A 56,180-nucleotide genomic window follows, 5' to 3' on the forward strand; every position below is an offset into this window, starting at 1 on the left:
GCGAATCCGCCGACGGCGCGCCGCTGCGCCTGCTGCCGACCGTGCCCAACGAGAACGCCGCCGCTACCGCTGCCGGCAGCGCGACCGCGGGCACTGCATTCGCCAACGATGCGCGCGGTGACAACGCACTGCGCACGCGGCCGCCGGTGACGACGCCGAATCCGGATCGTTCGTTCGTCTGGGTCCTGCTGCTGGCGCTGGCCGGTGGCCTGGTCCTGAACCTGATGCCCTGCGTGCTGCCGATCCTGTCGCTGAAGGTGCTGAGCCTGGCGCAGAGCGGCGAAAGCCCGCAGCGTGCGCGCAGCCATGCGCTCTGGTACACGCTGGGCGTGCTGGTCGCGTTCGCGGTGATCGGTGCGCTGATGGTGGGCCTGCGTGCGCTCGGCAACGCCGTCGGCATCGGCTTCCAGTTGCAGCACCCGGGCGTGGTGGCCGCATTGGCCTACATCATGTTCGCGGTGGGCCTGAGCCTGTCCGGCGTATTCACCCTCGGCGGTGGCATCGGCAACCTGGGCCAGTCGCTGGCCAGCCGCAGTGGCCCGGCCGGTGATTTCTTCACCGGTGCGCTGGCCTGCGTGGTCGGCAGTGCCTGTGTCGGTCCGTTCATGGGCGGCGCGATCGCCTACGCGTTCATTGCCCCGCCGCTGAAGGCGATGACCGTGTTCCTGTTCCTCGGCCTGGGGCTGGCCCTGCCATTCCTGCTGATCGGCTTCGTGCCGGCGCTCGCACGCCGCCTGCCCAAGCCCGGGCCGTGGATGGAAACGCTCAAGCACGTGCTGGCCTTCCCGATGTACGCCACCGCGCTGTGGCTGCTGTGGGTGCTGGGCAAGCAGCGTGGCGTGGACGGCATGGCACTGGTGCTGGGTGGCCTGCTGCTGTTCGCCTTCGGCCTGTGGCTGTTTGAACGCAACCGCTGGACCGGCTCGCGTGCGGTGACCCTGCTCGGCGTGCTGCTGGCGATCGGTGCGCTGGTTCCGGCCTGGGGCGTGACCCAGCTGGCACCGCCGGCGCGGGCCGCACAGGCCGCCAGCGACAACGTGGTCGAGTATTCGCCGCAGTTGCTGGACCGCCTGCGCGCCGACAACCGCGTGGTGTTCGTCAACATGACCGCCGACTGGTGCGTGAGCTGCAAGGCCAACGAACGCGCGGTGCTGTCACGGCCGGAGTTCAAGGAACTGCTCAAGCGCACCAACGCGGTGTACATGCGCGGTGACTACACCAACGTCGACCCGCAGATCACCACGTTCCTGGAGGAGCACAAGGCGGTGGGCGTGCCGCTGTACGTGGTGTACGGCCCCGGCGCGCCGCCGACCGTGCTGCCGACCCTGCTGACCCAGGCGGTGGTCGAGGAAGCGCTGCTGCGCACCGCACGATGAAGTGGCAACGGCCCGCGCTGCTGTGGACAGCGGTGCTGGCCGCCGGCCTCGGCCTGTGGGCCGGGCATCGACTGTCACCCGCCCCGCCCGCACCCGCCACGCCAGCGACGGCTTCCACAGCCACTGCCGCGACGCCCACGCTGCAGGTGGGCGATCAACTGCCGGCGCTGACCTTGCCGGACCTGGCGGGACAGCCCCTCGACCTGCGCCAGCGCTTCGCCGGCCGCCCGCTGCTGATCAATGTCTGGGCCAGCTGGTGTGCGCCCTGCGTGGAAGAGATGCCCGAGCTGGCGCGCTTCGCCGATGCGCAGGGCGATAACGGCGTGCAGGTGCTGGGCCTGGCGCTGGATACCGCGGACGACGTGCGCGGTTTCCTGCAGCGGGTGCCGGTGGAGTACCCGATCGTGATCGAGACCCCGGGGCCACGCGATGCCAGCGTGCAGCTGGGCAATGCGCAGGGCCTGCTGCCTTACAGCGTGCTGTTCGATGCGCAGGGGCGGCTGGTCAAGGCGAAGCTGGGGCCGTTCGCCCAGGGCGAGATCGACCGCTGGGTGAAATGAGGGATCGACAGCACCGCGCCCTGCACCTGCGGTAGTGCCGGCCGCTGGCCGGCAATTTCAACTGCGGGTAGTGCCCGCCGCTGGCCGGCAATTTCAACTGCGGGTAGTGCCGGCCGCTGGCCGGCAATTTCAACAGCAAAAGCAAGAAGCGGGCATTCCGTGGGATGGCGGGGCACTGCGGGTGGTCAGGACACGCCGTAACTGGACCCATCCCGTCATCCCACGGAATGCCCGCTGTTGCTGTTGCGTTGGCTGTTGCTTCCGAGATTGCCGGCCAGCGCCCGGCACTACCACGGGTGCCGGGCCGCGCCCGGCCGCTGGCCCCTGCTTGACCGCAGGCGGGGCGCCACGGAGAATTCCGCGACTAATTCTCATTTGCTGTTGCGCAGGATGCGGGCGGCAGCCTCCCGGGCCCTCCTCCTTCGATGTTCAAGAACGTCCTGTTCCAACTGCACTGGCTGCTGGGCATCACCGCCGGTGCCGTACTGGCCGTGATGGGCCTGAGCGGCGCGACGCTGTCCTTCGAGGACGAGCTGCTGCGCGCCGCCAATCCCGGCTTTGCCGAGATCGCCGCGCACCATGCCGACGGCCAGCAACCGCTTGCCCTCAGCGAGCTGGTGCCGCTGCTGCAGGTCGGCAGTGAACGCCCGCTGCAACGCCTGCGCGTGGACGCCACCGGCCAGCGGCCGTCGGTCGCACGCTTTGCCGGCGGCAAGGAACACTGGGTGTACTTCGATCCGTACAGCGGTGAGCGCTTCAGCACGCTGCGCGGACAGGCGTTCTTCGACTTCGTCGAGGACCTGCATCGCCACCTTGCCGCTGGCGACCGCGGCAAATGGGTGACCGGCGGCTGCGCCATCGCCCTGCTGTTCTTCACCTTGTCCGGGCTTTACCTGCGCTGGCCACGGCGCTGGTGGCACTGGCGCAGCTGGCTGGCGATCGAGTGGAAACGCAGCGGCCGCGGCTTCCTGTGGAGCCTGCACTCGGTGCTTGGCACCTGGGTGCTGCTGATCTACCTGATGAGTGCGCTGACCGGCCTGTGGTGGTCGTTCGACGGGTACCGCAGCGCTGCCAATTCCCTGCTGGGCGTCGCGCCGGCCGCCAGGCACAAGGTCGATCCCGATGCCGCCCTGGACCTGGAACGCATTGAAACCACGCTGTACGCCCTGCCCGGCGTGCGCACCGGCTACATCGACCTGCGCCTGCCGGAGAAGCCGGGGCAGGCACTGAACGTGCGGGTGATGGCCGGTGATCCATCGCAGCGCGGTGGACAGCATGACCGCGCACACGACCTGCTGCAGCTTGACCCGGCCACGGGTGCGGTGCTTGAGGCGCGCCCGTATGCACGCCAGGGCGCGGGCGGCCAGCTGGCCACGAGCGTGTTCGCGCTGCACTCGGGCAGTTACTTCGGGCTTCCGGGGCGTGTCGTGGTGATGCTCAGCAGCGCAGCCATGAGCGTGTTCTTCATCACTGGCTGGCTGCTGTACCTGGATCGCCGTCGCAGCCAGCGCCTCGCGCGAGGGTTGCGCCAGTCGCTGACACCGCCGGTCGCCGACGGTGAGGGCACGCCGTGGCTGGTACTGCATGCCAGCCAGAGTGGACTGGGCGAACAGCTGGCGTGGCGTGCGGCCGCGCAGCTGCAGGCCGCTGGCCATCCGGTACAGGTGCTGCCGCTGGCCCGGATCGACGCCGCCCAGCTGCAGCAGGCATCGCAGGCGCTGCTTGTGCTGAGCACGTTTGGCGATGGCGAGCCACCAGATGCAGCGCGGCGCGCGGCACGCCAGCTGATGGCGCAGACACCGGACCTGTCGGGCCTGCGGTTCGGCCTGCTCGCGCTGGGGGACCGCCAGTATCCGCGCTACTGCGGCTTCGGCCGCCAGGTCGATGGCTGGTTGCTCGACAACGGCGCGCGCCCCCTGTTCGAACGCATCGATGTCGATGCTGCGGCCGTTCCGGCCCTGCGCCGATGGCAGCAACAACTGGGCGCGCTGACCGGCATCGTCACCGATGACAGCGTGCTGCCTGCTGCCACGCAGATGCATGAGTGGCGACTGCTCGGGCGCGAACGCCTCAACCCGGGCAGCCTCGGCGGGGCCATCTGGCGTGTGCGCCTTGCGGCGCCAAGCACGGTGCAGTGGCAGGCCGGCGATATCCTGCATATCGCGCCTCGCCACAACGCGCAGCATGCCAGTGCCGTGCTGGAGGCACATGGGCTGGATCCGCTGCTGCCCCTGCTGGTGGACGGCCAGCCGCGCACGCTGCTGGCACTGGCCAGTGAACGCGAACTGCCCGGCGCCGACGCCGCACTGGCGGTGCAGGACCCTGGCCTGTGGCTGTCCGGATTGCCGCTGCTGCCAGGGCGCGAGTATTCGATCGCATCCGCGGCCGACGATGGCGTGGTGGAGCTGGTGGTGCGGCTGGTGCATGACACGTCCGGCCGTGCCGGGCTCGGCTCGGGATGGCTGACGCTGCATGCGCCGATCGGCGCCAGCATCGTCGCCCGGGTGCATCGCAATCCCGGTTTCCATCGCCGGGGCGATGCGTCGATGGTGCTGGTCGGCAACGGCACCGGTATTGCCGGCCTGCGCAGCCTGTTGCGCGAAGCCGCCCATGCCGGCGAGCACGGGCACTGGCTGTTGTTCGGCGAGCGCCAGCGGGCACACGACTTCCTGTTCGCCGACGAGATCGAGGCCTGGCAGGCGCAGGGCCATCTGGCGCGGGTGGACCTGGCGTTCTCGCGCGATGGCGACGGTGGCTATGTGCAGGACCGCCTGCAGGCGGCCAGCGATACGCTGCGCGACTGGCTGCAGCGCGGCGCGGTGATCCATGTCTGCGGCTCGCTGCAGGGCATGGCCGAAGGCGTGGACCAGGTACTGCGTGGCGCGCTGGGCGAGGACGCAGTGGAAACGCTGCTGGAAAGCGGACGCTACCGCCGCGACGTGTACTGAACGATTCGGTGGTGCCGGCCAGCGGCCGGCACCACCGGCACCACCGGCAGATTCAGGCCGCCGCGCGCGCCTGTGGCATCGACTGCAGGCGGAATGCGCCCACCGCTTCGGCCAGGGCATGCACCTGCACCTGCATCTGCGCCGTCGAGGCACCGGCCTCTTCCACCAGGCTGGCATTGCGCTGGGTGCTGGCTTCCATCTGCACGATGGTCTGCTTCACCTGCGCAATACCTGCATGCTGGTCCTGCGACTCACGACGGATGCCGGCAAGCAGATCGGCCAGCTGCTGCACGCTGCCGACGATCTCCCCCATGGTCGCGCCGGCCTGCCCGGCCTGAAGGTTGCCTTGGCCGGCACGCGCCACTGAATCTTCGATCAGCCCCTTGATCTGCTTGGCCGCCTCGGCACTGCGCTGCGCCAGCAGGCGCACTTCTGCAGCCACCACGGCGAAGCTTCGGCCCTGCTCGCCGGCGCGCGCCGCTTCCACCGCCGCGTTCAGGGCAAGGATGTTGGTCTGGAAGGCAATGCCATCGATCAGCTGGGTGATGTCGCCAATCCGCCGCGAGGCCTCGCTGATGCCGTGCATGGTCGCAACCACCTGCCCAACCGCCTCACCACCACGCCGGGCCACTGCCGCCGCGCCCTGGACCAGGGCATCGGCGCGACCGGCGGCGTCGGCAGTGCGGCCCACGGTATCGGTCAGCTCATGCATCGAGGCGGCGGTCTCCTCCAGATTGGCGGCCTGCTGTTCAGTGCGCTGCGACAGGTCATGGTGACCGGCAACGATCTCGCCGACGCCGGCATCGAGGCGGGAGGCTGCCTGCTGGATGCGGGTGACGATGTGGCCCAGCTGCGCGACGGTGGCGTTGGCATCGTCGCGCATGCGCGCGAACACCCCCTGCAGTTCTCCTTCCATGCGCACGCTCAGATCGCCACGGGCCAGTGCGGCCAGCAGCACCTGCAGATCGCCGAGATTGCTTTCGAAGGTGGCCAGCAGGCGATTGATGCTGGTGGACAGCGTGCGCACGAAGCCCTGCTTGCCGTCCAGCCCGATGCGGCCGTGCAGGTCGCCCTGTGCGGCGGCATCGACCAGCGCTGCCACTTCGGTCTCCAGCAGGGTTTCCAGCGCACGGCTGCGCCACTCCACTGCCACGCCGAGGAATTGTCCTTCGTCGATGATGGCATTGGCGATCAACTGGTAGCGGACGCCGGCATGGCTGATCTCGCACTCCTCGCGCTGGCGCATGCCGGCCAGGCTGGCCAGCGCCGGATGCAGGCGCACGGCTTCGCCGCCAAGCAGCGCTTCGGCCGGGCGTTCCAGCTGCTGCAGCAGCGCCGGATTGGCATAGGCCACCCGGCCTTCGGCATCGATCACCATCAGGCCGGCCTGCGCACTGTCCAGTGCCTGGCGCACGCGGGTGTTGCCGCGCGCCACGGCACGCTCGGTCTCGATGCGTGCGCGCAGGCGCTGCTGCATCTCCACCAGGCGCTGGGCCAGCTGGCCGATCTCATCGTTGGCGTTGTACACACGCAGCGTGGTGTCCAGGCGGTCGTCGGCGATGTCGCTGGCGAAGCGCAGGGTGTCCTGGATCGGCTGGCGCACCGCCCGCCGCACCAGCACCAGGCTGGTGATCAGCACACCGGCAACCAGCAGCAGGGTCAGCGCGAACAGTACGCTCATGGCGCGGGCCCCGGCCTGCTGGCGCGCCTGTGCATTGGCCAGCGCGGCGACCTGCGCCTGCTGGAACGCGGCCAGCGCCGGGGCCACGGTGGCGGCGGTATCCAGCAGCGACTGTGCTTCCACATCCAGGCCGACGCGGGCAGCGGTGTATGCCAGCACGGCGGCCTGATACGCCTCCATCCCGCTGCGCAGGGTGTCCTGCACATCGGTGGGCAGGCCCGCCAGCGCGAGGTCGAACGGCAGCTTTTCCTCGCTGGCGCGGTCGGCGTGGGTGGAATCCCCGTCGAGCAGCAGCAGCGCTTCCTGGCGACGCATCTTCTGCAGGGACAACGCCAGCGACGGCCGTTGCAGCGCATCCACCTGTGCCTGCAGGGTGTCGGCCGCCTGCTGCAGTTGCGCGGCGAGGCCCGCATCACCACGCCCCATCTCATCGACCCGTTCGAACAGGGCAGCCACACCCTGCGAAAACGCGCCGGCGGCCTCGGTCAACGCCTGCAGCGCCTTGCGCCGCCCGGCATCCATCGGCATCGCGCGCAGCGCCTGCAGATCGAGCTGCAGCGCTTTCTGCGTAGCCAGCAGCTGCGCGCGGTCGGCATCGTCGAAACTGCGCGCATACTGGGTCTGCAGGCGGCGCGCCTCGGCCACCCGCGTAGCCAGGCTCGCGGCCAGGTCGCTGCCGCGCTGGTAGCTGGCCTGGCTGCGCGCCGCCTGTGCGCTGGCATGGCCGGTCCAGGCGTAGACGGCGGCGATCGCAACCAGGCCCAGGCCGCACACCCAGAGCGTGGCCTTGAGCTTGTTGGCCACGCTGAGCCGGTGCGGTTGCAGCCACAGCAGCAGGCCGGGGGATGCCGAGCGCAACGCGGCAAGGCGCGTGCGCACGGACCGGAGGTGGGGGACAACGGCCGACATGACAGACTCCAGGCGGAAAGACGCACCTGTATCGGCCGGAACCTGAGCGACTTTAGGGCATTTTCCTCCCAGCGCCACCGGCGGCGGGGGACGCGCTATTTGTACCGGGGACAGGCGACGGCGGCATGACACTGCCGCCGCGCTTGACCTCAACCCCGGTTGCGGGAGCACAGTGGACCTCCCCTCCCCCCCCGGTGACTGCATGACGACGCTCGATGTCCCCCGCTACCTGCAACGCCTGCAGCTGGATGCGCCGCCACCGCTGACGCTGGCGGGCCTTACCCTGCTGCAGCAGCGCCACAATGCGCTGCTGCCGTTCGAGACCCTCAGCTGCCTGTTGCGCGATGCCGTACCGATCGATCTGGAGAGCGTGCAGCGCAAGCTGCTCGACGAGCGCCGTGGCGGTTACTGCTTCGAACTCAATGGCGGCCTGCTGGCGCTGCTGCAGGCGTTGGGATTCGATGCGCAGCCGTTGAGCGCGCGCGTACTGCTGGCCGCCCAGGACGGCGAACTGACCGCGCGCACCCATCTGCTGCTGCGCGTTGAGGTGGACGGCGATGACTGGCTGGTGGATGCCGGTTTCGGCAGCCTCACGCCGACCGTGCCGCTGCGCCTGCATGATCCACAGCCGCAGGCCACGCCGCACGAGCGCTATCGGCTGCGGCGACTGCCCAGTGACGGTGATTTCGTGCTGTCGGCCGAATCCAGCGATGGCTGGCGGGCGATGCACCGCTTCGACCTGCAGGCACCGGCACCGATCGACAACGTGGTGGGCAACTGGTACGTGTGCACGCATCCCGATTCCAGTTTCCCCGGCCAGCTGCGCGCGTCACTGACCGGGCCGGACTGGCGACGCACCATCGGCAGCGGCAACTACACCGAATACCGCCCCGGGCAGGCACCGGACAAGCGCCCGCTGCATGATGTTGGCGACGTGCGCGAGGTATTGCAGCAGCGCTTTGGTCTGCGGCTGCCGGACGATCCACGGCTGGACCCGGCGATCAACGACTGGCTGCAGCGTTCGCGCGCCGCGACGATGTAGCGGATGCACGCGCAGCGTCGTGCCATGCCTGGCGGGCGGCGTCATCAACAGCCGCCGGGCATGGGCTCGGCGCTACGGCATCCTGCGCGCCTGCAGCGCAATGCGGTTGCCTTCGCTGTCCACTATCTCGGCCACGCGCCAGTGGCCGGCATCGGCCGGGCCGAAGCGCAGCTCCGCGCCCGCCTTCAGCGCGCGGCCGAGGCTGGCGTCCAGGTCAGCAACCCCGATGTAGATGCGCGCCCCGTGCTCGGACGACTGGTAGTCGGCTCCCTGCACCAGCGCCATGCTGGCACCGGCGGCCTCGTCGGCAAACGGCAGGTAGGCCATCCTGCAGTCATGCAGCAGGATTGGGGCGTCCACCACCACCTGCAGCCAGTGCTGGTAGAACGTGATGGCCCGGGCCAGGTCACGGACCGGTATCTCGACGTGCAGAATCGGATTCATGCGCGCAGCTTAGCCGGATACTGACACTCCCTTGCAGGGCAGCACTGGCATGCTGGACGGCCCCTTCCCCGCGGAGTCCTGCATGTCCCTGGCCGAACACCGAGGTGCGCTGGCACCGCTGGGCTTTCTGCGCGTGGCCATCAACCTGGGCAATCCAGTCCTGGCGCAGGGCGATGCGCGTTCACCCCGCGGGCCGTCACTGGAACTGGCCACCGCACTGGCGCAACGCATCGGCGTGCAGGCACGTTTCCGCTGTCACGACGCCGCAGCCTCGGTGGTCGCTGCGGCCAGCGAGGATGGCTGGGACCTGGCTTTCCTGGCCATCGATCCGGCGCGCGCCGACCGCATCGCCTTCAGTGCGCCCTACGTCGAGATCGAAGGTACCTACCTGGTGCGCGAGGACAGCCCTGCACGGCAGGTTGACGACCTTGACCGCGAGGCCCTGCGCATCGCGGTCGGGCGCGGGGCGGCCTATGACCTGTTCCTCAGCCGCGAACTGCGCCACGCCACGATCGAGCGGGCCGAGACGTCGGCAGCGGCGATCCGCCTGTTCGCGCAGCAGCGCCTGGATGCCGCCGCCGGCGTGCGCCAGCCGCTTGCCGCCTGGGCGCAGGCACACCCGGGCCATCGCGTCCTGGCCGACCGCTTCACCGCGATCCAGCAGGCCGTGGCGGCGCCGGCCTCGCGCCCGGCCGAAGCGTTGCAGGCCCTGTTCGACGAGGTGGAGGCGATCAAGGCCGGCCCGTTGCTGGAAGCCGCGTTCGGCCGTGCCGGGCAAGCGGTGACGCTGGTCCGATGACGGTAGCGTCGAGCCATGCTCGACGTTACAAGCGCGCGTTTTCCATGTGCCGCACGTGCTCGTCGGCCTGTGCGTGCAGCCAGTCGCGGAAGGCAAGGAAGCCGCGATGACGGGCAGACCGCTGCGGATAGACCAGCCAATGGGGCCAAGCCGTTTTCAGGCGCTGGCTGGACAGTGCCACCAGTTGGCCGGAGTCCAGCAGCAGGCGCGCGCGCGTCACCCGCCCCAGCGCCACGCCCACCCCGTCCAGTGCCGCGCGATGGTGCGCCTCCGAATCATCCAGCACCGCCACGAAGCGCGACGGAGGGCGCTGACCGCTCAGTGCAAACCATGCGCCCCACGCACCATCGGGGTCGCCCAGCAGCGGCCATTGGTTCAGCGGCACCAGGTCGGTCCCTCCCATGCGTTCGATCAGCGCCGGGCTGGCCATCGGCAGCAGCCACTCATCGAACAGCGGTTCCACCACCAGGCCCGGCCATTGCCCGCTGCCCAGCCGCAGGGCCGCGTCGAACTGGCGCTGCCGCTCGAAATCGACCAGGCGTTCACTGGACTGCAGATTGATCTCGATCTGGGGGTGTGCTGCCACGAAGTGTCCCAGGCGCGGCACCAGCCACGCCGAGGCCATCGAGGGCACCGCACTGATCGTCAGCACGTGTTCGGCGCGCGCGGCATAGGGCTGGAAGGCTTCGTTGATCGCATCCAGATGCGGGCCCACCTGTTCCAGCAGGCGCTGGCCCTCCAGGGTGAGGGTGACGCCACGCGGCTGGCGGACCAGCAGCGGGTGCCCCAGGCGCTCTTCCAGCTGGCGCATCTGGTGGCTGAGGGCGCTGACGGTCAGGTTCATCGCCGCCGCCGCGCGCGACAGGTTGCCCAACCGTGCGGCGGCCACGAAGCCCTGCAGGGCGTGAAGCGGGGGACGGGACATCCGGCTTGAATTCCTCTCAAGGCTAGCTTGCGGAAATGTCGCTTTTTCGGCACCCATGCTGCCCGTATCGTGCAGTCCACTCAAGTGGAGGCACGCTCATGAACATCTTCGGCAGCCTGTTGTTCCTGCACGGCCATGTGACAAACGCTGAACTGGCGCGGCAGCTGGCCAGCCCGTCTGCGGCCCCGCCGCGGCATGCACCGCAGCCGTCCGTGCCGGCGCCACGCCCGCGCTCCCGCTGAGGCCGTTCGCTCAGCGGGCATACCAGCGCTGAACGTGTTCGGGCAGCCACGGCATCGGATCGATGTCCAGCGCCCGCACTCCGTCCAGCGTGTCGCGCAGGGCGCGCTCGCCCGGCCCGCCGGGCATGCGCAGGCCTTCGTCTTCCGGCAGCTGCACCGCCGCCCAGTCGTGCAGTCGGTCCAGGCGCAGTTCCCATGCGGCCCGCAACCATGCCCGCAGCGGGTAGCAGCGGTAGCCCTGGTCGTTCAACGCCTCGACGGCGATCAACAGTGCCTGGTTGGCACCGCGCACCCACTCTGTGTGCCCGCCGGCCTTGTCGTGCACCGTCATCGGCGCCGGCGCGCGGTGTGCCTTCAGCGGCGTGCGCAACCGGAGCTCCAGATCGCGGGCCTCGCGCTCGTTCTCGGCCTCCACCAACAGGCCCGCATCGAGATCGAAGAACTCGAACCAGCGCCGGTGCAGTGCAGTGATGCGCCCCAGCGGATCACGGGAGAAGCCGATCTTCGCGTAATCCTCCCATGCGCAGGGGAAGACATAGGCAAAGACCCGGCCGTCGGTACGGATATCCGCGTGCATGTGCGCAGGCTGCCTGTGCTGCAGCCCGGACGCAACCGGGCGTTACCGTGGGCGCGGCAGGCCTTCCTGCACCGCGGCCGTCAGGTCCGCAACGGCCGCAGGCCGCAGGCCGCGCTTCGATGGTGCAGCTTCATGCAGCCGCAGCGGACTATCCTTGCCGATCGCCCCTGTCATCGGCCATTGCCATGCCGTCTCCTGCGCCTGCACACCTGCCGGTCTCATCGATCACGCTCGAGGCCGGCTCCTTGGCGGTGATCCACCAGCACCATGCCGACACCGCGCGCCAGCCGGCATCGCTGACCAAGCTGATGACGGCCTACGCCACCTATGCGTGCGTTGAAGGGCGCGGGCGCTGCTGGGACGACGCCGTCACCATCGCCGCCGAGGATGTGCATGCCGTAGCCGATGATGAAACACGCATGGGCCTGGTCCCGGGCGAAACGATCACGCTGGCGCGCCTGCTGGAAGGGCTGATGGTCGTCTCCGGCAATGATGCCGCGCTGGCGATCGCGCGCCACCTGGACGGATCGCAGGCCGCATTCCTGCAGCGCATGAACCACCACGCGCACCAGCTCGGCCTGCGCAGCACCTGGTTCGCCAGCGTCTCTGGCATCACCACGCCGCATCACGCCTCCAGCGCGCGCGACATGGCGGTGCTGGCCGCCTGCCTGCTGAACGATCATCCGCAGATACTGGCGATCACCGCGCAGCGCGCGTTCGCGCATCGCAGCGTCAACCGCAGCAACCAGAACGCCCTGCTTGGCGAGGACGGCGTGGATGGCCTGAAGACCGGCTATACCCGGGCCGCAGGCTTCTGCCTGGCGGCGACCGCCTGCCGGCCAGTACCCGGGCGGGAGCAGCCAGTGCGCCTGGTCACCGTGGTGCTGGGCTCCGGAAGCCGCGACGCGCGCGACGCGCTGGTGCGCGACCGCCTGGCCGCAGGATTCGCTGCACTGGCCACCGCCTGAGCGGCGGTGCGCCTCAGCGCCGCTTGACCGTGGCCACGATCAGCTGCTGCAGCTCGGCTTCGGCGTTGGCCTTGTCCAGCGCGCCTGCCATCACCCCCTCCGACAGGGTCTCGGCGGCACCGAGGATGGCCCAGCGCCCCGCCAGCGGCACGGTGCCGTCGGCGGCGAACGGCCCCAGCCAGACCTGGCAGTTGTCGATGAAGTCCTGCTGGTAGCGCCGACGTACCTCATGGAGTTCCGGCGCGCCCACCAGCGCAGCGAGGATGCCCTGCACTTCACTGCCCTGGCTGAGGACGCAGTCGATGTAGCCGGAGGCGATGGCCGCCGCACGATCGGCCAGTTGTGCCCTGGCACGGCCGATACGCTCGTGGAAGACCACTGTCTGCCGCCCGTCATAGTCATCGTAGAGCGCCGCCAGCAGTCCGTTGCGGGTCACGAAGTGATCGTAGGCCACCGGCTTGGTCACACCGGCCGCCTCAGCCAGCCGCCCCAGCGTCAATGCGTCGGTGCCTTCTTCGCCGATCAGCGCCCAGGCCACGTCCAGCAACTGGCGGGCGCGTTGCTCGCGGGTCAATCGGCGGCGCGTGGGGGCGGCGTGGGCGGGCATCGGCGGAACACGGCGATCAGTGCGTCGGAGCCCCGATTTTACGGCCGATCGCCAACGCGGTCTGCAGATGCGCGTCAGCCGCACCGGTATCGGCGTCCAGCAGCAGATCGGACGACAGCACCGGCGCACCGCAGTAGTCGAAGATGCCCCTGTCGATCTGGGTCTTCATCGCCGCAGCGTAGCCACGGCGTTCGACCATCTCCGCGCCGGCGCCGCCGAGGGCCACCAGGTGCACGCGCAGCCGCTGCAGCTTCTTCTGCACTTTGCCGTCGGCGCCATCCTGGTAGGCCCAGCCCTGGGTGAAGACGCGGTCGATCCATCCCTTCAGCACTGCCGGCAACGACCACCAGTACAGCGGATAGACCAGCACCAGCGCATCACTGGCATCCAGCCGAGCGTGCTCGGCCGCGACATCGGCAGGCACCGCGCCGGTGCCGCGGAACAATGCCTGGTCGTGGCGGTTGAAGCGCGGATCGAAGCCTTCGGCGATCAGGTCGGCGTAGGCCACGGTGTTGCGGCTGTCGGCACCGCTGATGGCGTCGCCGATGCGATGCGCGATCGCGTGGGTGAGTGAACCGGGTTCCGGGTGGGCAATGACAATCAGGCTGTGCATGAGGTGCTCCGCGATCAATACCTACCAATAGTAGGTAGCGGATCGCGGGATACCAGCGTCATGCGTGGGATGCTGTTTTCGTGTCCGCCGTATAGTGCGTCGGTTGCCCGGAGGAGGTTCGAGGATGCACGCACGCCTGTCTGCGCTGTTGCTGGCCCTGCTGTGGGCCGTGCCCGCATGGCCGGCCCTGGCCGGTGAACTGGGCCCGGCCGAATCGGCCGCCCTGCGCCAGGATGCGCAGGCGATGATGGCGGCATTCGCGCGCGGCGACACCGACCTCATCATCGCGCGCACCCATCCCAGCCTGAAGCAGCTGGCCGGAGGCGACGAGGCCTGTGCACAGATGGCCCGCGACACGGTCAAGGCGCTGCGCAGGGCCGGGGTCAGCGTCATCAGCGATGAAGCCGGCGTACCGGGCCGCACCTACGCGGCCGGCGACGAAGAAGTCTGCTTCGTGCCGCGCCAGTCACTGCTGCGCGTGCGCGAAGCACCGATGCGCAGCACCTCGTTCCTGGTCGCCGTACGCCGCACCGGTACGACGCAATGGCGCTACCTGGACGGCGCGGCGATGCTGGACAACCCGGCACTGCTGCGGCAGCTGCTGCCGGCGCTGGAGCCGGGCGTGCCGCTGCCCAGCGGTGGGATGGAAGCGCTGTAGCCGCAGGCGCGCGTCCCTCCACGCACGGGGTGGCTCCATTGCAGGCCTGGGCGTGCGTCAGCGGAACAGCGCGTTCAACGCCGCGCCCGAAGCCGCCTGCTGCAGGCCATCGAAGCGCCCGTCCTGCATGATCGGCTCGACGGCCTGCATCAGCCCACCCCATGCCGCGCGCGCCAGCGCACCGCCCAGGCTGATCCGGCGTACGCCGAGGTCGGCCATCTCCTGCAGGCGCAGCGGTGTCGGTCCCCCCACCAGCAGGTTCACCGGCGTCGAGCCCGCAGCGGCGACCACGGCACGGATCTGCTCGCGCGTGCTGATACCCGGGGCGTACAGCACATCGGCGCCGGCCTCGGCATAGGCGCGCAGGCGCCGCAGGGTGTCCTCCAGGTCGGGCACGCCAACGAAGAAATTCTCGGCGCGCCCGACCAGCAGCACGTCGGCCCCGGCACGGTCGATGGCCGCACGGGCGGCGCGCAGTCGCTCCACTGCCTGGTCGATCGGACGCAGAGGTGCATCGGCCACGCCGCTGGCATCCTCGATCGACAGCGCCGCGATACCGGTGTCGATGGCCGCCGCCACCGCCTCTTCCACTGCCTGCGGCGTTGCGCCGAAACCATCGCCGAAGTCGGCATTCAACGGCAGCGACGTCGCCGCCGCCATCAGGCGCAGATGGGCCAGCGTGGCCTGCAGCGAAACCGCGCCATCCGGCCGCCCTTCGCTCCAGGCACAGCCGGCGCTGGTCGTCGCCAGCGCCTGGAAGCCTTGCCGCTGCAGGTAGCGGGCGCTGCCCACGTCCCACGGATTGGGCAGCACGAAACAACCGCGCGCATGCAGCTGGCGGAAACTCGCGCGCTTGCGCTGGGTGTCGGCATCGAGCGGGGTCATGGCGGGCTCCTGGGCGGCAGTCCTGCACCCTAGCCCGCCCCGCGGCGGCACTCAATCACGGCGTGGGCCAACCTGCATGAGGTGATGCCGCCTGCTTATTGGACGCCGCCGGGTGCACTGCCCGAGCGTGCTTGCCTGCCCTACAGTGCCCCACGGAGCCCCGATGCACCCGGACCCGCAGCCCCTGATCGACGCCAGCGACGATGACGCCCGCTGGGCCGACCTGCTCTCGCCCGCGCGCCGTCGCCTGATCGCGTCGGCCGGGCTGGCCGCTGGCGGCCTGGCCAGCGCGTCGGCCGCCAGCGCGGCCCCGCGCAGTGACAGCGCCGCGAACACCACCGAACCGGGGCGCCCCGGATTCCGCGCCATCGTCCCGCCGCCGGCGAAGGGCCGCAGTCCCTGGGGGCTGGCCACGGCCAGCGAACCGACCCCGCGCCCGGCCAGCGTGCGCCCTGGCGAGGCCACGCTGCCCACGGCCCCGCGCGCCTACACCGACATCAAGAGCTACCACGCGCATATCTACTTCGACGAAGACAGCTTCGAGAAGGCCGCACTGCTGCGGCGCTGGGCCGCCGAACGCTTCCCGGTGGAACTGGGCAACTGGAACCTGGAGCCGCGCGGCCCGCACGTCACCCCGTCGTTCTATTTCGGCTTCACCAACGACCTGCTGCCGGTGCTGGTGCCGTGGCTGCAGCTCAACAGCCTGGGCCTGACCATCCTGATCCACCCCAACACCGGCGATGGCCGCGCCGATCATCTGTACTACGCGTTGTGGGTGAACCGCGCGCAGCCGGTGAACGCCTACAACTGGCCGGTGCCCAGACCCGGCGAACGCGAGCCGCTGGAGGAAGTCTTCCCGAACGTGGTGCCGACCGTGCCGCTGGAGACGTGAGCGGGTGCGTGACGGCGGCGGTGGGTGGTGTGCAGCGCACCTTGGGCTGCCCTCGGTGGGTGCGTAGCGTGCTGCGCACCGAACTTCCTTCATCCACGCATGGCGTGGATCCACTGATCGGCGGTCTCATCCACGCATGGCGTGGATCTACCGCATTGCGGCCCATGGCGACATCAGTCTCCTCCCCGCCTGCCGCCATCGTCGGCCTACGTGCATGCATCGGCCACCCGCCCGGCGTTCAGTGCGCCTTGATCCGGCGCACGGCATACGGCCGCAAGCCCTTCGGCGAATTTAAAACGATCGATTGAAACGCTGCAAACTTCGCCGAACTGGACAGCATCCGCCGGTTCCGCCAGACTGCCGCCCTTTCCCGTCTACCGGATCCCATGGCGAAGCTGCTGGTCCTGCACGGCCCCAACCTCAACCTGCTCGGTACCCGCGAGCCGGAGGTCTACGGCCACACCACGCTGGCCGACATCGACCAGGCCCTGGCGACCCAGGCTGCCTGCGCCGGGCACGCGGTGGAAAGCCTGCAGTCCAACGCCGAGCATGTCCTGGTGGACCGCGTGCAGGCCGCGCGCAACGACGGAACCGCGTTCATCCTGATCAACCCCGCCGCCTTCACCCACACCTCGGTGGCCCTGCGCGATGCGCTGGCGGCGGTGGCGGTGCCGTTCATCGAGATCCACCTGTCCAACCCGCATGCCCGCGAATCGTTCCGCCAGCACAGCTACTTCAGTGACAAGGCGGTGGGCGTGGTGTGCGGCTTCGGTGCCGACAGCTACCGCTACGCGATGGACGCGGCGCTGCTGCGCGTATCCGCCACCTGATTGTCGACCCGGGCGCCCACGGCGCTCTCCTCACCTAGATAGAAACCAAAGAGGCCCTCATGGATCTGCGCAAAATCAAGAAGCTGATCGACCTGCTGGAAGAGTCGAACCTGGCTGAAATCGAAATCAAGGAAGGCGAAGAGTCGGTGCGCCTGTCGCGCGCCCCGGTGGCCGGCTATGCCCCCCCGGTCGCCGCGCCGGTGTATGCCGCTCCGGCCGCCCCGGCGCCGCAGGCGATGCCGATGCAGTCGCCGACCGAAGCCTCCACCGGCGGCAGCGCCAAGCCGGGCCCGGCACTGCCGGAAGGCCACGTGCTGCGCTCGCCGATGGTCGGCACCTTCTACGCCTCGTCCGCCCCGGACAAGCCGGCCTTCGTCACCGTGGGCCAGCAGGTCAAGGAAGGCGAAACCCTGGCCATCATCGAAGCGATGAAGATGTTCAACCCGATCGAAGCCGACACGTCCGGCACCATCGTTGCCATCCTCGGCGAGAACGGCCAGCCGGTGGAATTCGACCAGCCGCTGTTCGTGATCGGCTGAGGGGCGCGCCATGCTCGACAAAGTCGTCATCGCCAACCGAGGGGAGATCGCGCTGCGCATCCTGCGCGCGTGCCATACCCTCGGCATCCGCACGGTGGCCGTGCACTCCACGGTCGACCGCAACCTCAAGCACGTGGCCATGGCCGACGAGTCGGTCTGCATCGGCCCGGCGCCGTCGCCGCAGAGCTACCTCAACATCCCGGCCCTGATCGCGGCAGCGGAAGTCACCGATGCCCAGGCCATCCACCCGGGCTACGGCTTCCTGTCGGAGAACGCCGACTTCGCCGAACGCGTGGAAGAATCCGGCTTCATCTTCATCGGCCCCAAGGCCGACACCATCCGCATGATGGGTGACAAGGTCGAAGCCATCCGCGCGATGAAGGCCGCGGGCGTACCGTGCGTGCCCGGCTCGGGCGGCCCGCTCGGCGAGGACATCGTCGCCAACACCAAGATCGCCCGCGAGATCGGTTACCCGGTCATCATCAAGGCGGCCGGCGGTGGCGGTGGTCGCGGCATGCGCGTGGTGCACGCCGAAGCCTCGCTGAAGACCTCGATCGAAACCACCAAGAGCGAGGCCAAGGCCGCGTTCGGCAATGGCGAGGTCTACATGGAGAAGTTCCTGGAGAATCCGCGCCACGTGGAAATCCAGGTGCTGGCCGACGGACAGGGCAATGCCATCCACCTCGGTGAGCGCGACTGCTCGATGCAGCGCCGCCACCAGAAGGTGGTGGAAGAGGCCCCGGCGCCGGGCATCACCGCCGAGCAGCGCGAGCAGATCGGCAAGGTCTGCGTGGAAGCCTGCATCCGCATCGGCTACCGCGGCGCGGGCACGTTCGAGTTCCTGTACGAGGACGGTCGCTTCTACTTCATCGAGATGAACACCCGCATCCAGGTGGAACATCCGGTCACCGAAATGGTCACCGGCATCGACCTGGTGGCCGAGCAGCTGAAGATCGCCGCCGGCCAGAAGCTGTCGATCAAGCAGAGCGACGTGGTGCTGACCGGCCATGCCATCGAGTGCCGCATCAACGCCGAAGATGCTGAAACCTTCGTGCCGAGCCCGGGCACCATCACCGGCTTCCATCCGCCGGGCGGCCCCGGCGTGCGCGTGGACACCCACATCTACAGTGGCTACCGCGTGCCGTCGAACTACGACTCGATGATCGGCAAGCTGATCGTGCACGGCCCGGACCGCGAAACCGCCATCGCCCGCATGCGGGTGGCACTCAGCGAGATGGTGGTCGACGGCATCAAGACCAACATCGCGCTGCAGCAGCGGATCATGCGCGACAAGGGCTTCCAGGCCGGTGGCCAGAACATCCACTACCTGGAAAAGCGCCTGGCCGAGCGCAAGAACAAGCCGATCGCACTGACCTGATCGGCAGCAGGGACTGGACACGGAAAGGGCGGGGATATCCCCGCCCTTTTCTGTTGCTGTGGAGCCGATGCCGCAAAGCGCGGCCGGGCAGGGGCTGGGCCCTGCAGCGACCGCGTCAGCGCTTGTCGGCCACGTCGGCCGGAATCTGCGAATGGGCCAGCGGCCGCACGCCATTGGGCGAGGTCGGATCGACGATCACCATGGTTTCGGTGGAACCATCCGGCCACACCACCTGGAAGGTGCTGCCGGCCGGCAATGAAGCGAACGGCATGCCGCTCTGCGCGCGATAGACCGCAGCCACCTGGCTGGCGCCGGCGCGGCGCACGTCTTCCTGCGCCTTCACCGTGGTCAGCTCCACCTTCGACAGGTGCCGGTAGCGATCCTCGTAGGTATCGATCATCAGCAGGCCGACCGCACCGGCCGAGTAGGCCACGAACAGCGCCACCCAGAACCAGAACTTGGCCCCATGCAGGAATCGACGGTAATTCATCGCCCGTCCCTCTTTCCAACCAGTCGCTTGATCCATTCCTTCATTTTCCCAGCACCTTGCCGCGATACCGCAGCGTCATACACGAAATCCCGGAAATCCTGCGCCCCATCCTGCGAACAGATCCCTCCGTTCGCGCAAAAACTGTTGACCAGCACGCTGTCGGCCCCACACGGCAGACCGAGTTCGCAGGCCGCAAGCCGCCATGCAAGCTCGCTGAGCTGCTCGCCCGCCACCAGGCCATCCAGCGCGCGGTCACCCGCCGCACGTACGCCCATGGCCGGCGCGATGGCCATGTAGGCCTCCGGATCGCGCGAGGTGCGCACGCGCTCGACCAGGTCACGGCGGTACTCGGCGCTGTCGTGCAACGGCTCGCCCTCGGCGAACAGCGATGCTTCCGCGGCCAGGTTGCCCTGCGCGGCCGCCTTGCGGCGCTCGGCCAGCACCAGTGCCGCGCCCAGCTTGTCGCCCGGGACGAAACCGCCGCACCGCTGCGCCACGCGCTCGCGCGCCTCGATCATCGCCGGCGCCGCCGTCAGCCCCAGCCCGCTCAGCACGTTGTTGTCCAGGCGGTAACCGCCCGGGTCGAGCGCGTACTGGGCGCAATAGTCATAGACGCGGCTGAGCATCCAGCGCGCTTCGTGGTTGCCGGTGTCGGCCTGCACGCGCAGGCGCTGCGCGTAGGCATACAGGTCGCTGGCGTCTTCGATGTCGGCGCGAAGGTCCAGCGGCAGGCCCGACGGCAGCATGTTGCCGCGCTCGAAGGCCGCCAGCCGCCGCGCCAGCGCCTCGGGGACCACCGGCAGCGATGCGGCGCTGTCAGCGCTGGCCACTGCGGTCGGCAGTTCCGGCGATGGCGATGCCACCGCCGCCGCATGGCCGCTGGCCCGGTACCCGGCCACGCCCAGCACGGCCACCGCCGGCAGCACGAGCAACCAGGTTTTCAGGGTCGGAGCCAGGGCCATCGGCGAGGTGAGCGTTCACGGCACGCAGCAAAGCGCCGAGTTTAGCAAGGCCCGGCAGGGCTGTCTGAACTGCCCCCGTTCATATCGAGGCGGCATCTCAGGCAATACGGAGACGCCCCGATGGTCTAGCATGGCCCCCTTTCCCGCGACTGTCCCCACCGCCATGCCGTTCCTGGAACTGACCCTGCGCTGCACCGAAGCCACCCAGCCCCGCTATGAGAATGCGCTGGAGGACGTCGGCGCCCTGGCCGTGACCCTGCTCGATGCCGAAGCCGACACCAGCAACGAACAGGCCATCCTCGAACCCGGCGTGGGTGAAACGCCGCTATGGGACACCCTGGTGCTGAGCGCACTGTTCCCCGCCGACAGCAATGCGCTGTTGCTGCTGGCCGCGCTGGAATCGTTCGATCCGGAACTGGACTGGAGCAACGGCAGCTTCCGTGCCGTCGAGGATGAGGACTGGGAACGCGCCTGGCTTGACCAGTTCCAGCCGATGGATTTCGGCAGCCGGACCTGGATCGTGCCGTGGAACCATGAACTGCCGGACGCCGCGCAGGCCGCCGATGCTGCCGTGGTGCGGCTGGACCCGGGCCTGGCCTTCGGCTCGGGCACCCATCCGACCACCGCCCTGTGCCTGCGCTGGCTGGACCAGCTGGCCGTCGATGGCCTGCTGCAGGGACAGCGCGTGCTCGACTTCGGCTGTGGCTCGGGCATCCTCGCGTTGGCCGCGTTGAAGCTGGGTGCCGCCGAAGCGATCGGCGTGGACAACGACCCGCAGGCGCTGGTCGCCACCGCCGACAATGCCGAGCGCAACGGCGAGCAGGCCCGCATGCACGTGTACCTGCCGCAGGACGAACCGGTCGCCACCTACCCCATCGTGGTTGCCAACATCCTCGCCTCGGCACTGGACGCGCTGGCCGAGCTGCTGGCCGCGCGCGTTGCCGTCGGGGGCCGCATCGCCCTGTCGGGCATCCTGCAGGGCCAGGAAGGCGAACTGCTGCAGCGCTATGCCGCATGGTTCGACGACCTGCAGGCCACCCAGGATGGCGACTGGATGCGTATCACCGGCGTGCGCCGGGCCTGATCATGATTGAATGACCGCTGGATCCGAGCCCGCACCCTGAGCATGTCCGAGCCGCCCCCGCCGCGCCGTCCCCTGGCCACCTTCCTGCGCCCCGCGCCGGAAGCCGAGGCCGCACCTGAGACCGACGCGCGCACGCCCGAACCAGCGATGCATGACGTTGCGGCGCCGCCCCGCGACCCGGTCGATGCGCCCGTGCCGCCAAGGGCAGAGACACAACCGTTCGACGACGCCGTCATCGCCGACGAGGCGGTCGTGGTCGAACCCGTCGTGGCGGCCCCGGTGCCGCAGGCGGTAGCCAGCGATGCGCCAAGCTTCCTGGGCACGTCACGCCCCCGCGCACTCCCGGTGCCGCGCTGGCACTGGGGGCTGGTCGCCGCGCTGGCACTGCTGCTGATCCTGCAGAGCGTGCTGGCCGATCGTGACCGGCTGGCCGCCGACGCCGGCAACCGCGCCTGGCTGGGCGCACTGTGCGGCGCGCTGCGCTGCAGCCTGCCGGCGTGGCACGAGCCAACCGCGTTCACCATGACCAGCCGCGAGATCCGCCCCCTGCCCGGCCAGGCCGGCGTGCTGCAGGTGCAGGCCAGCATCCGCAACGATGCGCGCTGGGCACAGGCCTGGCCGGACCTGCGCCTGTCACTGTCCGATGCCGATGGCCGGGTGATCGGCAGCGGCGTGTTCACGCCCGCGCAATACCTCGGCGAAAGCCCGGGCACGACCGTGCTGGAACCGGGCCAGAGCGCGCGCATCGCGTTCCGCGTGCAGGAGCCCGCCGCGTCCACCGTCGCATTCACCTTCGACTTCCTCTGACCAAGGTAGAGGCGACCAGCCGTGGCAGGTCGGGCACGCTCGCGCTAGACTGGCCGCCACCACCTCGTCCGGCCGCGCGCTCCGCGCGCACGGGCCAACCAGATCGGGAACCCCCTTGAACGCTGTCCTCTCTCGTCCTGACAACAGTCGTGGCGCTCCCCGGCCACCGCTGCGTGAACACGTCGCCCAGTCCGTACGCCGCTACCTGCGTGACCTCGATGGCTGCGACGCGGACGATGTCTACGAGATCGTGCTGCGCGAGATGGAAATCCCGTTGTTCGTGGAAGTGCTCAACCACTGCGAAGGCAACCAGAGCCGCGCCGCAGCGATGCTGGGCATCCACCGCGCGACCCTGCGCAAGAAGCTGAAGGAATACGGCATCAGCGCGTAAGCGCGCGGGTGGGCCGTGCCGGCCGCTGGCCGGCAACCCAATGAACGATGGCAGGTTGATGTTGCTGTTGCCGGCCAGCGGCCGGCACTACCAGTACATCCACGCCATGCGTGGATGCATCCCCGGCAATTCCGCGCCCCGTCAGTAGATCCACGCCATGCGTGGATGCATCCCCGGCGGATCCCGCGGCCCGTCCAGTAGATCCACGCCATGCGTGGATGCACCCCCGGCAGTCCCCCGGCCCGTCCAGTAGATCCACGCCATGCGTGGATGCAGCCCCGGCAATCCCGCGGCCCGTCCAGTAGATCCACGCCATGCGTGGATGAAAGCCCGGCGACGTCAGCCGCCGCCCGCCTTCCAGTAATACCGCACCACGTGGAAGAACACCGGCGCGGCGAAGCACACCGAATCCAGCCGGTCGAGCATGCCGCCATGGCCCTCGATCATGTGCCCCCAGTCCTTGATGCCGCGATCGCGCTTGATCGCCGACATCACCAGGCCGCCCCAGAACCCCATCAGGTTGATCAGCAGCGACAGGCCGAATGCCTGCAGCGGGGTGAACGGGGTGATCCACCACAACGCCGCGCCCAGCGCGCTGGCGCTCAGCACGCCGCCCACGAAGCCTTCCACCGTCTTCGACGGCGACAGCTTCGGTGCGATCAGGTGCCGGCCCAGCAGCTTGCCCCAGATGTACTGCAGCACGTCCGAAGACTGCACCACGATCACCAGGAAGGCGAACAGCAGCACGTTGCGCGACGGGTCATGGCCGGGCACGTGCAGGTTCAGCAGCAGCGGCACATGCGAGATGCAGAACACGCAGATCATCAGCCCCCACTGCACCTTCGCCGTGCGCTCCAGATAGTGCGTGGTATCTCCGCCGATGGTCGACAGGATCGGCAGGAACAGGAACGCATAGACCGGAATCAGGAGCGTGTACATGCCGTACCAGTCGATCCACACCAGGTAGTACTGCCACGGCAGCACGATGTAGAACGCGGCCAGCAGCGCGTAGTAGTCACCCGAGCGCGTCGGCGCCAGGGTGATGAATTCGCGCAGCGCGAACAGCGAAATGACCGCGAACAGTACGATCACCCCGGCACGACCGAAGAACAGCGCCAACCCGACCACGAGCGCCATCACCCACCAGGCACGGATGCGCGAGACCAGGTTGGCGATCACTGCACTGGGCCGCCCACGCTGGCGCCAGCGCAGGGTTTCGGCGACCAGCGTGGCCAGCACCAGCACCGCACCTACGCCGGCAAACAGCAGGCCGGTCTGCTGGCCGACACTCTGCGTTGCCAGATCGCCAGATACATCCAGCACGAAACTCATGCACGACCTCCATTCGGCGCCAGGTCCAGCAGCGCCTGCCTGCTGCGGGCCAGGAATGCGGCCTTGTCCTCGTCGGCCTGCAGCCGCAGCGGCGTGCCGAAGGTGGCCGTGCACAGCAGCGGCAGCGGCAGGAACCGGCCCTTCGGCATCACCCGCTTCAGGTTGTCGATCCACACCGGCACGAACTCCAGCTCCGGCCGTTGCCGCGCCAGGTGGTAGATGCCGCTCTTGAACGGCAGCAGTGGTTCATCGCCCACGTTGCGGGTGCCCTCCGGAAACAGGATCAGCGAGCAGTCTTCGTCCACCGCGTCACGCAGCGCCTGGAGTGGATCCTGCTGGCGATGGCCGGCCTCGCGCTCGACCAGCACGCCGTTGAACACCGCATCGATCAGGTAGCGGCGCAGGCCGTCGCGCTGCCAGTACTCGGCAGCAGCCACCGGGCGCACCTGGCGCCGCAACGCCGGTGGCATCGACGACCAGATCAGCACGAAATCACCATGGCTGGCGTGGTTGCCGTAGTACACGCGGCGCTCGCTGGACGGCGCACAGCCGATCCACAGGGCGCGTGCCCCGGTCACTACATGGATCGCGCCACTGCAGGCGCGTGCAATCAGTTCGGCGAACATCGGCCCCTCCGGTTCACGTCTGCGGCCACAACACGGCAATTAGCAGCAGTGCAAACTGCACGGCCGTCAGCAGGTACTGCCGCAACAGCAGGCGGCGCATGCCGGCCCAGCGCAGGTCCCACCCGCGCAGCGGCGCATCGGGCGGTGCGCGGCGCAGGCCACTGTCGTGCAGCAGCTGGTCGGTACGGCGCGCAGCGGCTTCGCCGTCCAGGCCTTCATCGCGCAGCAGTTGCAGCAGGCCGGCGTCCAGCCCGACCCGCCATGCGTGGTAAGCCTGTGCGATGCCCGCGGCAATGCTGAGCAGCAACAGGCCGGCGGCGATCATCGCCAGCCCGGGTTCGACGCCCAGCAGCAGCAACGCTGCCAGCAGCAGCCCCAGCGACAGCGATGCCGGCCACCGTCCCTGGCGCAGCAACAACTGCATGGTCGCCAGATCGGGAACCGCACTCATGCGCCGGCCCCCGCCGCAGCAGCAATGGCGCGCAGATGTGCCGGGCCCAGCACGATGCCGGGGCGTGCAGCGCGCACGATCGCCACCGCCCCTTCGGCATCGGCGGCACGCCCACTGCGCAGCAGCCAGGCGGCAACTCCGGCGGCACTGCGTGAGTAACCCAATGCGCAGCACACCAGCAGCGGCCCCTGTACCCGCAGTCGCTCAATGGCCTCGGCCGCCTCGCGCAACTGGTGCGGCGTGGGCACCACCAGGTCCAGCATCGGCACGCTGGCATACGCCGCGCCCGGCGCGCGGCAGGACAGCTCGGCACAGGCATCGACCACGCCCATCAGCGGTGCTGGCAACGCCGCGCAGGGAATACGCCCCAGCCACACGCCGTCCGTCACCGGCACCGGCTGCGGCGCACGCCGCGTCCACAGCCGCGAATTGATCCAGGCCGCGCCCAGGTACGGCGCCAGCAACCAGCGTGCCGCCATGCTCAGGCGGCCATCGGCGCGCTTCTGGAACACCGCCGTACCGAGCCCGGCATAGGCCAGCGCCACCAGCAGCAGCGACACCACCGGCCACAGCAGCCACAACGCCATGCCGCGCAGCAGGACCACAGGCACCAGCAGCGCGGCGGCGCCCAGCAGGTACAGCACCGCCCATCGCCAACGTCTGCCATCCCGCACGGTGCGCCAGGCCCGCAACGGTGGCGTGCCCTGCTCCGGCCACAGCCACACGCACAGCCAGCCGGCCAGCAGGCCGGTCGGGATATCGATGAAATGATGCTGGAACGTGGTCAGCACCGAGACGCCGATCAGCAGCGCCCACACGTGCAGCACCCAGCGCCACACCCCGTGCAGGTACTGCGCGAACTTCACCCACAGCACGATCAACAGCACGATGTGCAGCGACGGTGCCTGGTTGAACGGCTTGTCGAAGCCCAGCAACACATCGAACAGCCAGCCGAACATACCGCCGATCTCCGGTCGTTCGAAGCTGAAGCGCAGCGGCCACAGCAGGAAGCAGGCCACCGCGATGACCTGCGCACTGAACAGCCGCAGCGCGTGCCGGTCCAGCTCCAGGCGTTGCCGGCACAGGAAGAACGAGATCGCGTAGAACAGGTCGATCGACCAGTACGGCACGATCGTCCACGGTACGAACGGAATGTGGGTTTCCCAGGCGAACGCCATGACCGGCAGGGTGGCGTGGCGGCCGGCCATCCAGTTGGCGAAGCCATAGCTGGCGAAGAAGAACGGACCCAGCAGCGCCAGCCACAACAGGGCGCGCCGCCAGGGGCGCCCCTCTGCGGCCAGCGGGGATGCGGCGAGCGTCGCCATCACGCGGTCCGGCGCGCCAGCGACACGGTGAAGATGCCGAAGTCGTCGATACGCTGCGCCACCTTCTCGAACCCGGCCAGGCGCACCAGCTCATCCATCTCCTGCTGGGTACGGCGGCGCATCACCCAGGCCGCGCCACCGCGGTGGCTGGTCAACGCACGGGCGATGAATTCCAGCTGCGGGTGCCAGGGCTGGCCGGTATAGGCCAGGTAGCCGCCCACCGGAACGGTCGCGGCGATGCCCATCAGCGAGCGCAGCACAGCGTCGTTGTCGGGGAACAGTTCGTACAGGCCCGAGACCACCGCCAGCGTCGGCGCCGGATCGACCCTCGCCAGCTGTGCCGGATCGAACGCATCGCCCTGCTCGAAGCGCGCGATATCGGCCGCGCCCAGGCGCTCGATCAACGCCTGGCCCTGGGCCACGTTCAGATCGCTGAAGTCGCGCAGCACGATGCGGTCGGCGCGCTGCTCGCCCTGGCCCAGCGCTTCGAGCACATAGCGGCCATGGCCGGCGGCGACGTCCAGCACGCGCACCGGCGTGCCTTGCCCGCGCAGGCGCTGGGCAGCGTCGCGCAGCAGTTCCTGCAGGTGCTGGCCACGCACGCGGATACCACGCCAGCCGATCGCATCCAGGTAGTTGCGGTCGATCATCCGCCCCAACGGGCCCTTGCCGCGTGCTTCGTCGCGGTAGATGTAATCCAGCGTGCTACCCGAATCGAAACCGGTCTGCAGACCCAGCGCGATGCCTTCGGACAACCGGCCACCGAAGCGCAGGCCACCGCGCACCACGCGCCAGCGCAGGTCGGCCAGGCTGTTGCGCTGCGGCGGCCAGGCCAGGATCTCGGACTCTTCGAAGGTCGGCCCGTGGCGGTGCGCATCGCGCCGTGACAGCTTGCGCAACGGTTCGGCGAAACGCGCCTGGATGAAGCTGCGGATGCGCGCCAGTGCCGGTGCGCGATCGCGTTCACCCAGCGTGTCGTGGAAGAAGCCCGGCAGGTGCACGCGCTCCTTGATCGGGCTGGACAGGCGCTCGTAGAAGCGGTCCTGCGGGCCGCGATGCACCACGAAGTCGGAACCGGACACCAGCAGCTGCACCGGCACGCTGATGGCCTGCGCATCGGCGACGATGCGGTCAGCCGCTTCATACAGGCCCAGCAACACGCGCACCGAGATCGGCCGGGTGATCAGCGGATCGGTGCGGTAGCTTTCCACCCGCGCCGGATCATGGGTCAGCCACTGCGGCTTGACGTAGCTGTTGACAAAGAAGTTGCCGCGCAGCTTCTGCATCAAGGCCAGGCCCGGCCGCGCGAACGGTACGTACAGCTTCACCTTGAACGCCGGCGAGGCCATCACCAGCGCGCGCAGGCGTGGGGCGTAGTCGTGCACCCAGGTCGCGGCGACCACCGCGCCCACGCTCTGCGCGATCACCACGATGTCTTCCACCGCGATACCGTGCTCGGCGCCGATGTGCGCGATGAAGCTGTCCAGGTCGCGCACCAGCGCCGGGAAGCCCGGTGCATCGCCACGCGCGCCCGGCGAGCGGCCATTGCCGCGTGCATCCCAGGCGAAGAAGGCGGTGTCGGGCAGGTCCAGCTCATCGACCAGGTGGGTGACCCGCCCGGAGTGCTCATGGCCGCGGTGCAGCAGCACGATGGCCTGGGTGGCCGGCGTTGCGGTGGAGCCCGCCCAGTACCGGTAGAACAGCGGTACCTGGTCGAAGCTGTGGAATTCCCGTTCCTGCGCCTGACGCATGCAATCTCCTGATTGTCTTTTTGTATCTGCTTGATTAATTCGGCGAAACCGCCGCTTCCCGCAGTCCGCGACGGACGCGGTTGATCATCGTCAGCACGCACAGCACGGCCAGGGCCGCGGCCACGCCGGTGACCGTCGTCGCGCCAACCCACTCGAACGCCAGCAGCAGGCCCAGCACACCGATCACGAAGGCGCGGTCGCTCTTGCCCATCGGGCCGTCATAGCGACGGCTGGTACCGACCATCAGCCCCAGCACACCGGCGTACTCGCTCAGCGCCGCCGCCCAGGCCAGCAGCCACAGCGCCTCGGTGCGCACGCCCGGCACGCTGAGCAGGCTCAGGTACAGCGCCGCGTCGGCAATCACATCGCACAGCTCGTTCAGATAGGCGCCCAGCCGCGACTGCTGGCCGAACTCGCGGGCCAGCATGCCGTCCACGGCGTTGAGCGCCATGCGCAGCAGCATCCACAGCGGCAGCAGCAGGTACAGCAGGGGCTGGGCCGGCGCGCAGCACCATACGGCGGCGGCCACCAGCAGCGAGACCACGGCGGCGGCCACGGTCACCGCGTTGGCGGTGATCCCCATGCGGTACAGGCCGCGTACGGCCGGACGCAACAGGTCCTGAAAACGTCCTTTCAATGCATAGATCGACACGATCCGAACCCGCTGATCCTTGGCAGTTCCGGCACAGCCTACCCGATTGGGGCAGCGCGCCCCATCGAATTGCTTGCGGACCGCCCCCCGGCCGGGCGGTGCTGAAGGCGGCCACAGGCCATCGATGCGGGTTGAATTTCCCCATCAGCGCCCGCCACCGGCCCCCACCGCCTACAATATCGGCCCCGCTCCGCTGCCGATTCTGTCCCATGACTGCTGATCTGTTGCCCGTCCGCCGGGCCCTCCTCTCCGTTTCCGACAAGACCGGTCTGGTCGAGCTGGCCACTGCGCTGGCGGCACGCGGCGTGGAGCTGCTGTCCACCGGCGGCACCGCCAAGGCGATCCGCGATGCGGGCCTGGCCGTGAAGGACGTGGCCGAGGTCACCGGTTTCCCGGAAATGATGGACGGCCGGGTCAAGACCCTGCACCCGATGGTGCACGGCGGCCTGCTGGGCCGTTCGGGCCTGGATGACGCGGTGATGGCCGAACACGGCATCGGTGCCATCGACCTGCTGGTGCTGAACCTGTACCCGTTCGAATCGGTCACCGCCAAGGCCGACTGCACCCTGGCCGACGCAGTCGAGAACATCGACATCGGCGGCCCGGCGATGCTGCGCTCGGCGGCCAAGAACTTCGCCCGCGTGGCAGTGGCCACCGACCCGTCGCAGTACGCCGAGCTGCTGGCCTCGCTGGAGGCCAACAACGGCCAGCTGACGGCTGCCACCCGCTTCGCATTCTCGGTGGCCGCGTTCAACCGCGTCGCCCAGTACGACGCCGCGATCAGCAACTACCTGTCGGCAGTCACCGCCACCGACGCGGCCGTGCCGGCCCGTGCCGAGTACCCGGCGCAGATGAATTCCACCTTCGTGAAGGTGATGGACCTGCGCTACGGCGAGAACCCGCACCAGAGCGGCGCGTTCTACCGCGACCTGTACCCGGTGCCGGGCACGCTGGCCACCTTCCAGCAGCTGCAGGGCAAGGAGCTGAGCTACAACAACCTGGCCGATGCCGATGCGGCGTGGGAATGCGTGCGCCAGTTCGATGCGCCGGCCTGCGTCATCGTCAAGCACGCCAACCCGTGCGGCGTGGCCGTCGGTGCCGGCAACGGCGATGCCTACGAGCTGGCCTACGCCACCGACCCGACCAGCGCCTTCGGCGGCATCATCGCCTTCAACAAGCCGCTGGACGCGGCCACCGCCAAGGTGATCCTCGACCGCCAGTTCGTCGAAGTGCTGATCGCCCCGGACTACGAGCCGGCCGCGCTGGAATACGCGCAGAAGAAGGCCAACGTGCGCGTGCTGCGCATCCCGCACGGCGACGGCCTGAACAACTTCGACAGCAAGCGCGTCGGCTCGGGCCTGCTGCTGCAGTCGTCGGACAACCGCGGCATGACCCGCGATGAACTGAAGGTGGTCAGCAAGTTGGCGCCGACCGACAGGCAGTTCACCGACCTGCTGTTCGCCTGGAAGGTGGCCAAGTTCGTCAAGTCCAACGCGATCGTCTATGCCAAGGACAACCGCACCATCGGTGTCGGCGCCGGCCAGATGAGCCGCGTGTACTCGGCCCGCATCGCCGGCATCAAGGCCGCCGATGCGAACCTGGTGGTCGAGGGCTCGGTGATGGCTTCCGATGCGTTCTTCCCGTTCCGCGACGGCATCGATGCCGCCGCTGCCGCCGGCATCAAGGCGGTCATCCAGCCGGGCGGTTCGATGCGCGATGCCGAAGTGATCGCCGCCGCCGACGAACATGGCCTGGCCATGGTGTTCACCGGCGTGCGCCACTTCCGCCACTGATCCGCATCACGAAGCCGGGCCCTGCCCGGCTTTTCTCTTCCGTACCCGAGAACCCTGTCCCATGAAGATCCTCGTCATCGGCTCTGGCGGCCGCGAACACGCCCTGGCATGGAAGCTGGCCCAGTCCTCCCGTGTCACTGAAGTGATCGTGGCGCCCGGCAATGCCGGCAGCGCCAGCGAAGGCAAGTGCCGCAACGTGGCGGTCAAGGTCACCGATATCGACGGCCTGCTGGCGCTGGCCCAGGCTGAAGGCGTGGCACTGACCGTGGTCGGCCCGGAAGTACCGCTGGTGGCCGGCGTGGTCGACCGTTTCCGCGCCGCCGGCCTGCGCATCTTCGGGCCGACCGCCGCTGCCGCGCAGCTGGAAGGCAGCAAGGCCTACGCCAAGGACTTCCTGGCGCGCCACAACATCCCCACCGCGTTCTACGCCGTGCACACCGACGTGGACGCCGCGCTGACGTATGTACGCGAGAAGGGCGCACCGATCGTGGTCAAGGCCGATGGCCTGGCCGCCGGCAAGGGCGTGATCGTCGCGATGAGCCTGACCGAAGCCGAAGACGCAGTGCGTGACATGCTCTCCGGCAACGCGTTCGGCGATGCCGGCGCCCGCGTGGTCATCGAGGAATTCCTCGACGGCGAGGAAGCCAGCTTCATTTCGATGGTGGACGGCGTGCATGCGCTGCCGATGGCCACCTCGCAGGACCACAAGCGGGTCGGCGACGGCGACACCGGCCCGAATACCGGCGGCATGGGCGCCTACTCGCCAGCTCCAGTGGTGACGCCGGAGGTGCATGCACGCGTGATGCGCGAGGTGGTGAATCCCACCGTGCAGGGCATGATCGCCGACGGGATTCCCTTCACCGGCTTCCTCTATGCCGGCCTGATGATCGACGCCAGCGGCGCACCGAAGGTGATCGAATTCAACGTGCGCTTCGGCGACCCGGAAACCCAGCCGGTGATGCTGCGCCTGCAGTCGGACCTGGTCGAACTGGTGGAAGCCGCCATCGATGGCCGGCTGGACCAGGTCGAAGCGCAGTGGGATGCGCGCCCGTCGCTGGGCGTGGTGCTGGCGGCCAGGCCGTACCCCGAAGCGCCGATCACCGGTGAGGTGATTTCCGGCCTGGACGAGGTGCCGGCCAGTGCCAAGGTGTTCCATGCCGGTACGGCATTGGATGCGCAGGGCCAGGTGGTCAGTGCCGGCGGCCGCGTGCTGTGCGTGGCCGCACTGGGCGACAGCGTGCGCGACGCGCAGGCCAATGCCTATGCCGGCGTGGCCAAGGTGAGCTGGGCCAACGAGTTCCACCGCAACGACATTGGCTGGCGCGCGATCGCACGCGAAGAGTGACGACCGCGCCGCAGCCACGCAGGGCGTGGCTCTACTGACATTGGTAGATCCACGCCATGCATGGATGAGAACGCCACCGAAAAGAAAAGGCCCGGCAGTGCCGGGCCTTTTCATTGCTTCAACGCCATCCCGCCTTACGCGGTGAACAGCGCCTTCATCTTCTTCAGCGCGTTCGCTTCAACCTGACGGATGCGCTCGGCCGACACGCCGTACTCGTCGGCCAGCTCCTGCAGCGTCACCTTGCTGTCGGCATCCAGCCAGCGACGGCGGATGATGTCACGCGAACGCGCATCCAGTTCCGCCAGGCCTTCGCGCAGCAGCTGCATCTGGTTGTCTTCGCTGTCCTCGCGCTCGTAGGCCATCGACGGGTCTTCGTCATCGGCGACCAGGAACGCAGCCGGCGACGGCGGTGCGTGTTCGTTGTCCTCGTCGGTCGGCGCATCGAAACCGATATCGCGGCCGGACAGGCGCGACTCCATTTCCATGACCTCGCGCTCGGACACGTTCAGGTCCTTGGCCACCGCGCTCACTTCCGCCGCGTTCATCCAGCCCAGGCGCGTCTTCGACTTGCGCAGGTTGAAGAACAGCTTGCGCTGCGCCTTGGTGGTGGCGACCTTCACGATGCGCCAGTTCTTCAGGATGAACTCGTGCATCTCGGCACGGATCCAGTGCACCGCGAAGGAAACCAGGCGCACGCCCATGTCCGGGTCGAAGCGCTTGACCGCCTTCATCAGGCCGATGTTGCCTTCCTGGATCAGGTCGCCCAGGGCGAGGCCGTAGCCGTTGTAGCCGCGGGCCACGTGCACCACGAAGCGCAGGTGCGAATGCACCAGCTCGCGGGCGGCGTCCAGATCGTTGCCATCGCGGAAGCGACGGGCCAGGTCCTGTTCGTCATCGACCGACAGCACCGGGATCTGGTGCACGGCACCGATGTAGGCGTCCAGCGAACCGAGCGCACTGGGAATCGGGAGATTGTTTGCCACAAGGGCAGTAGAGGTGTTCTGGCTCATAGGCACCCATCTTAGCAGTCCGGGATTTGAACTGCTAAAGGAGGAAAAAGTTCCAGCATCCTATTGATGCAACACTGGTCCCAAACAGAGCCCTACCGTAGCGCGATTTGATGACAGTGGCGAGCACGCTTTTCGGGATTCACAATCCCTTGGAATTCAAGCAATTACCTGCCATGAAGCGGCCGATTCCAGTCAAGCGGAGCTGAACGGGCCGCTCTGAAGGCCCATTCAGGCCCGGGGACGTTGCCCGGTGTTCAGGCCCGGCGGCCCGCCAACGCTCAGAGTGCCGAGCGCGGCGGCAGCGACCAGTCGATCGGGGCCTGGCCGTGGCGCTGCAGGTACTCGTTGGCCATCGAGAAATGACGACAGCCGAGGAAGCCCCGATGGGCCGATAGCGGCGACGGATGCGGCGACTTCAGCACGCGATGGCGGCGGGTGTCGATCACCTTGCCCTTCTGCTGTGCATAGGCACCCCAGAGCATGAACACCAGTCCTTCGCGCTCGCGGTTGAGCACATCCACCACGTGATCGGTGAAGCCTTCCCAGCCGCGGCCCTGGTGCGCGCCGGCCTTGCCCTCTTCCACCGTCAGCACGGCATTGAGCAGCAGCACGCCGCGCTGCGCCCACGGGATCAGGCAGCCGTGGTCCGGGCGCGGGATACCGAGATCGGTCTCGATCTCCTTGTAGATGTTCAGCAGCGACGGCGGCACCGGCACGCCGGGCAGTACCGAGAAACTCAGGCCATGGGCCTGGCCGCGCCCGTGGTACGGGTCCTGGCCGAGGATCACCACCTTCACCTGCTCGAACGGCGTGGCGTCGAACGCTGCGAAGATCTGCGGCCCGGGCGGGAACACCGCCGCGCCGCTGGCCTTGCGCTGGCGCAGGAAGGCCGACAGCTCGCGCATCTGCGGCTGCAACAGGTACTCGCCGACGTGCTGCTTCCAGCTCGGTTCCAGCTGGATCGTCGGGGTGTCGGTTACTTCATCGATCATCGCAACAAGGGTCCATCATTCAATCGGGCCAGGCGCAGCTGGAACAGCACCTTGGTGACCAGCAGCCGCTCTTCGATCGGCTTCAGCACCAGGTCGTTGGCACCGGACTGCAGCAGCCCGGTCTGGTTGTGGGGGTTGCCGTCGCCGGTCATCACCAGCACGGGCAGGCGGCGCTTGCCGTAGCCGAAGTCCACCCGCACGCGCTGCACCACGTCGCGGCCGCTCAGCTCGCCCTTCAGGGTGACGTCGGTCAGCACCAGGTCGATGCGGTGGCGGCTGCGGCCCAGCGACTCGGCAGTGAGCAGGGTGAATGCCTCCTCGGCGCTGACCACGTGCAGCACGCTCAACTGCTGGCGTTCCAGCATGCGCTTGGTCGCCTCGGCCACCACGCGGCTGTCCTCGATGTAGAGGATGGTCGCGCCGGGAATGGTCTGCGGCTGTACATAGCCCCGGATGAAGGTCGCCAGCGCTTCATGGCCGAGCGCTTTGTCGAAGTAGTCGGTGACGTACTCGGTGAAACGGCGCTGCTCCAGGTGCTGCTGGGCGTCGCCGGAGACCACGATCACCGGCACGTAAGCCTGGCCGGCCGCTTCGCGCACCATCCGCGCCAGCGCCAGGCCGTCGCCATCACGCAGGGTCAGCGAGGTCGTCACCAGGTCCACCGGGCCCTGCGCGAGCGCCTGCTGCGCGTCTTCGATGCTGTCGCAGCCGATCACCTCCACGCCCGGCAGGTCGCGCTGCAGGACGTCGGCGATCAGCTTGCGGACCAGCTTCGAACCATCGACCACCATCACCCGCGTCGCGGGCCCTTCAAGGTGCTTCAACGCTTGCGGTTGCATGCCGGTCTCAGGTGTCGGTCGGGCGGGTCTGGCGGAGGAAGTGGCCGGTGACCAGCCAGGCGCCCAGCCAGCCCAGCAGCAGCGTGCCGAGCAGGACCAGGCCACCGTGCAGCAGGTCCAGGCCGTGCAGCACGAACGGGCTGCCATAGCTGCGCGAGAGTTCGGCCAGCGGCACGCGCAGCGCGGCACCGGCCGCCCCGATCAGGCCCAGCGCCACCGCGCCGGCGCCCAGCCCGTACCACGCGCCCAGGTACAGGAAGGGACGACGGATGAAGCCATCGCTGGCGCCCAGCAGCTGCAGCACGCCGATCTCCTCGCGACGGGCCTGGATGTCCAGGCGCACCGTGTTGCCGACCACCAGCGCGGCACCCACGCCGAGCAGCACCGACAGCACCTGCACCAGCCGCGCGCCGAACGCCAGCCAGGCATCCAGGCGCTGGCGCCACAGCGCGTCGTGCTGCACCAGGTCGGCCTCGGGCAGGCTTTCCAGCGCGCGCGCCAGGCGTGCGTCGTCCTTGCCCTGGCCCGGGGTGATCACCAGCAGCGAGGGCAGCGGATTGTCATTGAGTGCGTCGATCGCCTCACCGAGGCCGGCATCGCGCAGTTCCTGCAGGCCCTGCTCGGGCGTGCGCACGTTCACTTCGGCCACGTCGTCGCGGTCGCGCAGCTGGCCGGCCAGGCGCAGCGCGCCGGGTCCATCGACGTCGCCCTTCAGGAATACATTGATGTCGCGCGACTGCTGCACGCTGCCGGCGAACTGCTTGAGGTTGTCCAGCGCGATCGACAGGCCCAGCGGCAGGGCCAGCGCCAGCGCCATGACCATCACCGTGAGCAGGGTCGCCCACGGCTTGCGGCAGGCGCGGCCCAGGCTGAACACCACGCTGTGCACGTGGTGCTGGAACCAGACGCCCACGCGCGAGGGGGCGGCGGCTTCGCTGTTTTCGTTCTTCGCCATGGTTACTCCGCCAGGTCCTGCGGCGAGATGTCATCCACCAGCCGGCCGTGGTCGAGGATCAGCACGCGCTTGCGCATGCGGCGCAGCAGCGGCAGGTCGTGGCTGACCACCAGCACGCTGGTGCCCCGCGAGGGCAGCTCGGCGAACAGGGCCATGATCTCCGCCGCCAGGGTCGGGTCGAGGTTGCCGGTCGGCTCATCGGCCACCAGCAGCTTGGGCTCGCCGACGATCGCGCGGGCGATGCCGACGCGCTGCTGTTCGCCGGCCGACAGCTGGGACGGCAACGCCTTCTCGCGATGGCCCAGGCCCATCCGTTCGAGTACCGAGCGTACGCGCTTGCTGATGTCACCACGGCGGGTGCCGCGCAGGATCAGCGGCAGCGCGACGTTCTCGGCGATCGAGCGGTCCATCAGCAGCCGGTGGTCCTGGTAGACCGCCCCGACCGCGCGTCGGTGACGGGGCACGTCGCCACCGCGGACCTTCAGCAGGTTGCGCTCGTCGAACACCACCGCGCCGCGGCTCGGCCGCTCGTCGAGATGGATCAACTTGAGCAGGGTGCTCTTGCCCGCACCGGAATGGCCGGTGACGAACAGCATCTCGCCTGGCGCAACCTCGAAGCTGACATCGGTCAGCGCCTCGTGGCCACCGGCGTACTGTTTGCTGACATTGTCGAAGCGCAGGACACTCATGCCCCGATTATGCAGGACCGGCGCGACGTCGTGGAGACGGTCGCGCGATCGGTAGTGCCGGCCGCTGGCCGGCACTACCGTTCAAAGCCACCCGACCAGCGGTCGGGTGCTACCCGCTGATCGGCAGCGCCGATCAGCTGCCCGACAGCATCCGGCGGATCTTGCGGCCGATGCGGGTCAGGAACGAGTCACCGGTGTCGGCGGCCGTGCGCACCGGCTTGGCCACCACCTGCACCGGGGTCACCGGGCCGGCGCCGTTGCCGGCGTTGGCCTGTACACCCTCGGCACCCTCGACCGGACGGCCGTGGCGACGGCGACGGCGCTTGCGCGGCTTGTGTTCGCCATCCACGGCGCCTTCCGGTGCGCCTTCGGCGCGCGGCGGGCGCGGCGGACGCGGGGCCGGGGCGGCGGCGCCTTCAGCACCGGCGACCGGGGCGGCAGCGCCCTGCTCGCCTTCCACACGCGGTTTGCGCGGGCCGCGCGAACGGCGTTCGCCGCTGCGCTCACCGTCGCGACCACCGCGACCCCCGCCACTGCCGGAACGACCGCCGTTGCGGCCACCGCCACGACGCTCTTCCTCGGCGGCGCGGGCTTCGCGCGCTTCGCGGAAGATCTGGCCGACGCTTTCGTTGTCGTCGCCTTCCTCGCCCGCCGCCGGGGCCGGACGTTCCGGGCGCGGCAGCGGCGTCATCAGTTCCTTGGTGACCGGTTCGGACGGAATCTTCTGCTCGATGTAGGCCTCGATGTCCGGCAGGCCCATGGCGTAGCGTTCGCAGGCGAAGCTGATCGCATCACCCTCTTCGCCCAGGCGCGCGGTGCGGCCGATGCGGTGCACGTAGTCTTCGGCGTCGAACGGCAGGTCGTAGTTGTAGACGTACTTGATGCCGTCGATGTGCAGGCCGCGCGCAGCCACGTCGGTAGCCACCAGGATTTCCAGCTGGCCCTTCTGGAAGCGGTTGAGCAGGCTCTCACGCTTCTTCTGCGGCACGTCGCCGGACAGCACGCCGACACGGTAGCCGGCCTTTTCCAGCGAACGGGCGACGCGCTCGACGAACACCTTGGTATTGACGAACACCATGGTGCGCGCGCCTTCACTGCGCGACAGCAGGCCCAGCAGCAGCGGGATCTTCTCGTCGTCGGCCGGGAAGTAGATGCGCTGGCGGACGCGGGCAGCGGTGATGGTCTCGGCTTCGACCACCAGCTTCTGCGGCTCGTTCATGTGCTCGTAGGCCAGCTCCAGCACCCGATGGCTGAGGGTGGCGCTGAACAGCAGGGTCTGGCGGATGGTGCGTTCCGGCATGCGGCGCAGCAGGAAGCGGATGTCCTTGATGAAGCCCAGATCGAACATGCGGTCGGCTTCGTCCAGCACGCAGATCTCGCAGGCGTGCAGCGACACCACCTTGTGCTGCTTGACGTAGTCGATCAGGCGGCCCGGGGTGGCGATGATCACGTCCACGCCCTGCTGCAGCAGCTCGCGCTGCTTGTCGTAATCCACGCCGCCGTAGACCAGCGCGAAACGCAGGCCCAGGTCGGAACCGAACTTCACCGCATCCTTGTGGATCTGGATGGCCAGTTCGCGGGTCGGGGCGAGGATCAGTGCGCGCGGGTCTTCCGGCTTGCGATCGGCCAGCGCCGGGCGGGTCAGCAGGCGGTTCACGACAGCGACCAGGAAGGCCAGGGTCTTGCCGGTGCCGGTCTGCGCCTGGCCGGCGACATCACCACCGGGCAGCGCGACCGGCAATGTCAGCGCCTGGATCGGGGTGCAGCGGGTGAATCCGGCTCCTTCAAGGCCGGCCTGCAGGGCCGGATGCAGCTCGAAGGAGGAGAAGGTCAAATCGGTCAGCGGTTTGTCGCTCATGAGTCCGTCTTGGTATGGCCGCCGGCCCGTGGGGCGGCTGGCACTTCATCGTCTAGGGGCACCGTCGCAAACTGCGGCCCCTGCGGCGGGTTGGCAGGCTGGGACCACCGGTCCGCGCGCCGCACAATGCCCCAGTTTAACGCACTCGGGCGGGCAAACCGGAATGGACGGTCTCACGACACCAGGAGACGCACTGCCTTCACCCAGCCACACCGGACTTGAACGGCCCGGCCCGGGCCGCTGGTGTCGTTCACTGCCAGCCCCATCTACAGGAGGACAGTGAAATCCGACACATACCGGGCATCGAAGCGATCACGATACGCTGGGTTCCAGCTGGCGCCTGTCCCTGCCCTGCGATAGGGGTACACTGCCGGCCGTGAGCGTCCAGGCATCCCGCCGAACGCACCGCGGCGGTCCGCCGCGAGGCAACGACGAGGGTCGCGCCACCGGGCATGGCCCAGTTCACCCACCTCCGGCATCGCCGGGTGCAATCCAAGACGAGAAACCAAGATGAGCGACAAGGTTGTACACGTCGGCGATGCCGACTTTGATAGCGCAGTGCTGAATTCCAAGGAACCGGTGCTGGTCGATTTCTGGGCCGAATGGTGTGGCCCGTGCAAGATGATCGCCCCGGCGCTGGACGAACTGGCCGATGCCTACCAGGGCCGCGCCAAGATCGCCAAGGTCAATGTCGACCACAACCGCGCGCTGGCCGCCAAGTACCACGTGCGTTCGATTCCGTACCTGGTCGTGTTCAAGGACGGCGAGAAGGTCGGCGAGCAGATCGGTGCGGTGGGCAAGGCCCAGCTGGCCGGCCTGCTGGACAAGGCCCTGGCCTGATCCTGCCGGTTCCCGGCAGCCGCCGAGCGCGGCTGCCGGCGGGCGCCCCGCGCCCATGATGAATGCTGTTCCCGGCGACCCTTGCATGGCGCCGCGGGCCGATGATAGTGTCGGCATATCCGGCCGCGTTCGCGTGCCGCACCCTCTGGACGCAGTTCCTTCCAGACCCATTCCCAACGTTCGCCGCCCCAGCCGGGCGCTCGCACCTTCAAGCGAGGAATAACGCTCTTGTCCGATAACACTTCTGAAACCGGCAGCGCCGATGCGCCCGCCGAAAAGCGCGTGCGCAAGCCCCGCGTGAGCAAGGCCGCCGCCCCGGCAGCCGCCGAAACCAGCGCCGCTCCGGCGCAGCCGACCCTGCCGCTGGCCGCCGCGCCCGAAGCGCCGGCGCCGGCTGCAGCCCCCGCGCCGAGCGCGCCCGCCGCCGAGGCCCCTGCCAGCAGTGGCGGTAGCGAAGGCAGCGAGGGTCGCGAATCCGGCCAGCCGCGCCAGCAGAACCACCAGGGGGGCGGCCAGAACCAGGGCCAGAACCCGTACAACCAGAACGGCCAGCAGGGTCAGCAGGGCCAGGGGCAGGGCAACCGCCGCGACCGCTTCCGCAACCGCCGCGACCGTGACCGCAACAACCGCTTCCGCGACGATGGCCTGCCCAACGATGGCGGCGAGCAGCAGCCGTTCGTGCCGCGCCCGCATGCCAACGTGCCCGAGGGCTTCCCGGTCTACTCGCTGAGCGACCTCAAGCGCATGCCGGCGCAGAAGCTGCTGGAAATCGCCGAGCAGCTGCAGATCTCCGAAGGCGTGGCCCGCGCCCGCAAGCAGGACGTGATCTTCGCGCTGCTGAAGGTGCTGACCCGCCACGGCGACGGCGTCGCCGCCGACGGCGTGCTGGAAATCCTGCCGGACGGCTTCGGCTTCCTGCGCGCGGCCGAGGCCAGCTACCTGGCCGGCCCGGACGACACCTATATCTCGCCCAGCCAGATCCGCCGCTTCAACCTGCGCACCGGCGACCACATCTCCGGCCGCATCCGCTTCCCGAAGGACGGCGAGCGCTACTTCGCGCTGAACATCGTCGACACCATCAACGGCGAGCCGATCGAAGCGTCGAAGAACAAGGTGCTGTTCGAGAACCTGACCGCGCTGTTCCCGCGCCGCCGCTTCACCCTGGAGCGTGGCAACGGTTCGTCGGAAGACATCACCGGCCGCATCCTCGACCTGATGGCACCGCAGGGCAAGGGCCAGCGCTCGCTGATCGTGTCGCAGCCGAAGGCCGGCAAGACCATGATGATGCAGCAGGTCGCCACCGCCATCACCACCAACCATCCGGACGTGCACCTGATCGTGCTGCTGATCGACGAGCGCCCGGAAGAAGTGACCGAAATGCAGCGCACCGTGCGCGGCGAGGTCATCAGCTCGACCTTCGACGAGCCGGCCGCGCGCCACGTGCAGGTGGCTGAAATGGTCATCGAGCGCGCCAAGCGCCTGGTCGAGCACAAGAAGGACGTGGTGATCCTGCTCGACTCGATCACCCGCCTGGCCCGCGCCTACAACAACGTGGTGCCGAGCTCGGGCAAGGTGCTGACCGGTGGCGTGGACGCCAACGCCCTGCATCGCCCGAAGCGCTTCTTCGGTGCCGCGCGCAACGTGGAAGAAGGCGGCAGCCTGACCATCATCGCCACCGCGCTGGTCGATACCGGCTCGAAGATGGACGAGGTGATCTACGAAGAGTTCAAGGGCACCGGCAACAGCGAAGTGCACCTGAGCCGCCGCATCGCTGAAAAGCGCGTGTTCCCGGCCATCGACATCAACCGTTCCGGCACCCGCCGCGAAGACCTGCTGATCGAACCGGAACTGCTGCAGAAGATCTGGATCCTGCGCAAGCTGCTGCATCCGATGGATGAAATGGCCGCGATGGAGTTCCTGCTCGACAAGATGAAGAACACCAAGTCCAACGACGAGTTCTTCGGTTCGATGAAGCGCTGAGTCCCGGCACTGCGTCGGAAGAAACCTGCCGCTCGCTGCGGCAGGTTTTTTTTTGCCTGCAGGGCGACCCACTTCACTTTGCCGGCGCCGACTTTTGGCGATAATTCGACCACTACCCTGCCCGGCCCCGCGGGCATGGCCACCGATTCCCGCTGTCGCCCCTTCCGGAGAACCGGTCGGGTCCAGCCTCCTGCCGGATCCGCCGACGCATGCGCACGCTGTCCCCCCGCCTCAACCTGGGCAAGCTGATCCTCGCCCTGGCCCTGCTCAGCGCCATCATCGCGCTGGCCAACACCCTGCTGGCCAGCTACCGGGTGCAGCGCGACCAGCTGGTCGGCAATACCCTGGAAGCCAACCGTGTCTATGCCACCAAGCTGGCCGAGACCACCCAGAACTTCCTGTTGGCCGCGCAGCAGGAGCTGGCCTACGCCGCCACCCGGCTGGGCCAGGGCGATCTGGACCCGGCACAGGCGCAGGATGAAGCCAGCCGACTGCAGCTGCAGACCAACAGCTTCAATTCCTCGCTGGTCGTGGATGCGGATGGGCTGGTGATCGCCACCTCGCCGCAGACCCTGCAGCTGCAGGGCGAGGTGCTGCACAGTGTCGGCAACAACGCCGCGCTGGCGGCGCGCCAGCCGATGATCAGCGACCCGTACCAGTCGACCACCGGCAAGCTGCTGGTGTCACTGTCGCACCCGATCTTCGACCGCCAGGGTCGCTACCGCGGCTACGTCAGCGGCACCCTGTACCTGCGCCAGCGCAGCGCGCTGCATACGCTGCTGGGCAAGCACTATTACCGCGATGGCTCCTACCTGTACGTGGTCGATCGCCATGGCCGCCTGCTGTACCACGCCGACGGCAAGCGGGTCGGCGACTACGTGGTCGGCAACCCGGCGGTGAAGGCGGTGGTGCGCGGTGAACGCGGCGCCCAGCAGGTGCGCAACAACCTGGGCGTGTCGATGCTGGCCGGCTATGCGCCGGTGCCGGCCACCGGCTGGGGCATCATCGCCCAGCGCCCGACCGAGGCCACGCTGCAGCCGTTGTCGCGGTTGATGACCGCGGTGATCTGGAACGCGATTCCGCTCGGCCTGCTGTCGCTGCTGGTGACCTGGTGGTTCGCGCGCCGCATTTCGATGCCGCTGTGGCAGCTGGCGCGCAACGTGCAGGGCGGCGAGGACACCGGCAATGCGATCAACCATGTCAGCGGCATCCGCGCGTGGTACTTCGAGGTCGCCCAGCTCAAGCAGGCGGTGCTGCACAGTTTCAATGCGCTGCAGGACCGCATCGGCACGCTCAACCGCGCCAGCCGCACCGATCCGCTGACCGGCCTGCTCAATCGCCGCGGCCTGCAGCAGGCACTGGAGGCGTTGCAGGTGCAGGGCATTCCGTTCGCGATCCTGGCGCTGGACATCGATCGCTTCAAATCGATCAACGACAGCCATGGCCACGACGTCGGCGACGCGGCCATCGTCCATATTGCCGACCAGATGCGCCGCTACTCGCGCGACAGCGACTTCCTCTGCCGCGCCGGTGGCGAGGAATTCCTGCTGCTGTTGCCGGGCATCAGTACCGACTCGGCGCGCCAGGCCGGCGAGCGCCTGCGCCAGCACATCGCCGATCATCCGTTCGAACCGGTCGGGACCATCACCGTGTCACTGGGCGTGGCCCACTTCCCCAGCTTCCATGTCGATGCCGAACAAGCGCTGCGGCTGGCTGACAAGGCGCTTTACATGGCCAAGGAACAGGGCCGCAACCGGGTAGTGGTCTACCCGTACGCAGACTGAGAAGCGGCCGGCCTGGCCGACCGCTTCACGCACGCCGGGCTCAGCGCTGGGCCAGCGGCGTCAGCAGGCGCAGGCCGCGCTGGGTGCCATCGACCATGTACACGCCGCCGGCCGGCAACAGATCACTGCCCGCCTGCTCGGCGGCATCCGGCTTGCGCCACGGTGCGTCCTGGCGCGGGCCGGGAATGAAGACACGCCAGCGGCCGTAGCGTTCCGGCTGGGCGTTGCCGTTGCTGCCGGTGTTGCCGTTCAGGGCGAAGTTCACCGGCACGCGCACGGTCCAGAAGTCCCGCGTACTGTCCTCGCCGGTGGTCGGCGGGACGAAGGTCCACTTGCGCGCGCTGCTGATGCTGGCCTTGGCGAGCTGGTCGCGCATCTTGGCCATGATCCGCTCCGGCGCGACCATGGTCATGTTCACCTGTTCGGCAATGACGTCGGCCACGGTCCCGTCGCGGGCCACCTTGACCAGCAGCAGCACGTCACCCTGACCGCCAATGCGGTAGACATCCTCGGGGTAGCGCGGTGGCGGCAGGCTCTTCCGGGTCACCGAATCGGTAGCCTTCGGATCATATTCACTGAAGTCGACACTGGTCATGCTGATCTGGTAATTGCCGTCCTCCTGCTCCTTGCCCCGCAGGCGCACCCGCAACGGGGCGTGGGCGGCCACCGGCTTGCCGTCCTGCAGCGTCGGCTCGAACTGCCAGCCGCGGATGGCACCTTCCACGAACGACACGATGCCTGGTGCGAGCATGGCCCGCTGGTCCAGGACCAGCGTGCGGACCGAACCATCGGCCGCCACCTCGATGCTGCCCGACAGCACCATGCTCATCTCGGCAGTGGCGCGCACCGCGCGCGCGTTCTGTGCCGCGGCGTCGGCGGGCAGCAGGGGAGCACCGGCGGCGAACGCCAGGGCCAGGGCAAGGAACAAGGGGGAGCGCATCATTGCCGGATCCATGGTGATGAAGTGAACCCTGAGCGTACCGCAGTCCGAGCGGGACCGGCAGGCGGTCCACCGCGGGCGGTCCACGCCACGCCGTTCAGGCCAGGCGATGGGCCGCCGCGTAGGGCGGCGTATCCGGGTAGTCACCGTCGGCGAAGCGCGCCTGCAGGCCCTGCCACCAAGCGGGGTCGAACAGGTGCCGGTAGTGCTCCCGCACGGCCGCCAGCTCGCTGGCAGGCAGGCCCATGAACGGGCCGAAGCGCTCCGGGAACACATCGCGTGGACCGACATGAAACCAGGGCTCGTCGGCCATGGCATCCTCCGGCGTACGTGGCTGCGGCCAGGCGCGGAACACGCAGTCGCTGACCAGGCACAACTCGTCATAGTCGTAGAACACGGCCCGGCCATGCCGGGATACGCCGAAGTTCTTCGGCAGCATGTCGCCGGGGAAGATGTTGTTGCGCGCCATGTCGGTGATCGCCTGCGCATAGTCCAGTACCGCCGCGCGCACGGCCTCGCCGCCCTGCTCGCGCAGGTACAGGTTCAATGGCCGGAAGCGGCGCTGTACGTAGCACAGGGCCACTTCCACCTCGTCGCCATCCACGCGCACGCTCTGCGCGCACTGCTGCAGCAGCTCTTCCAGCAAGGCCGGTGCGAAACGGTCACGCGGGAAGCGCAGGTGGCGATACGGCTGCGCATCGAGCAGGCGGCCGACGCGGTCGAGGTTGAACACCAGCGCGTACTTCTCTTCCACCTGCTGCCGCGACATCGCCTTGGGCCAGGCGAAGCGGTCGCGGATCAGCTTGAACACCAGCGGATAGCTGGGCAGGGTGAACACCGCCATGACCATGCCCGGCGTGCCCTCGGCATGCACCAGCCGCTCCTGCAGGTGCTCGTTGAAGTGGCGGAAGAAGGTGCGGTAACGCTCGGTCTTGCCCTGCTTGGCACGGCCCAGCACCGTGTAGAGTTCATCGATCGGCTTGCCCGGCAGCAGGCTGCGCAGGAATACCACCGCATCGCCCACCGTTGCGAGGTTGGCCTGGAAGTAGCTGCGCGAGACGCCGAACAGGTGGGCGACGTCGCGACGCCGGGTCAGCACTGCATCGGCACGCAGGCCACGCTCATCGTTGACCAGTGCGATCACGCACGGCGAGAAGCGGTGTTCGCCGAACACCCGGCCGACCAGGTAGGCGCGGCGCTCCCGGTAGAACACGGTGTCGAGCAGCTCGATGCTACGCACCGGCGTATCGCCCCAGTGCGCCAGATCGTCCTGCAGGCGCACGGCGATGGCCGCCGCGCAGCGCAACTGGTGCGCATACGGAATGTCGAAACGGTAGTCGGCCAGCACGCGCTGCAGGGCCTCCACCGGCCGCGTCGGCGAGACGGCATAGGTATGCCGGGCGACCGGATGGGTGATCGCGTCGGATGGCTCGACATCGAAGGCGATGAACTCCAGTGCCGGATCCACGCCACGGATGGAAAACAGGCGCCGCGACAACGTGTTGTAGAAGGTCTTGTACAGTTCGGCGTCGATCAGTCCCCGCAGCAGTGCGCTGTACTGCGCATGCACCTGCAGCCACAGCGCGCGCTCGCCGATCACATCGCCGGCGAGGCGGCGCAGTGCATCCATCTGCTCGGCGATGCACAGGTCATACAACGCGATGCGCTCGACCGCATCCTGGCGCGCGCCCGGCCAGTCGCGCTGCTCGAAGCGCTGCCGTGCACGGGCGGTGATCGCCGCGAAGCGGGCATGGTACTGCTCGAAACCATCGCGGATGGCGCCGGCGATGCGCGGCGCCAGCTCGGCAGCGATGTCAGGCTCGGACATGCAGGGCTCACCCGGAAGGACCGGCTTCACCATACGCGGGCGTGTGCAATGGCGTCGAGTGCGAAGGTAGTGCCGGCCGCTGGCCGGCAGCACCTGGGCCGTCGATGGATCGATGCAGACGCCGGCCAGCGGCCGGTACTACCGGCTCAGATCGCCAGTTCGGCCTCCACGTCCTGCACCTTGCGCCGGGCCAATGCCAGGTTGGACTTGGTACGGTCCAGCACGATGTAGAAGAACAGGCCCTTCTTCTTCGCCACCGGGCGCATGATGTGGTACGCCTTGCCCAGCGAGATCAGGATGTCTTCGATGCTGTCGTTGAGGTTCAGCGACGCGGCGGTCTTCATCTTGGCGCGGATCACTTCGGTGTTGCCGGCGGCAGCCACTTCCATGTCCATGCCGGCACCGGCCTCGCCCAGCAGCATGCCGCTTTCGTAGTCGACCAGCGCCACGGCCTGCGCGCCGTCGATACCCATCAGTGCGTTCAACGATTCATTCAATCCAGCCACGTCGCACCCCTTGTCGAAGTTGGTTCGAGCCCCTCGTTCCCCTGCGGCCGGGCTCACGATCCGCCGAGTTCGGCCAGGATCGCCTGGCCACATTCCCTGCTCTGCCACAGCACCTGGCCGATCACGCTGCGCTGGTCGCAGGCCGCCATCAGCAGCAACGGCGCGCGCCCATCAGCCTGGATCGCCAGCATCAGCACCTTGCCGCCCACGGCTTCCAGCATCAGCGTCTGCAGATCACCCAGCACCAGTTCGCGCCCGACCGCCGCGGCCAGCGCCAGCATCGCGCTGGTCATCGCGGCCAGCCGTTCACCGCGCCCGTCGGCTCCGGCGCTGACCAGGGCGAAGCCATCAACGCTGGCCAGGACCACGGTACGTACCCCTTCGACCCGCTGCTGCAGGTCCTGCAGCAGGGGTTGCAGGCGCTCACGCTGGCCGGCGTCGGGCAATGCCGCCATCTGCCCGTCAGCCATGCGCAGCCACCAGTGCGTGCGCTTCCATTTCGCTCATCAGTACGTCCATCAGCAGCAGTCCCTGTTCCCGGTCACGGGCATCGATGGCCAGCAGCGGCAGCGGCTGGTCGTCCAGGCAGGCTCGGCTGGCCCAGTCATCCAGTGCCGCCTGCGGCGCCTGGTCAAGGTGGGTGACCGCCACCACCAGTGCCAGGGACGATGCAAACGGCTGCAGCACCTGCAGGTAGTCCTCCAGCTCGCTGGCCAGGCCTGCGCGGCGCGCGTCCAGCAGCAGCACCGCGCCGCGCGCACCCTGCAGCAGGATCGGCCACAGGAAGTCGAAGCGCTGCTGGCCGGGCGTTCCGTACAGCCGCAGGCGCTCGCCGTTGGGAAGGTCGATGTCTGCGTAGTCCAGCGCGACGGTGGTGGAGGCCTTGTCGGCACCGAGGCGGTCACTGTTGGCCACGTCGGTATCGATCACTGCGCCCGCAGCGATGCTGCGCACCAGGGTCGACTTGCCGCTGCCCATGCCGCCCAGCACGACCACCTTGTGCTCACGCATTGCGCTCGCTCCCGCGCAGGTGCCGCCACAGGCGGGCAAGCAATCCACTGTCGGCGCGGCTGCCGTCGGTGGCCATCCTCGGCGTCGCCGGGCCAGCCTGCAGCTGCGCGTAGCCGCACAGATAGGCGGCATGGATGAAGTCGCGCACCGCCGCCGCCGGCAGTTCCAGCAGCATCGCGCACTCTTCAACCGTGCACGCACGCTTGAGCAGCAGCGAGCACAGGCGGAAACCATCGTGGTCGTGTCCCAGCACGCGGAAATCCGGCCAGCGCAGCAGCTTCACCGAGGCACCTCGCAGGCGTTCATCCAGTGCCTGCCAATGGCGGCTGCGCTGCGCCCATTGCCACAACAGCGGCCGCAGCGGCTGGCGGGGCCGGTCACTGGCCAGCGCCTGCAGGCGCGCAGGGGTCAGCGCATCCAGCTGCAGGCGCTCGAACGCATCGGCCAGGCGCTCCACCAGCGCACTCGCCGGTTCCTGCAACAGCACCGCCTGGTCGTGCTCCAGATCCATCAGCAGCAAAGGCTCGCCTGCATCGCTCAACAGTGCCTGCCCTTGCCTCAAAGGCAGCCGCTCGCGCAGCAGGCGGGTGATGGCGTGCGCACCATCGGCCAGACGGATCGGTGCAGGTGCGTGCATGGCCAGGGGCTCGGGTGCCAACTGCATGCGGCGCAGCGCGCGGCCGATGGCACCATCGTCGAGTACGTCCTGGTGTCCGTCGCCGTCACGCAGCTGGCCGCCGATGTCCTCGATCCAGCACTGCAGGCGCGGCCGCTGCTGGCGCATGCGCAGCGCCGCGTTGCGCAGCGCCGGGGTATCGCGGATGACCAGGAGGTCGCAGTCGTCCAGGTCCTGGCTGCGGCGGATCTGGCCATCCGGCAGTGCCGAGGCCACGCGCAGCCGTTGCAGCAGCGCCTGCTCGCCCTGGATGTCGGTTCCCACTACCAGCACGCGTGCCATCCGTGTTCCCCGAGTGACCACCTCCCCGGTGGTCTCGCGTCGCCAAGGCTAGGCCATTGCCAACGAAGGCCGTCGTGATCGACTGCTCAGATTGAGCGGGGTTGCAGCGGCGTGCTGATCGGTTCTGCGACGGCCATCGCGGGCAAGTTTCATGCCCCTTTGACGGCCTTCCGACGACCGACGGATGTCACGGTTTTATCGCTCGGGGTCAGATCCCTTTGCAGGGCAAAGGGATCTGACCCCCAAAGCCCAAAAAAGAAACCCGCGCCGAAGCGCGGGGTTCCAGTGTCACCACCGAACGGCGATGGATCAGCCGCGCAACTGCTCCAGCGCGGCATTGAAGGTCGCGCTCGGGCGCATCGCCTTGCTGGCCTTGGCCACGTCCGGACGGTAGTAGCCGCCGATGTCCACGGCCTTGCCCTGCACCGCGATCAGCTCTTCGACGATCTTCTGCTCGTTGTCGGTCAGCGCCTTGGCCAGCGGGACGAAGCGCGCCTTCAGGGCGGCGTCTTCGTCCTGCGCGGCCAGGGCCTGGGCCCAATACAGCGCGATGTAGAAGTGGCTGCCACGGTTGTCGATGCCGCCGAGCTTGCGCGACGGCGACTTGTCGTTGTCCAGGAACTGGCCGTTGGCTTCGTCCAGCGCCTTGGCCAGCACACGAGCAGCGGCGTTGTCGTAGCGGTTGCCCAGGTGTTCCAGCGACGCGGCCAGGGCCAGGAATTCACCCAGCGAATCCCAGCGCAGGTAGTCTTCCTCGACGAACTGCTGCACGTGCTTCGGGGCCGAACCACCGGCGCCGGTCTCGAACAGGCCGCCACCGGCCATCAGCGGCACGATCGACAGCATCTTGGCGCTGGTGCCCAGCTCCATGATCGGGAACAGGTCGGTCAGGTAGTCACGCAGCACGTTGCCGGTCACCGAGATGGTGTCCTCGCCCTTGCGGATGCGGTCCAGCGAGAACGCGGTGGCTTCCACCGGCGGCAGGATGCGGATGTCCAGACCGGCAGTGTCGTGGTCCTTCAGGTACTGCTCGACCTTGGCGATGACCTGCGCGTCGTGGGCACGGGCGGCATCCAGCCAGAACACGGCCGGGGTGCTGCTCAGGCGGGCGCGCTCGACGGCCAGCTTCACCCAGTCCTGGATCGGCGCGTCCTTGGTCTGGCACATGCGCCAGATGTCACCGGCTTCGACGGCATGCTCGAACACCACGGTGCCAGCATCGTCGGTGACCTTGACCACGCCGTCGGCGGTGATCTGGAAGGTCTTATCGTGCGAGCCGTACTCTTCGGCCTTCTGCGCCATCAGGCCGACGTTCGGCACCGAACCCATGGTGGCCGGATCGAAGGCACCGTGCGCCTTGCAGTCGTCGATGACGGCCTGGTACACGCCGGCGTAGCAGCGGTCCGGAATGACGGCCTTGGTGTCCTGCAGCTTGCCTTCGGCATTCCACATCTTGCCGGAGTCGCGGATCATCGCCGGCATCGAGGCGTCGACGATGACGTCGCTCGGCACGTGCAGGTTGGTGATGCCCTTGTCCGAGTTGACCATGGCCAGCGCCGGGCGCTGCGCGTACTCGGCCTTCAGGTCGGCTTCGATGGCGGCGCGGGTAGCCTCCGGCAGCGAAGGCAGGCGTGCGACCAGGTCACCGATGCCGTTGTTGGCATCGAAGCCGGCCTGCTTGATGGCGTCGGCGTGCTTGGCCAGCACATCCTTGTAGAACTCTTCGACGACCACGCCGAACATGATCGGGTCGGAGACCTTCATCATGGTCGCCTTCAGGTGCAGCGAGAACAGCACGCCCTGGGCCTTGGCATCGGCAATCTGCTCGCCGATGAACGTGGCCAGTGCCTTGCGGCTCATCACGGCGGCGTCGACGATCTCGCCGGCCTTGACCGCCGTCTTTTCCTTCAGCACGACGGTGCTGCCGTCGTTGCCGTGGAAGGTGATCTTCAGCGAACCGGCGTTGGCCAGGGTGGCCGACTTCTCGCTGCCGTAGAAATCACCGGCGGCCATGTGCGCGACGTGCGACTTCGAATCGGCCGACCAGGCGCCCATGCGGTGCGGGTGCTTGCGCGCGTAGTTCTTCACCGACAGCGGTGCGCGGCGGTCGGAGTTGCCTTCGCGCAGCACCGGGTTCACCGCGCTGCCCTTGACCTTGTCGTAGCGCGCCTTGTAGTCGCGCTGCTGGTCGTCGGCCGGGGTTTCCGGGTAGTCCGGCAGCGGATAGCCCTGGTCCTGCAGTTCCTTGATGCCCGCCTTCAGCTGCGGCACCGAGGCGGAGATGTTCGGCAGCTTGATGATGTTGGCGTCCGGGGTGGTCGCCAGCTGGCCCAGCTCGGCCAGGTCGTCACTGACCTTCTGCGCGTCGGCCAGCAGTTCCGGGAACTGCGACAGGATGCGGCCGGAGAGCGAGATGTCACGGGTTTCCACCACGATGCCGGCAGTGGCGGTATAGGCGTCAACGATCGGCAGCAGCGACTGGGTGGCCAGGAACGGGGCTTCGTCGGTCAGCGTGTAGAGAATCTTGGACATGGGGGACTTGGACTCTGTAGCAGTGCTCAGGGGAAGGCCGGCGCCAGCGCCGGGCCACGTGCAACCGTGTCGCGCGCGGGGCCGGGCCCCACGCTTTCCCCCGTCGCCGTCAGGGTGGGCGCGCGGCGGGGAAACCCCTGCATTGTCGCGTTTTCAGCCGCGCGGGGCAAAGCCGCGCCATACGCGGCGGTACTGCAACGCAGTGATTCATCGGCTCGGGCTTGCGCCGCCGCATGACATTCCCGGTAGATCCACGCCATGCGCGGGTGAGGCCTGGGCTCGGCGCAATAAAAAAGGACGCAGCCTCGCGGCTGCGTCCATCGTGAGCCCTGCCGGGAGAGAGTCGGCAGGACTTACTTGACCTCGAACTCCTGCGGCGTTCCGGCCGCCTTGCCATCGACCATGACCTCGGCGCGGTACTTGCCGACCGGCCAGCCCTTTGCATTCTTGAACGTGACGTTGGTGGTTTCAGCGCCGCTGGTGTTCAGCGCCGCGTTCTGCTCGCCGGCCACCTGGCCATCCTGGAACGTCAGCTTGGCACCGACGTTGACGTTGTTGGCGGCGCCATCGGTCTTGACCGAGACGATGATGTCGTCCTTCGGCGAGAACAGTGCCGCCGGTGCAACCGACTTGTCTGCGGCTGCGGTCTTGCCGACAGTGACGGCCGATACGCTGACCGCAGCGGCTTCGGCCATCGGCGGCGGCGCGCCGGTCATCGGGGCCGGCGCTGCCGGCTCGGCCGGAGCAGTGGCCGCCGGGGCGGCGGTGCTGTCGGTCGACTCTTCCTTCTTCTTGCAGCCGACCAGGGCAACGCTGCCCAGCAGTGCGGCGATCAGGGCGGTCTGGAGCGGGGTGGTCTTGATCATTCGGGGTTCCTCCCAGGGATTGTCGGACGGCGGTCGATCGCCGGCTTACTTCGGCGGCAGTTTCAGGGTCTGGCCCGGGAAGATCTTGTCCGGGTCGTCAAGCACATCGCGGTTGGCTTCGAAGATCTTCTTCCAGGCATTGGCGTCGCCCAGATGCTGCTTGGCGATCTTCGACAGCGAGTCCCCCTTCTGCACGGTGTAGGTGCCGCCGCTGACAACGTCGGCGGTACTGTCCACCGAGGCGCTGACGCCGGAAAAGTCCGCCTTCGGTGCCTGTTCGGCGGTACTGTCGACGCTGCTGCTGACGCCGGAGAAATCGGCTTTCTTCTCGGTACTCATCCACAACTCCCGTCTGCATGACTACGTGGCTCGCACGGTGCCATGGCGGTTGTTAAATGGGGATGGTGCAGATGTGAAGCCGCCCCCGGGGGCGGCTGAACAATCGGGGGAATGGACGCCCGGTAGTGCCGGCCGCTGGCCGGCTGTGCCAGGGGAATCGGGCCCTGGCCGATTGCCGGCCCGCGGCCGGCACCACCCGTAACCGCCTGCGAACGATGGTAGTGCCGGCCGCTGGCCGGTGCTCGCCGGGCCTGGCCCGGCGCAACGAGCAGCCGCCTGCGGCGGTTACTGCCGCAGCTCGCGGTAGGTCGCGGCCGGGGCGGTGATGCCCGGGCTGGCACGCCAGGGATTGATGTCCAGGCCACCGCGGCGGGTGTAGCGGGCCTCCACTTCCAGCCAGTGCGGCTGGCAGCGCGCGGACACCTCGCTGAAGATCCGCTCGACGCACTGCTCGTGGAACTCGGCGTGCTCGCGATAGCTGACCAGATAGCGCAGCAGGCCGGCGCGGTCGATCTTCGGCCCACGGTAACGCAGGCTGACCGTGGCCCAGTCCGGCTGGCCGGTGACCGGGCAGTTGGACTTCAGCAGCGCCGAAACCAGGGTCTCCTCCACCACCTCGCCCGCATCGGCGGCAAGGAAGTCGGCCTGCGGCGGGCCGTAGCAGTCGATCTCCACGTCCAGCCCGTCGATGGATTCACCGAGCGGCGTCTCCCGCAGGCCCGGCAGGCCGAACTCGACCTGGACGGGCGCACCGGCACAGGCCGACAGATCCGCAACGATGCGCGAGCGCAGCGCCTCGGCGCTGTCGATGCGGGTGCTGTTGAGGGAGTTCAGGTACAGCTTGAACGACTTCGACTCGATCAACCGCGGCGAGGTGCAGGGCACCTGGACGGTGGCCACGGCCACCTGCGGCTTGCCGCGCGGGTCGAGCCAGCTCAGTTCGAATGCATGCCAGCGGTCGTGGCCGACGAACGGCAGCGCGGCATCATCGAGGCCGATCTCGGCACGGGCGCCACTGCGCGGGATGGGAAACAGCAGGCCGGGGTCGTACTGCGACGGGTAACTGACCTCGCGACCGAGGCTGGAATCCTGGGGGGTGTTCATGGGCGCCATTGTATCGCGCGAGGGCGGGCCTTCGGCCGGGCCGGCCAACGGCGGAGCCCCTCCGTGGTGGTTGTGTTGGATGGTCGCGAAAGGCGGTCTATCGGCTTGGCCGGGTGGGCAGGCGGGCCGGGGGACGCCGTAAACCCATCCCTGGGGGCTTGGCCGCGGCATCCATGCCGCGGACACCCCCGCCCCGCCTACCCACCCGCCCCCTGACAGTTCCCTGCGCGCGGCCACCACCACGGGAAAGATCAGGAAAATCAAAATCAGAAGCCGATCCTTCAGACGTTCATGACGTCCGCCGTGCCGCCCAACGGTCGGCACCCACCAACAGCAGCGGGCACCGACAGCCGCGGGAAACTGTCGAAGGCGGGGTGGGTCCGGTTGAGGGGGGTGTCCGCGGCATGGGCGCGAGGCATGCCTCGGGCGGGTTGGGCAGGACGCCCAACCAAGGCCTTGCCGTGTGCGCAGGACAGCGCACACGAGCACGCCGCGGCCAAGCCCCCAGGGGTGAGGGCGCTTTGCTTGCGAAGCACTGCTTCGCAAGCGCCCGAACGCACAGCCGCCAGCGGCTGGGCCGGTCTGGGGGTTTACGGCGTCCCCCTCAACCGGACCCACCCCGCCATCCCACGGAATGCCCGCTTTTGACGTTGACGTTACCGTTGATTCAAGCCGGTGCAGGGCTGCAAGCCCTGCGGAAACCCTCACCCCGCCGGGGTGTCGGCACCGTGCAGGTAATCCAGGCTCACCTGCAGCAGCGCCCTCAGCCCGACGTCCAGCGCCTTCTCATCCAGCAGGAATTTCGGCGAATGGTTGGCCGGCGCCGTCGCCGGATCGATACCCACGCTGGTGGACCCGACGAAGAAGAACATCCCCGGCACTTCCTTCGCGTACAGCGAGAAATCCTCCGCGCCCATCTGCAGCGGCGGCTCGTACACATTGTCCTTGCCCACCACCGCCTGCAGGCTCGGCAGCATCTTCGCGGTCAGCGCCGGGTCGTTCACCGTGGCCGGGTTGCCCTCCGATTCATAGATGTCGGTCACCGCCTTGGCGCCATGCGCGGCCGCCGTGTGTTCGGCCACGTTGCGCAGGTCGGCGAAGATCTGCTGGCGCATGCCTTCGTCGAAGGTGCGGATGGTGCCGACCATCTCCACTTCATCGGGAATGATGTTGTAGCGGATGCCGCCGTTGATCGCGCCGAAGGTCAGCACGGCCGGCTGCTTGGACAGGTTGGCGCGGCGGCTGACGATGGTCTGCGCGGTCCCCACCAGGTCGGCGGTGGCGACGATCGGATCAACACCGTTCCACGGCGCCGAGCCGTGCGTCTGGCGGCCGATCACCTTGATGCCGAAACGGTCCGAGGCCGCCATCAACGGGCCGCCGCGCACGGCGATCTGCCCCGCCTGCACGCTGGAGAACACGTGCAGGCCGAACACCGCCTCCGGCCTGAAATCGGCAAACAGGCCTTCCTTCAGCATGAGTGCGGCGCCACCCTCTTCCGGCGGCGGGGCCCCCTCTTCGGCCGGCTGGAAGATCAGCATCACCTGGCCCGGCAGGTCCTTCTTCATCGACACCAGCGCTTCGGCCACGCCGAGCAGGGTGGCGGTATGCGCATCATGGCCGCAGGCATGCATCACGCCCACGGTCTGCCCGCGGTACTGGTCGGTCGCCTTGGAGGCGAACGGCAGGCCGGTCTGCTCGGTCACTGGCAAGGCGTCCATGTCCGCGCGCAACGCGATCTTCGGGCCGGGCTTGCCGCCTTCGATGATCGCCACCACGCCGTGGTGGGCAATGCCGGTCTTCGGCTTCAGGCCCATCGCACGCAGGCGCTTGGCCACCTCGGCCGAGGTGCGCGCCTCGCGGTTGGACAACTCCGGATGCTGGTGGAAATCGCGGCGCCATTCGACCACCTTGGCCTGCAGCCGCTGCGCGGCGGCGGTCACTTCCGGGCGCTGCCCGTCCTGGGCGTGGGCAAGGGCCGGCAGGGCCAGCAGCAGGGCGGACAGCAGCAGCGAACGGCGCATCACAATCTCCACGGCAGGGGGTTCCAGCTGAATGTAGGGCAACACTGCCGCCACGGGAACCTCCGCGGCCGGATCCGGTCTTAGCGCCCGTCCCATCCGTCATGCAGGAAACGTGATGTGGCACAGGTATGCTTTGCGCATTGCCCGCCGGGCTCCGCCCGGTCCAGCCCTCTTGGAGTCCTCGTAATGTCACGTGTTTGGAAGATCGTGCTGCTGGTCGTGGCAGTGCTGGTGCTGGCCGTGGTCGGCCTGCGCGTCATCGGCGGCGGCAAGGACAAGGCTGGAAAACCCGCTGCGGGCGCGCGCCAGGGCGGCGAAGACCCGGATGCCGGCCCGGTGCCGGTGACCGTGGTCGATGCCACGCGCCAGGACGTGCCGGTGTATGCCAGCGCGCTGGGCACGGTGACTGCGATGAACACCGTGACCGTCAGCCCGCAGGTCGGCGGCCAGCTGATGAGCCTGAATTTCCGCGAAGGGCAGGAAGTGAAGCAGGGCGACGTGCTGGCGGTGATCGATCCGCGCACCGCCCAGGCCAGCTACGACCAGGCCGCTGCGGCCAAGCGCCAGAACGAGGCGCTGCTGGCCACCGCGCGCTCCAACTACCAGCGCTCGAACGCACCGGAATATCGCCAGTACGTCGCCAAGACCGATCTGGATACACAACGAAACCAAGTGGCACAGTACGAAAGCGCGGTGGCGGCCAACGAGGCCAGCATGCGCTCGGCGCAGGTGCAGCTGCAGTACACCAAGGTCACCGCACCGATCTCCGGCATCGCCGGCATCCGGGCGGTCGATGCCGGCAACGTGGTCAACGCCGGCACCGCACTTGTCACGCTGACCCAGATCCACCCGATCCACGTGCTGTTCAACCTGCCCGAACGCCAACTCGGCGACGTGCGCCAGGCACAGGCCGCCGGCACGGTGCCAGTGGCCGCACTGGACCGCGCCGATTCGCACGTGCTGTCCGGCGACGGCAAGCTCGATGTGGTCGACAACCTGATCAGCGCGGACAGCGGCACGTTCAAGGCGCGTGCCGTGTTCGACAATGCCGACAACGGCCTGTGGCCGGGGCAGTTCGTCAACGTGCGCATGCAGCTGCGCACGATCGCCAGCGGCGTGGTCATTCCTACCCAGGCGGTACTGCGGGGTCCGGACGGCGAGTACGTCTATGTCGTGCAGGGCGACAACACGGTGAAGATGCAGACCGTGCGCAGCGGCGTGGAAGTGGGCGACAGCCAGGTGC

52 protein-coding genes (2 of these 52 cut by a window edge) are annotated in these 56,180 nt (G+C 68.5%); 20 read left to right on the forward strand and 32 right to left on the reverse strand.

The annotated features are described in order from the left end of the window. The 3 genes from AC5P9I_RS15920 to AC5P9I_RS15930 form a co-directional block, all read left to right on the forward strand. On the forward strand, positions 1-1,376 hold the 3' portion of the coding sequence (locus AC5P9I_RS15920; protein ID WP_130768235.1) for a protein-disulfide reductase DsbD domain-containing protein. The gene continues 1,003 nt to the left of window position 1, outside the view; the window shows 1,376 of its 2,379 coding nt (coding positions 1,004-2,379); its start codon lies beyond the left edge, outside the window; the stop codon is at positions 1,374-1,376. After that, positions 1,373-1,936, forward strand: coding sequence for a TlpA family protein disulfide reductase (locus AC5P9I_RS15925; RefSeq protein ID WP_053461533.1), 564 nt, complete (start codon positions 1,373-1,375; stop codon positions 1,934-1,936). Before AC5P9I_RS15920 ends, AC5P9I_RS15925 begins: the two co-directional genes overlap by 4 nt. Positions 1,937-2,361: 425 nt before the next feature. Beyond that, positions 2,362-4,884 (forward strand): PepSY domain-containing protein, encoded by a 2,523-nt coding sequence (locus tag AC5P9I_RS15930; RefSeq protein ID WP_130768236.1) that lies wholly within the window; start codon positions 2,362-2,364, stop codon positions 4,882-4,884. A 52-nt stretch (positions 4,885-4,936) separates the two neighbouring features. Here AC5P9I_RS15930 and AC5P9I_RS15935 read toward each other — a convergent pair whose 3' ends face one another. Beyond that, a complete protein-coding gene (locus AC5P9I_RS15935) occupies positions 4,937-7,474 on the reverse strand; it encodes a methyl-accepting chemotaxis protein (RefSeq protein WP_130768237.1) in 2,538 nt (845 codons plus the stop codon). Between the two features lie 202 nt (positions 7,475-7,676). Between AC5P9I_RS15935 and AC5P9I_RS15940 the strand changes: the two genes are divergently transcribed. After that, positions 7,677-8,516, forward strand: a complete 840-nt coding sequence (locus AC5P9I_RS15940; RefSeq protein ID WP_130768238.1) for an arylamine N-acetyltransferase family protein — start codon at positions 7,677-7,679, stop codon at positions 8,514-8,516. Between the two features lie 72 nt (positions 8,517-8,588). Here the strand turns inward: AC5P9I_RS15940 and AC5P9I_RS15945 are convergent, their stop codons facing one another. Continuing rightward, positions 8,589-8,960, reverse strand: coding sequence for a VOC family protein (locus tag AC5P9I_RS15945; protein ID WP_057495256.1), 372 nt, complete (start codon positions 8,958-8,960; stop codon positions 8,589-8,591). An 82-nt stretch (positions 8,961-9,042) separates the two neighbouring features. Here AC5P9I_RS15945 and AC5P9I_RS15950 point away from each other — a divergent pair, with 82 nt between their 5' ends. After that, positions 9,043-9,759 (forward strand): transporter substrate-binding domain-containing protein, encoded by a 717-nt coding sequence (locus AC5P9I_RS15950; protein WP_130768239.1) that lies wholly within the window; start codon positions 9,043-9,045, stop codon positions 9,757-9,759. A 25-nt stretch (positions 9,760-9,784) separates the two neighbouring features. Here the strand turns inward: AC5P9I_RS15950 and AC5P9I_RS15955 are convergent, their stop codons facing one another. Both AC5P9I_RS15955 and AC5P9I_RS15960 read right to left on the reverse strand, forming a co-directional pair. Next, positions 9,785-10,684 carry a LysR substrate-binding domain-containing protein gene (locus AC5P9I_RS15955; protein WP_130768240.1) on the reverse strand — a complete coding sequence of 300 codons (900 nt, stop codon included), beginning with the start codon at positions 10,682-10,684 and terminating at the stop codon, positions 9,785-9,787. Between the two features lie 252 nt (positions 10,685-10,936). Further along, on the reverse strand, positions 10,937-11,503 hold the full coding sequence (locus AC5P9I_RS15960; protein ID WP_053461537.1) for a GIY-YIG nuclease family protein: 567 nt from the start codon (positions 11,501-11,503) through the stop codon (positions 10,937-10,939). Positions 11,504-11,688: 185 nt separating this feature from the next. Here AC5P9I_RS15960 and AC5P9I_RS15965 point away from each other — a divergent pair, with 185 nt between their 5' ends. Further along, positions 11,689-12,471: a D-alanyl-D-alanine carboxypeptidase family protein gene (locus tag AC5P9I_RS15965; RefSeq protein ID WP_057495257.1), complete on the forward strand. Its 783-nt coding sequence runs from the start codon at positions 11,689-11,691 to the stop codon at positions 12,469-12,471. A gap of 13 nt (positions 12,472-12,484) precedes the next feature. On the opposite strand, the gene AC5P9I_RS15970 is transcribed toward AC5P9I_RS15965, so the two are convergent. Both AC5P9I_RS15970 and AC5P9I_RS15975 read right to left on the reverse strand, forming a co-directional pair. Next, entirely contained in the window at positions 12,485-13,078 is a 594-nt protein-coding gene (locus AC5P9I_RS15970; RefSeq protein WP_130768241.1) for a TetR/AcrR family transcriptional regulator, read from the reverse strand. A 16-nt stretch (positions 13,079-13,094) separates the two neighbouring features. Further along, the gene (locus AC5P9I_RS15975; protein ID WP_049470904.1) at positions 13,095-13,691 is read right to left on the reverse strand and encodes an NAD(P)H-dependent oxidoreductase; all 597 of its coding nucleotides are present in this window, start codon (positions 13,689-13,691) and stop codon (positions 13,095-13,097) included. 124 nt (positions 13,692-13,815) lie between these two features. Between AC5P9I_RS15975 and AC5P9I_RS15980 the strand changes: the two genes are divergently transcribed. Then, positions 13,816-14,349, forward strand: coding sequence for a hypothetical protein (locus AC5P9I_RS15980; protein ID WP_049470903.1), 534 nt, complete (start codon positions 13,816-13,818; stop codon positions 14,347-14,349). 57 nt (positions 14,350-14,406) lie between these two features. Here the strand turns inward: AC5P9I_RS15980 and AC5P9I_RS15985 are convergent, their stop codons facing one another. Further along, positions 14,407-15,234, reverse strand: a complete 828-nt coding sequence (locus AC5P9I_RS15985) for an isocitrate lyase/PEP mutase family protein (RefSeq protein WP_049470899.1) — start codon at positions 15,232-15,234, stop codon at positions 14,407-14,409. A gap of 163 nt (positions 15,235-15,397) precedes the next feature. Here AC5P9I_RS15985 and AC5P9I_RS15990 point away from each other — a divergent pair, with 163 nt between their 5' ends. The 4 genes from AC5P9I_RS15990 (at position 15,398) to accC (ending at position 18,873) form a co-directional block, all read left to right on the forward strand. After that, positions 15,398-16,126, forward strand: coding sequence for a DOPA 4,5-dioxygenase family protein (locus AC5P9I_RS15990; RefSeq protein WP_049470897.1), 729 nt, complete (start codon positions 15,398-15,400; stop codon positions 16,124-16,126). Positions 16,127-16,512: 386 nt separating this feature from the next. Next, the gene (gene aroQ / locus AC5P9I_RS15995) at positions 16,513-16,956 is read left to right on the forward strand and encodes a type II 3-dehydroquinate dehydratase (protein WP_049470895.1); all 444 of its coding nucleotides are present in this window, start codon (positions 16,513-16,515) and stop codon (positions 16,954-16,956) included. Positions 16,957-17,015: 59 nt separating this feature from the next. Then, the gene (gene accB, locus AC5P9I_RS16000; protein WP_049470892.1) at positions 17,016-17,495 is read left to right on the forward strand and encodes an acetyl-CoA carboxylase biotin carboxyl carrier protein; all 480 of its coding nucleotides are present in this window, start codon (positions 17,016-17,018) and stop codon (positions 17,493-17,495) included. A gap of 10 nt (positions 17,496-17,505) precedes the next feature. After that, positions 17,506-18,873 carry an acetyl-CoA carboxylase biotin carboxylase subunit gene (gene accC, locus AC5P9I_RS16005; protein WP_014648613.1) on the forward strand — a complete coding sequence of 456 codons (1,368 nt, stop codon included), beginning with the start codon at positions 17,506-17,508 and terminating at the stop codon, positions 18,871-18,873. A 115-nt stretch (positions 18,874-18,988) separates the two neighbouring features. Here the strand turns inward: accC and AC5P9I_RS16010 are convergent, their stop codons facing one another. Further along, on the reverse strand, positions 18,989-19,363 hold the full coding sequence (locus AC5P9I_RS16010) for a hypothetical protein (RefSeq protein ID WP_032959077.1): 375 nt from the start codon (positions 19,361-19,363) through the stop codon (positions 18,989-18,991). Beyond that, positions 19,360-20,325 carry a hypothetical protein gene (locus tag AC5P9I_RS16015; protein WP_064239371.1) on the reverse strand — a complete coding sequence of 322 codons (966 nt, stop codon included), beginning with the start codon at positions 20,323-20,325 and terminating at the stop codon, positions 19,360-19,362. The genes AC5P9I_RS16010 and AC5P9I_RS16015 overlap by 4 nt, the downstream gene beginning before the upstream one ends. A gap of 163 nt (positions 20,326-20,488) precedes the next feature. Here AC5P9I_RS16015 and prmA point away from each other — a divergent pair, with 163 nt between their 5' ends. From prmA to fis, 3 genes are all read left to right on the forward strand, one after another. Then, positions 20,489-21,409 carry a 50S ribosomal protein L11 methyltransferase gene (gene prmA / locus AC5P9I_RS16020; RefSeq protein ID WP_049470890.1) on the forward strand — a complete coding sequence of 307 codons (921 nt, stop codon included), beginning with the start codon at positions 20,489-20,491 and terminating at the stop codon, positions 21,407-21,409. A gap of 42 nt (positions 21,410-21,451) precedes the next feature. Continuing rightward, positions 21,452-22,216 (forward strand): DUF3426 domain-containing protein, encoded by a 765-nt coding sequence (locus AC5P9I_RS16025; protein ID WP_049470887.1) that lies wholly within the window; start codon positions 21,452-21,454, stop codon positions 22,214-22,216. Between the two features lie 115 nt (positions 22,217-22,331). Next, positions 22,332-22,607, forward strand: a complete 276-nt coding sequence (fis, locus tag AC5P9I_RS16030; protein WP_005419706.1) for a DNA-binding transcriptional regulator Fis — start codon at positions 22,332-22,334, stop codon at positions 22,605-22,607. Positions 22,608-22,946: 339 nt separating this feature from the next. On the opposite strand, the gene AC5P9I_RS16035 is transcribed toward fis, so the two are convergent. From AC5P9I_RS16035 to AC5P9I_RS16060, 6 genes are read right to left on the reverse strand one after another with little or no spacing between them, the layout of a single operon-like run. Beyond that, positions 22,947-23,939 carry a phosphatidate cytidylyltransferase gene (locus AC5P9I_RS16035; RefSeq protein ID WP_049470886.1) on the reverse strand — a complete coding sequence of 331 codons (993 nt, stop codon included), beginning with the start codon at positions 23,937-23,939 and terminating at the stop codon, positions 22,947-22,949. Continuing rightward, on the reverse strand, positions 23,936-24,565 hold the full coding sequence (locus AC5P9I_RS16040; RefSeq protein ID WP_005411260.1) for a lysophospholipid acyltransferase family protein: 630 nt from the start codon (positions 24,563-24,565) through the stop codon (positions 23,936-23,938). The genes AC5P9I_RS16035 and AC5P9I_RS16040 overlap by 4 nt, the downstream gene beginning before the upstream one ends. A 13-nt stretch (positions 24,566-24,578) precedes the next feature. After that, on the reverse strand, positions 24,579-25,016 hold the full coding sequence (locus AC5P9I_RS16045; RefSeq protein WP_049470882.1) for a hypothetical protein: 438 nt from the start codon (positions 25,014-25,016) through the stop codon (positions 24,579-24,581). Then, complete coding sequence (locus tag AC5P9I_RS16050; protein ID WP_176422018.1) at positions 25,013-26,317, reverse strand: phosphatase PAP2/dual specificity phosphatase family protein; 1,305 nt, start codon at positions 26,315-26,317, stop codon at positions 25,013-25,015. Before AC5P9I_RS16050 ends, AC5P9I_RS16045 begins: the two co-directional genes overlap by 4 nt. 23 nt (positions 26,318-26,340) lie before the next feature. Beyond that, positions 26,341-28,092 (reverse strand): bifunctional alpha/beta hydrolase/class I SAM-dependent methyltransferase, encoded by a 1,752-nt coding sequence (locus AC5P9I_RS16055; protein WP_235644613.1) that lies wholly within the window; start codon positions 28,090-28,092, stop codon positions 26,341-26,343. 34 nt (positions 28,093-28,126) lie between these two features. Beyond that, positions 28,127-28,744 (reverse strand): CDP-alcohol phosphatidyltransferase family protein, encoded by a 618-nt coding sequence (locus tag AC5P9I_RS16060; RefSeq protein ID WP_049470873.1) that lies wholly within the window; start codon positions 28,742-28,744, stop codon positions 28,127-28,129. 209 nt (positions 28,745-28,953) lie between these two features. Between AC5P9I_RS16060 and purH the strand changes: the two genes are divergently transcribed. Both purH and purD read left to right on the forward strand, forming a co-directional pair. Continuing rightward, positions 28,954-30,537, forward strand: coding sequence for a bifunctional phosphoribosylaminoimidazolecarboxamide formyltransferase/IMP cyclohydrolase (gene purH, locus AC5P9I_RS16065; RefSeq protein ID WP_057495068.1), 1,584 nt, complete (start codon positions 28,954-28,956; stop codon positions 30,535-30,537). A gap of 61 nt (positions 30,538-30,598) precedes the next feature. Then, a complete protein-coding gene (purD, locus tag AC5P9I_RS16070) occupies positions 30,599-31,882 on the forward strand; it encodes a phosphoribosylamine--glycine ligase (protein ID WP_049470869.1) in 1,284 nt (427 codons plus the stop codon). Between the two features lie 134 nt (positions 31,883-32,016). Here purD and rpoH read toward each other — a convergent pair whose 3' ends face one another. From rpoH to rhlB, 6 genes are all read right to left on the reverse strand, one after another. Beyond that, positions 32,017-32,892: an RNA polymerase sigma factor RpoH gene (gene rpoH / locus AC5P9I_RS16075; RefSeq protein WP_005411269.1), complete on the reverse strand. Its 876-nt coding sequence runs from the start codon at positions 32,890-32,892 to the stop codon at positions 32,017-32,019. Between the two features lie 278 nt (positions 32,893-33,170). Next, entirely contained in the window at positions 33,171-33,884 is a 714-nt protein-coding gene (gene ung / locus AC5P9I_RS16080; RefSeq protein ID WP_130768244.1) for a uracil-DNA glycosylase, read from the reverse strand. Then, complete coding sequence (locus AC5P9I_RS16085; protein WP_130768245.1) at positions 33,881-34,723, reverse strand: response regulator; 843 nt, start codon at positions 34,721-34,723, stop codon at positions 33,881-33,883. Before AC5P9I_RS16085 ends, ung begins: the two co-directional genes overlap by 4 nt. 7 nt (positions 34,724-34,730) lie before the next feature. Continuing rightward, the gene (gene ftsX / locus AC5P9I_RS16090; RefSeq protein WP_053461558.1) at positions 34,731-35,678 is read right to left on the reverse strand and encodes a permease-like cell division protein FtsX; all 948 of its coding nucleotides are present in this window, start codon (positions 35,676-35,678) and stop codon (positions 34,731-34,733) included. A 2-nt stretch (positions 35,679-35,680) separates the two neighbouring features. Beyond that, positions 35,681-36,367 carry a cell division ATP-binding protein FtsE gene (gene ftsE / locus AC5P9I_RS16095; protein ID WP_049424090.1) on the reverse strand — a complete coding sequence of 229 codons (687 nt, stop codon included), beginning with the start codon at positions 36,365-36,367 and terminating at the stop codon, positions 35,681-35,683. 133 nt (positions 36,368-36,500) lie between these two features. Then, positions 36,501-38,225 carry an ATP-dependent RNA helicase RhlB gene (gene rhlB / locus AC5P9I_RS16100; protein ID WP_130768246.1) on the reverse strand — a complete coding sequence of 575 codons (1,725 nt, stop codon included), beginning with the start codon at positions 38,223-38,225 and terminating at the stop codon, positions 36,501-36,503. A 510-nt stretch (positions 38,226-38,735) separates the two neighbouring features. On the opposite strand from rhlB, the gene trxA reads away from it, so the two are divergent. From trxA to AC5P9I_RS16115, 3 genes are all read left to right on the forward strand, one after another. After that, positions 38,736-39,065 (forward strand): thioredoxin, encoded by a 330-nt coding sequence (trxA, locus tag AC5P9I_RS16105; protein ID WP_005411275.1) that lies wholly within the window; start codon positions 38,736-38,738, stop codon positions 39,063-39,065. 228 nt (positions 39,066-39,293) lie between these two features. After that, complete coding sequence (gene rho / locus AC5P9I_RS16110) at positions 39,294-41,045, forward strand: transcription termination factor Rho (RefSeq protein ID WP_049467605.1); 1,752 nt, start codon at positions 39,294-39,296, stop codon at positions 41,043-41,045. A gap of 209 nt (positions 41,046-41,254) precedes the next feature. After that, positions 41,255-42,829 (forward strand): sensor domain-containing diguanylate cyclase, encoded by a 1,575-nt coding sequence (locus AC5P9I_RS16115; RefSeq protein ID WP_049467603.1) that lies wholly within the window; start codon positions 41,255-41,257, stop codon positions 42,827-42,829. Positions 42,830-42,869: 40 nt separating this feature from the next. Here AC5P9I_RS16115 and AC5P9I_RS16120 read toward each other — a convergent pair whose 3' ends face one another. From AC5P9I_RS16120 to AC5P9I_RS16170, 11 genes are all read right to left on the reverse strand, one after another. Beyond that, positions 42,870-43,772 (reverse strand): energy transducer TonB, encoded by a 903-nt coding sequence (locus AC5P9I_RS16120; protein WP_049467602.1) that lies wholly within the window; start codon positions 43,770-43,772, stop codon positions 42,870-42,872. A gap of 94 nt (positions 43,773-43,866) precedes the next feature. Continuing rightward, positions 43,867-45,597, reverse strand: coding sequence for a bifunctional isocitrate dehydrogenase kinase/phosphatase (aceK, locus tag AC5P9I_RS16125; RefSeq protein WP_130768247.1), 1,731 nt, complete (start codon positions 45,595-45,597; stop codon positions 43,867-43,869). A 146-nt stretch (positions 45,598-45,743) separates the two neighbouring features. Continuing rightward, entirely contained in the window at positions 45,744-46,103 is a 360-nt protein-coding gene (locus AC5P9I_RS16130) for a hypothetical protein (RefSeq protein ID WP_005419760.1), read from the reverse strand. Positions 46,104-46,156: 53 nt separating this feature from the next. Beyond that, positions 46,157-46,573: a roadblock/LC7 domain-containing protein gene (locus AC5P9I_RS16135; protein WP_053461562.1), complete on the reverse strand. Its 417-nt coding sequence runs from the start codon at positions 46,571-46,573 to the stop codon at positions 46,157-46,159. After that, a complete protein-coding gene (locus tag AC5P9I_RS16140) occupies positions 46,566-47,114 on the reverse strand; it encodes a GTP-binding protein (protein WP_049467598.1) in 549 nt (182 codons plus the stop codon). The genes AC5P9I_RS16135 and AC5P9I_RS16140 overlap by 8 nt, the downstream gene beginning before the upstream one ends. Next, positions 47,107-48,072, reverse strand: coding sequence for a hypothetical protein (locus AC5P9I_RS16145; protein WP_130768248.1), 966 nt, complete (start codon positions 48,070-48,072; stop codon positions 47,107-47,109). The genes AC5P9I_RS16140 and AC5P9I_RS16145 overlap by 8 nt, the downstream gene beginning before the upstream one ends. A gap of 309 nt (positions 48,073-48,381) precedes the next feature. Further along, the gene (locus tag AC5P9I_RS16150) at positions 48,382-50,604 is read right to left on the reverse strand and encodes an NADP-dependent isocitrate dehydrogenase (protein WP_130768249.1); all 2,223 of its coding nucleotides are present in this window, start codon (positions 50,602-50,604) and stop codon (positions 48,382-48,384) included. Between the two features lie 353 nt (positions 50,605-50,957). Next, a complete protein-coding gene (locus AC5P9I_RS16155) occupies positions 50,958-51,470 on the reverse strand; it encodes a hypothetical protein (protein WP_049467593.1) in 513 nt (170 codons plus the stop codon). A gap of 45 nt (positions 51,471-51,515) precedes the next feature. Beyond that, positions 51,516-51,809 (reverse strand): LysM peptidoglycan-binding domain-containing protein, encoded by a 294-nt coding sequence (locus tag AC5P9I_RS16160; protein WP_049410686.1) that lies wholly within the window; start codon positions 51,807-51,809, stop codon positions 51,516-51,518. A gap of 285 nt (positions 51,810-52,094) precedes the next feature. After that, positions 52,095-52,913 carry an NADPH-dependent 7-cyano-7-deazaguanine reductase QueF gene (queF, locus tag AC5P9I_RS16165; protein ID WP_049467591.1) on the reverse strand — a complete coding sequence of 273 codons (819 nt, stop codon included), beginning with the start codon at positions 52,911-52,913 and terminating at the stop codon, positions 52,095-52,097. Positions 52,914-53,617: 704 nt separating this feature from the next. Continuing rightward, positions 53,618-54,937, reverse strand: coding sequence for a M20 family metallopeptidase (locus tag AC5P9I_RS16170; RefSeq protein WP_049466417.1), 1,320 nt, complete (start codon positions 54,935-54,937; stop codon positions 53,618-53,620). 186 nt (positions 54,938-55,123) lie between these two features. Between AC5P9I_RS16170 and AC5P9I_RS16175 the strand changes: the two genes are divergently transcribed. Further along, on the forward strand, positions 55,124-56,180 hold the 5' portion of the coding sequence (locus AC5P9I_RS16175; protein WP_049466411.1) for an efflux RND transporter periplasmic adaptor subunit. 188 nt of this gene lie beyond the right edge of the window; the window shows 1,057 of its 1,245 coding nt (coding positions 1-1,057); its start codon is at positions 55,124-55,126; the stop codon falls past the right edge of the window.

It is taken from the genome of Stenotrophomonas sp. YJH_SMC_29, assembly GCF_059371235.1.

Bases quoted from the DNA above. Each gene is read 5' to 3' on its own strand.
- AC5P9I_RS15925 (WP_053461533.1), top strand. From the start codon at position 1,373: ATGAAGTGGCAACGGCCCGCGCTGCTGTGGACAGCGGTGCTGGCCGCC.
- AC5P9I_RS15930 (WP_130768236.1), top strand. From the start codon at position 2,362: ATGTTCAAGAACGTCCTGTTCCAACTGCACTGGCTGCTGGGCATCACC.
- AC5P9I_RS15935 (WP_130768237.1), bottom strand. From the start codon at position 7,474: ATGTCGGCCGTTGTCCCCCACCTCCGGTCCGTGCGCACGCGCCTTGCC.
- AC5P9I_RS15940 (WP_130768238.1), top strand. From the start codon at position 7,677: ATGACGACGCTCGATGTCCCCCGCTACCTGCAACGCCTGCAGCTGGAT.
- AC5P9I_RS15945 (WP_057495256.1), bottom strand. From the start codon at position 8,960: ATGAATCCGATTCTGCACGTCGAGATACCGGTCCGTGACCTGGCCCGG.
- AC5P9I_RS15950 (WP_130768239.1), top strand. From the start codon at position 9,043: ATGTCCCTGGCCGAACACCGAGGTGCGCTGGCACCGCTGGGCTTTCTG.
- AC5P9I_RS15955 (WP_130768240.1), bottom strand. From the start codon at position 10,684: ATGTCCCGTCCCCCGCTTCACGCCCTGCAGGGCTTCGTGGCCGCCGCA.
- AC5P9I_RS15960 (WP_053461537.1), bottom strand. From the start codon at position 11,503: ATGCACGCGGATATCCGTACCGACGGCCGGGTCTTTGCCTATGTCTTC.
- AC5P9I_RS15965 (WP_057495257.1), top strand. From the start codon at position 11,689: ATGCCGTCTCCTGCGCCTGCACACCTGCCGGTCTCATCGATCACGCTC.
- AC5P9I_RS15970 (WP_130768241.1), bottom strand. From the start codon at position 13,078: ATGCCCGCCCACGCCGCCCCCACGCGCCGCCGATTGACCCGCGAGCAA.
- AC5P9I_RS15975 (WP_049470904.1), bottom strand. From the start codon at position 13,691: ATGCACAGCCTGATTGTCATTGCCCACCCGGAACCCGGTTCACTCACC.
- AC5P9I_RS15980 (WP_049470903.1), top strand. From the start codon at position 13,816: ATGCACGCACGCCTGTCTGCGCTGTTGCTGGCCCTGCTGTGGGCCGTG.
- AC5P9I_RS15985 (WP_049470899.1), bottom strand. From the start codon at position 15,234: ATGACCCCGCTCGATGCCGACACCCAGCGCAAGCGCGCGAGTTTCCGC.
- AC5P9I_RS15990 (WP_049470897.1), top strand. From the start codon at position 15,398: ATGCACCCGGACCCGCAGCCCCTGATCGACGCCAGCGACGATGACGCC.
- aroQ (WP_049470895.1), top strand. From the start codon at position 16,513: ATGGCGAAGCTGCTGGTCCTGCACGGCCCCAACCTCAACCTGCTCGGT.
- accB (WP_049470892.1), top strand. From the start codon at position 17,016: ATGGATCTGCGCAAAATCAAGAAGCTGATCGACCTGCTGGAAGAGTCG.
- accC (WP_014648613.1), top strand. From the start codon at position 17,506: ATGCTCGACAAAGTCGTCATCGCCAACCGAGGGGAGATCGCGCTGCGC.
- AC5P9I_RS16010 (WP_032959077.1), bottom strand. From the start codon at position 19,363: ATGAATTACCGTCGATTCCTGCATGGGGCCAAGTTCTGGTTCTGGGTG.
- AC5P9I_RS16015 (WP_064239371.1), bottom strand. From the start codon at position 20,325: ATGGCCCTGGCTCCGACCCTGAAAACCTGGTTGCTCGTGCTGCCGGCG.
- prmA (WP_049470890.1), top strand. From the start codon at position 20,489: ATGCCGTTCCTGGAACTGACCCTGCGCTGCACCGAAGCCACCCAGCCC.
- AC5P9I_RS16025 (WP_049470887.1), top strand. From the start codon at position 21,452: ATGTCCGAGCCGCCCCCGCCGCGCCGTCCCCTGGCCACCTTCCTGCGC.
- AC5P9I_RS16035 (WP_049470886.1), bottom strand. From the start codon at position 23,939: ATGAGTTTCGTGCTGGATGTATCTGGCGATCTGGCAACGCAGAGTGTC.
- AC5P9I_RS16040 (WP_005411260.1), bottom strand. From the start codon at position 24,565: ATGTTCGCCGAACTGATTGCACGCGCCTGCAGTGGCGCGATCCATGTA.
- AC5P9I_RS16045 (WP_049470882.1), bottom strand. From the start codon at position 25,016: ATGAGTGCGGTTCCCGATCTGGCGACCATGCAGTTGTTGCTGCGCCAG.
- AC5P9I_RS16055 (WP_235644613.1), bottom strand. From the start codon at position 28,092: ATGCGTCAGGCGCAGGAACGGGAATTCCACAGCTTCGACCAGGTACCG.
- purH (WP_057495068.1), top strand. From the start codon at position 28,954: ATGACTGCTGATCTGTTGCCCGTCCGCCGGGCCCTCCTCTCCGTTTCC.
- purD (WP_049470869.1), top strand. From the start codon at position 30,599: ATGAAGATCCTCGTCATCGGCTCTGGCGGCCGCGAACACGCCCTGGCA.
- rpoH (WP_005411269.1), bottom strand. From the start codon at position 32,892: ATGAGCCAGAACACCTCTACTGCCCTTGTGGCAAACAATCTCCCGATT.
- ung (WP_130768244.1), bottom strand. From the start codon at position 33,884: ATGATCGATGAAGTAACCGACACCCCGACGATCCAGCTGGAACCGAGC.
- AC5P9I_RS16085 (WP_130768245.1), bottom strand. From the start codon at position 34,723: ATGCAACCGCAAGCGTTGAAGCACCTTGAAGGGCCCGCGACGCGGGTG.
- ftsX (WP_053461558.1), bottom strand. From the start codon at position 35,678: ATGGCGAAGAACGAAAACAGCGAAGCCGCCGCCCCCTCGCGCGTGGGC.
- ftsE (WP_049424090.1), bottom strand. From the start codon at position 36,367: ATGAGTGTCCTGCGCTTCGACAATGTCAGCAAACAGTACGCCGGTGGC.
- rhlB (WP_130768246.1), bottom strand. From the start codon at position 38,225: ATGAGCGACAAACCGCTGACCGATTTGACCTTCTCCTCCTTCGAGCTG.
- trxA (WP_005411275.1), top strand. From the start codon at position 38,736: ATGAGCGACAAGGTTGTACACGTCGGCGATGCCGACTTTGATAGCGCA.
- AC5P9I_RS16115 (WP_049467603.1), top strand. From the start codon at position 41,255: ATGCGCACGCTGTCCCCCCGCCTCAACCTGGGCAAGCTGATCCTCGCC.
- AC5P9I_RS16120 (WP_049467602.1), bottom strand. From the start codon at position 43,772: ATGATGCGCTCCCCCTTGTTCCTTGCCCTGGCCCTGGCGTTCGCCGCC.
- aceK (WP_130768247.1), bottom strand. From the start codon at position 45,597: ATGTCCGAGCCTGACATCGCTGCCGAGCTGGCGCCGCGCATCGCCGGC.
- AC5P9I_RS16135 (WP_053461562.1), bottom strand. From the start codon at position 46,573: ATGGCTGACGGGCAGATGGCGGCATTGCCCGACGCCGGCCAGCGTGAG.
- AC5P9I_RS16140 (WP_049467598.1), bottom strand. From the start codon at position 47,114: ATGCGTGAGCACAAGGTGGTCGTGCTGGGCGGCATGGGCAGCGGCAAG.
- AC5P9I_RS16145 (WP_130768248.1), bottom strand. From the start codon at position 48,072: ATGGCACGCGTGCTGGTAGTGGGAACCGACATCCAGGGCGAGCAGGCG.
- AC5P9I_RS16150 (WP_130768249.1), bottom strand. From the start codon at position 50,604: ATGTCCAAGATTCTCTACACGCTGACCGACGAAGCCCCGTTCCTGGCC.
- AC5P9I_RS16155 (WP_049467593.1), bottom strand. From the start codon at position 51,470: ATGATCAAGACCACCCCGCTCCAGACCGCCCTGATCGCCGCACTGCTG.
- AC5P9I_RS16160 (WP_049410686.1), bottom strand. From the start codon at position 51,809: ATGAGTACCGAGAAGAAAGCCGATTTCTCCGGCGTCAGCAGCAGCGTC.
- queF (WP_049467591.1), bottom strand. From the start codon at position 52,913: ATGAACACCCCCCAGGATTCCAGCCTCGGTCGCGAGGTCAGTTACCCG.
- AC5P9I_RS16170 (WP_049466417.1), bottom strand. From the start codon at position 54,937: ATGCGCCGTTCGCTGCTGCTGTCCGCCCTGCTGCTGGCCCTGCCGGCC.